This is a genomic window from Enterococcus sp. 9E7_DIV0242 (assembly GCF_002140975.2).
In the GTDB taxonomy this organism is placed as follows: domain Bacteria; phylum Bacillota; class Bacilli; order Lactobacillales; family Enterococcaceae; genus Enterococcus_L; species Enterococcus_L clewellii.
The window spans coordinates 3,181,715-3,239,385 of the sequence record NZ_CP147247.1; the positions used below are offsets into that span (position 1 = coordinate 3,181,715).

Here is a 57,671-nt window from a genome sequence, read left to right on the forward strand (position 1 = left end):
GACTGGGAAATCACACAGGACTTCATTCGAAACATCGAGTTGGTCTTGGACGGGCGGCCGCTGGATTATCTTATTGTGAATCATATGGAGCCGGATCATTGTGGTTCTATTGAAGAGCTGATCATTCGCTATCCAAAAATAAAAATCATCAGCTCGGAAAAGTCATTTATGCTGATGCATCAATTTAACTATCATGTAGATGGTCATGAGGATCAAGTACAAGAAGGCGACACTCGGAATTTTGGGAAACATACAGTGACGTTTGTTGCGGCGCCGATGGTTCACTGGCCAGAGGTATTGATGACTTACGATATCACAAGCGGCATTTTATTCTCCGCAGATGCCTTCGGTTCATTTGGGGCACTAGGAGGAGCGCTTTTCGCGGATGAAGTGAATTTTGATCGTGACTGGATCGATGATGCGCGTCGTTATTATACCAACATTGTTGGGAAATATGGTCCTTTCGTGCAATCAGCGTTGCAAAAAGCGGGTACTATCGATATCAAAATGATTTGTCCGTTGCATGGCCCTGTTTGGCGAAAAGATTTTGGCTACTTGCTTGATAAGTATGACAAATGGAGCCGTTATGAACCGGAAGAAAAAGGCGTGGTTATCATCTTTGGTTCTATGTATGGGAACACTCAGTTTGCGGCTCAAGCATTGGCTACTCGTTTATGTGATAGAGGGATGACGAATGTGAAAGTATATGACGTATCCAGTACGCATATTTCTTATCTTATCTCCGAAACATTCCGAGCAAGTAATATCGTCCTCGCCTGTCCAACCTTTAACTTAGGGATTTATCCACCAATGAAGAACTATCTCATTGACTTACAGGCGTTGAATGTACAGAATCGAACATTTACGCTGATCGAAAATGGGTCATGGGCACCGAAATCAGGCGCATTGATGGCTGAATTCTTAGAAGAAGAGCTGAAGCGAATGACGGTTATGGATGAAACCATGAGTATAAATTCTTCATTGAAAGAGATCGATGAGCCGGACTTAGATAGTATAGTAGAAGCTCTATTGGAAGCAGTGAAAGAATAACAACGTGTCAGCCATATTTCTATCTGTTTTGCATGACAAAATATGGCTGACCATTAAAGAAGTTTTGTGGGAAAACTTCTTACTCCATTATACAAAAAGTGATTGATTCTGTCTAAAGGAGAAGGCTTTGGATGGAGAGGGATCTGTCAGACTACCAATGTAAATATATTCAATCTTAAGGTTTTGTTTAAAGTTCTTTTCAGAGCGTTAGAAAGAATGAAGAGAGCAAAAAGACAGAACAAAGATTTCAAGTTGATCAACCCAAGAAACCTTATTTGAAGGAGGTCATATTATGAGTAGCTATGTAACAGCAGAAGAGGCTGTTCGATGTATAAAAGACGGAGATCGAGTAGTGATCGGTCTCGGTTGCGGGGAAGCGACTGCTTTAACTCGAGAATTCGGCAAAAGAATCCCTGAATTAAAAAATGTTGAGACTGCGCAGATGTTGCCGCTAGGTGAAACACTTTATTGTGCTCCGGAAGCGGCAGGCCATGTTCGTCATAATAGTTTGTTTGTAAGTGGAAGAGACCGGAAAGCAGTTTCCGAAGGTCGGGCAGATTACACGCCGCGTTTCTTTTCAAAAATGCCTTCCTTGTTTACTGATGGAAGTCTTCCGGCAGATGTTGCTTTTGTTCATGTAAGTAGAGTGGACAAGCATGGTTATGTCAGTTTAGGAATCAGTGTGGATTATATCATGACAGCAGCGAAACACGCCAAAATCAAAATTGCACAAATCAATAACAATCTGCCGCGAACACACGGTGACTGTTTTATGCATATTAGTGAATTTGATTACCTGGTGGAAGAAGATACGCCTATTCAAGAATTGCCACAGGCGACGCCTACAGAAGAAGAGCAAGCAATAGGAAAATATTGTGCAAACCTGATTCCAGATGGAGCGACGTTGCAGCTAGGGATCGGCAGCTTGCCTGATGCGGTTCTTGACTGTCTTCATGATAAAAAAGATTTGGGCATCCATAGTGAAATGTTCAGTGATGGTGTGATGAAGCTAGTAAAAGAGGGCGTGATCACGAATAGCAGAAAAACGCTGCACCCAGGTAAGATGCTGGCGACGTTCCTTATGGGAAGTCGAGAGCTATACGATTTCATTGATGATAATCCAAGTGTGCATATGGCACCGGTAGATTATACAAATGATCCTGAAGTCATCGCTCAAAACGATAATCTTATTTCAATCAACAGCTGTGTGCAGGTCGATTTCACGGGGCAGGTAGCTTCTGAAAGTATTGGAACGACTCAAATATCTGCTGTTGGCGGACAATTGGACTTTGTTAGAGGCGCTAATATGTCCAAGGGCGGCATATCTATCATTGCCATGCCTTCCACTACACGAAACCATACAGTCAGTAAGATCGTTCCTTGCTTAGATCAGGGCGCTGTTGTCACAACAGGCCGCAATGATGCAGCAGTTATCATAACAGAATATGGGATCGCAGATATGAGAGGGAAATCTATCCGAGAGCGCAGTCGTGCTTTGATTGAGATTGCACACCCGAATTTCAGAGAAGAGTTACAAAAGGAATGGGAAAATCGCTACCATATGACCTGGTGATGGCCGGGCTGAGAGGAAACAACCAATGGTTTGAGAAAGGTGGATTTATTTGGAGACAGAAATTGTATTAGCAGGTGCAGTAAGAACTGCAATTGGAAAATATGGCGGAGCTCTGGCCAATACGTCTGTGGTAGACCTTGGGGCCATTGTAATCAAAGAGGCTCTTAATAGAGCGGGCGTTGCGCCTGAACAGGTAGATGAAGTCAGCATGGGTGCAGTACTGCAGGCTGGATTGGGGCAAAATATTGCTCGACAGGCAGCAATCAAAGCCGGACTACCTGTGGAGGTTCCGGCACAAACGTTAAATATTCTATGCGGCAGCGGTTTAAAGAGTGTCAACATGGCTGCTGCGATGATTGCGGCTGGTGAAGCAGATATTATTGTTGCCGGCGGAATGGAAAATATGTCTGCGGCACCTTATGCCTTGAAACAAGCGCGATTCGGCTATCGTATGGGGAATGGTGAAATCGTTGATACGATGATCAATGATGGATTGACAGATGCCTTCAATCACTATCATATGGGGATCACTGCGGAAAATATTGCAGAAAAATACCATATTACTCGGGAAGAACAAGATGCTTTTGCCGCTTCCAGTCAACAAAAAGCAGAAAAAGCAATCGCAGCGGGTCGATTTAAAGAGGAGATTGTGCCGGTTCCAATCAAGGTGAAAAGAGAGACCGTGATGTTTGATCAGGACGAATTTCCACGCAGTGGTATAACAGCAGAAGGGCTTGCTAAAATGCGACCGGCCTTTAAACCTGATGGCGGGACTGTGACAGCAGCCAATGCTTCCGGAATCAATGACGGGGCGGCAGCGGTTGTGGTAATGAGTGCCAAAAAAGCCAAAGAGCTTGGTGTAAAACCGATGGCTCGTTGGATAGTGGGTGCCAGTGCGGGTGTCGATCCATCTATTATGGGGATGGGACCTGTTGAAAGTACTAAAAAAGCTTTTGAAAAATCAGGATTGACCATCGATCAAATGGATTTGATCGAAGCAAATGAAGCTTTTGCTGCTCAGGCGTTAGCTGTTGGACAAGAATTAAATTGGGACTCCGAACGTGTAAATGTCAATGGTGGAGCCATTGCTTTGGGACACCCAATAGGTGCTTCGGGTGCTCGAGTATTAGTAACCTTGCTTCATGAAATGGAGAAGCAACAAGGAAAATATGGACTGGCGACGCTTTGTGTCGGCGGTGGTATGGGTATCAGCACTATAGTAGAGAGGATGTAACCTATGCACTATCTAAAATTCGAAGCACAAAATGATATTGGTCTGCTGACGATCAATCGTCCGGAAGCTTTAAATGCGTTAAACAGTCAAGTGATTACTGAGCTTTCGACACAGCTTCAAGAGATTGCGGCTTCTTCCTTACGTTGCCTGATTATTACAGGTGCCGGATCAAAGGCTTTTGTAGCCGGTGCAGACATTGCTGAGATGAAGGATTTAAGCGTTCAGGAAGCACAAACATTTTCTGAAGCAGGGAATCAGGTCATGAAGCAAATCGAGAGTCTGCCGATGCCGGTCATTGCTGCAGTTAATGGGTACGCACTGGGCGGTGGTTGTGAGTTGGCTTTAAGCTGTGACTTGCGTATCTGCGGAGAGAATGCTGTTTTCGGGTTACCGGAGGTAGGACTGGGGATTCTACCTGGCTATGGCGGGGTACAGCGTTTAGTTCGAACAGTTGGCTTAGCCTCTGCGAAAGAAATGGCTTTTACAGCTCGTAATATAAAAGCAGAGGAAGCATTGACCATTGGCTTAGCGAATCAAGTGGTCCCAGCGGAAGAATTGATGGACAAGGCAATGAAAATCGCAGAACGGATTGCGGTAAATGCGCCATTTGGCGTACGAGCTGTGAAAGAAGTAGCGCAGGCCAGCGTTGGTTTGACTGTAGAAAAAACGTTCTGTCTGGAAAGCGAGCTGTTTGGCAAGTGCTTTTCAACAGAAGATCAGGCAGAGGGCATGCGTGCGTTTCTTGAAAAGCGAAATCATGCACCCTACAGCGGCCAAAGGAAAGTGCAGTAAATGCTGTAAGCACGGAGGGTGCAAAAAGAGACTTTTAAAAATCAGTTAAACATGGCAGTCGCTTGTACTCATTTTTTGACCTATAGGAATCATGTGGAAATAGATAGTCAAAGTGTAAAATGATTCGGGCGCTGCTGTTTTTAGGAAGCTTTTAAGAAGAAGGAATCTTTTAAATAAATGAGTATTCAAAGGAGGACCAGCATGAAAGTTGCCGTAATAGGTGCAGGAACGATGGGCGCAGGGATTGCGCAGGCTTTTGCCGCTAGCTCGGACTATACCGTATTATTATGTGATATAAAACCTGAGTGGGCAGAAGGTGGAAAACAAAAAATTGAGAAGAGCTTAAGCAGACTTCTGAAAAAAGAAAAAATAACACAAACTGACTTGGATGGTATCTTAAATCGTATTCAGACAGGAAGCGCGAAAGATGCCGCAGATGTCGATCTGATCGTCGAAGCGGCTGTAGAAAGAATGGATCTTAAAAAGGAAATATTCAAAGAGTTGGATGAATTATGTAAGCCTGAAACGATTTTTGCAACGAATACCTCTTCGCTATCTGTAACAGAACTATCAAATGGGTTAACACGGCCTGTGATCGGGATGCACTTTTTCAATCCGGCACCGGTAATGAAATTAATAGAAGTTGTTTGCGGCTTGACTACACCTAAAGAGTTGGTGGACAAAGTCGTTGCTATTTCAGAATCAATAGGAAAAACGCCCGTCATCGTGGAGGATTCTGCAGGGTTTGTCGTGAACCGGCTTCTTGTACCGCTGATAAATGAAGCAATTGGTATCTATGCAGAACAAGTAGCAAGTGCAGAAGATATCGATACAGCAATGAAGCTGGGAGCAAACCATCCAATGGGGCCGTTAGCTTTAGGGGATTTGATCGGATTGGATGTATGTCTGGCAATTATGGACGTACTATATAGCGAAATGGGTGATTCGAAATATCGACCGCACCCACTCTTACGTAAAATGGTTCGCGGCAATCAATTAGGTCGCAAAACAGGAAAAGGATTTTTTGATTATAACTAGAAGAAATGATTTGTGCTGCGATAGTTGCTACTCGCGCTATGGGGAATCGTCAGTGACCTCTTATTAAGAGAAGAATGTTCCACATTCATCTGAATTTCGTTGGGTATAAAGAGAAAGCTGCATTTTCCTAAGTAGAATGCTTAGATAGTGTCGTTGCCAAATGGGCACATCTAAGCAAAGGTGACAAATACATCGTGGTACAAATTGTTTTGTACGGCTTCTAGAGCTCATTTCTGAGGGTGTCTACTCTCTAGAGCTGTAACGTGTTTTAATCATTTTATCGAGGGTGTGACCAAAGCGCTTAGCTTCAAACAATAAGCCGGAAATTTCAAAAATTGTTCCATAAATTTTTGCGAGTTTTGACATATAGTCGCTAAGCTGCTTTGGGAACACCACTTATTCGATTTCAAAGGACTAGGGCATATTTATGTGATAGTCCTTTTTTGGGTTTTTGAGTTATTCTAGCATGTTCTCTATCTAGAGATGAGATGACCCATATCATAGAAGGAAGGAGGAGACTATTGAATCGTTTCGGTATTCACGAGATACCTTCTGATTACGTTCAAGCTTACGAAGCCTATTCTGATTGTAAAGTTTTGAATAAGGTCTGTTAAATCAAATGATTTTCAAGTGGAAGAAGTTTTTTGTTTAGTAGAGACAGATAGTTTTTCAGTAAGGAATAATTACACTTGATTTGACCGATATCAAAAGATAATAGTCATTTTTTTCACTTTTAGTGTTAGAATAAACAGAGTGGTCGTAACTAACAATCTTTAATGTATTTATGCGTAGTATCGAAAGTATAGTGAGGAGGAAGGAAAGGTTGAAAAAGAAAGTAAGTATTTGTGCTTTTGTTTTAATGTTGGTATTGGCAGGATGTAATAACCCATCTGATCAAAAGAAAGAAGAGACGAAGCAAACAAGCAGTACACAGGCAAGTAGCGTGATTGCATCTAGTCAAAGTAGTACAGAAGCGTTAGAGATGGAGGTCGTGGAATCATCAGAAGCGCCATCAACAATTCAGTCAGTAGAATCTGTACCACCGCAAGAGGTGAGTCAAGATTTAGATATTGCAGCAATCAATTCCGGCGATTTGAGCACCTTGATTGGTACCTGGCAAAATGGTGAAGGAGATGTCTTAGTTATCAATGCAGACGGAACGACTAATATCAATATGACCGTTCATAGCGTGATAGATTCTGATAAAACAAGTAAAGTTCCCTATGCCAACCTTGCAGCTGAGAGGACAGGAGCTGCTTTAGGGCTATATAGAATTGGCTTTGAAAATCCGGATGGTGATAACTCAGATAAAACAAGACCGAGACTGGTGATTACTCAAATGGGGGGAGACTATCCGGCAGAAAAATATTATTATCGGCAATAGAAATAAAGACCAATCACTTTAGCGGTGATTGGTCTATTTTCTGCAAAAATGAGGAACAAGATAACTTTCAGCAAGTTATTCATCTAATGCATGCTTTTTTCCGCAATTTACCCTTTAAAACGAAGAAATAGAACAGCTATATAGAAACCGATGATTATATAGTTGCGGAATTCAAATATTTTCATTAAAGAAATATAAAATTTATTTAATGAGACTAGTTTGAAGGGTGGTTGCATGATGAAAAATTTAATTCATAATCATCAAGTTGAGTGTGTAGAGATAGAACTGGAAGCAATACAGATATTTGAGAAAGAAATCGATAATATGTCAGAGACGATTGCCATTGAAAGAAGCACAGAACAACCGAATAGTATGAAGTTTCCAGGCTTAGGTGGGGAATTGATTCCTTATGTAGAAGAGTGAGCTTTTTCTGTTTAGCCAATTTTCTAGTATTGAAGGAGTAAAATCATTCCAGATTGGTCGAATGCTGTAGACTGATTTACTATGTTTTGTAAGAAATAATTTTAAAAGGTGGCTTATATAGAAATGAGAAAATATATACAGGCTGTTTGTGCAGAAGCTTCTGGTATTGGTGTAGTCTGACTTCATAGTAGGTATTCTTACTTGAGTGCTGTGGAAGATCGAAAATCTTCATTCAAAAGATTCCGATAATAAAATGGGAGCTTGTCGCTTTTGATCAGCTGTCTTCGCTCAATTGGTAAGATTCCAGAATAACTAGTTTATCTGAACATGGATCATTTTCTTTGCATAGATTCGTTTTATTTAGTGCTTATGAGAAAATGAATTATTTTATAGATACAAAAAATATGGATGACTAGTTTTATGTATTTTCCCCAATTTTTTGTAGATGAGATTGGTTAGTAAGCCAATCTCCAAAATGAAACAAGTCTGATTTTGGTTGGGTACTTCAAGACCAGACTTGTTTCTTTATGTCCACTTCTAGTTGAAAGCTCTAAAACGTAAGAAATCATAGCGATAAAGCCGTTATAGTGGCGTAAAAAGCCATTTCATTGTAGCATAAAAAATAATTTCAATTGTTAGTGAAAGTTCGTCTAATGAGGGGGAAACGACCGTGGAGATTGGAGAAACACTCAGGTATCTTAGAGAAAATAAACATTATACGAAAAAAGCAGTGGCGGATGGTATTGTGTCTATCAGCTTTTACAGTCAAGTGGAGCAAGGAAACAGCTCCATTACGATAGAATTATTTTTTAAATTATTGAAAAAATTGAATGTCACCTTTGATGAATTTTTTCTTATCGCAAATGACTTTACTCCTTCTGAAGAGGATCGTTTATGGAATAACTTTATTTCAGCTTATTATGAAGAGGATCTCGGAAAAATGATCAAGGAGAGAAACAATATCCAACAAGCAATCGATAATAGTTTTTCTGAAAATCCTGTCTTTGAGACCTATTTACTAACGGCTGACCTCGCTATAAATAGGACGAAATACGAGCAACCCCAGCAGAAGGATATCGATAAATTGTTTCATATTCTTTTTTCTGTTGATACTTGGACACTGTTTGAATTAAAGCTGTTTATCAATACGATTCATTTTTTTGATGTGGATTTGATTATGCTGTTATCTAGTAAAATGCTGGATTACTCGAATAAATACCACACAAAAACAGAGCATATATCAATGTATAATAGTGCTTTGATCAATTTGATCGGAGCGTTATTAAAGCATCGATTAATGGATGAAGCGGCTTATTTTATCACAATATTGAGGCGGCAAAGTGCCAGTCACAAGGATCTTTATGAGCGAAACATGCTGCTGTATCTTGATGGGATACGACTACTTATATTAGAAGCTACCGAAAAAGGGACTAGAAAAGTATCTAAATCGATAGAGATTTTTGATACATTAGGGATGTCAGGGCGTGCGACTAGATATAGAAACGAGATTAGGGACTTTTTTGGGATTGAAATTCCAACCTTTGACCGTGTTGATTTGTAAAAACATAAAATACTCATATAGAAAAGTTATTAATAATAGAAAGAAAGTCTGCTACTGTTTGTCTATGTACGGGCAATTGCTAGTTTGTTGGTAGAACAAATAATTCTATTGAAGAACAGGAGTGAGAGTGATGAAGTCTCTTATGGTTGCCGGAACATGTATGACTCTATTATTGTTTGTTTCCGGATGTATGAATGACAAAGAAAAAAATCAGTCGACAAAATCAGAGCAGGTATTCAGAAAGGTTGAAAGCAATGAGGTAAGTTCCATCGATCCTTCTCTTGCAATAGATTCTACCAGTCAAAGAGCGGTTTATACTGTTTATGAAGGGTTGTACCGACTAGGGGAGAAAAATGAACTCCTACCGGCTGGAGCAGTTGAAGCGCCGGAAATTAGTGCAGATGGATTGACCTATAAAATAAAATTAAATACGAAATCCATATGGTCTGATGATGTTCCGGTTAAAGCATCAGATTATGTATTTTCATGGAGAAGGACAGTCGATCCCAAAACAACTTCGGAAGGCTCATCCATGTTTCTACCTATTAAAAATGCAAAAAAAATTATTGCAGGGCAGCTGAAGCCGGATCAACTGGGGATTCGAGCTATAGGAGATGATCAGCTGGAAATAACTCTTGAAGAAGCAACACCGTATTTTGAAACATTACTGGTCAACACGTATTTTTTTCCGCAGAGAGAAGATACTGTTGAACGTTATGGCGAAAGCTATGGCACCTCAGATAAAAACACCGTATATAATGGTGCTTTTGTCATGAAAGACTATGAAGGCGGCGGAACAGCGACAAGCTGGTCTTATCAAAAGAATGAGAAGTACTGGGATGCTGAGAATGTTCATTTAGAGAAAATTGAAAATACAGTAGTAAAGGATACGGGAACAGCGGTAAATATGTATGAAGCGGATGAGGTGGATGAGGTACCTATCAATGGGGAGTCTGTTTCGTTTTACAAAGAACATTCGGATTTCTCAGCGGAACTACGGCCGAATGTCTACTATCTTGATTTAAATCAAAAAAGTGAGCGCGCTCATTTGGATAATGTCAATCTAAGAAAAGCAATCTCTTATAGTATAGACAGAAAGAGTATTGTTGAAAATATCCTTAACAATGATTCGCTTGCCACAAACTCCTTTGTACCGAGCAAACTTGCTTATAGCCCTATCGATCAGACGGATTTCACTTCCAATCAGGGAAATTCTTTGCCGTTTGACAATGAGGAAGCAAGTGACTACTGGGAAAAATTTTTGTCTGAAACGGATCTGGAATCAATTGAGGTAGAGCTATTAGTAACCGATACGGAAAGCTCGAAAAAGATGGCGGAGTATATTCAAGGACAGCTGCAGAATAATTTAAACGGGATGATCGTGACGGTAACGGCTGTTCCTTATTCAGTCATGATGGAAAAAGAACAGCAAGATACATTTGATATTGCTTTAAATGGATGGGGTGCTGACTATCTTGACCCTATGAGCTATTTAAATATTTTGCAAAGTGACAATTTTAGTAACTATAGTAATTACTCCAACAAAGAATATGACGAGCTGATCGATAAAATCAATGCATCGGGAGCGGATCCTAAAGCAAGGTGGAAATTGATGCTTGAAGCGGAAAAGAAAATTTCTGAAGAGGTGCCTGTTGTTCCCCTGTTTCAATATACAAAAGTCTATTTACGCAGAAATACTGTTCATAATGTTCATTCAATGCCGTTAGGGTTGGAATTTGACTATAAAAATATTGAGATAAATTAAATGTAAAAAATAAAAATTGAACATATCAAAATGAAAGAGCAGCTTCATCGAAGCTGATTGAGTAGTTTTGGTATGTTTTTTTATTTGTAAAACCAAATAAAAGTAAATATTAATTTTCTTTTAGAGTGAAATAAAATGATATATTGATCAATAACGAATTACTAAATTTTATATATACTATTTTTGTTTTAATAAAAAAAATTGATATATAATTTCGTTGAGGAAGGAGGGAGAAGTGAATGAACTATTATTTAGGAGTAGCAAAAGAGGTATTGGAGGAAAATATTGTTGATGTGAATGATTTCTCCAGACAGGGATTTAGTTTACATGTATTAGATGAGAATGCACGGATTGATGAGGAATTTGATGCGGTAATTTTGAATGGCAATGATCCTGCTGTAGCGATGACAAGCAATATTATCTTACGCTTAAGCAATACACCAAATGTTTATGTTTGGACAGTCATGAATTCTTCCGATCATTCTCAAAAAAATTTATACCTGAATTTGGGAGCGGCGGGTGTTTTTTGCCAAGGAGATACATCAGAGCAGATCGCGTTGACAATCAAAAATATTTTGGCACATTCAGTAACAGCAGATAGTGGAAGTTCTGAAGAACGTCCAACCGATCCAATAGGAATCAAATTGATTCCTAATAGCATCGGATTGAAATACAAAGGCAAGGATGTTTATCTGACGAAAAATGAATATCAAATTATGGAGATACTGATCAATCGGTACCCACATACAGTTTCTTATTCTGAATTGGCACAAAAAATCTGGCGGACAGATGGAGAAGACAGAAAGTTTCGTGTAGCCAACCTTGTTCACTTATTGAGAAATAAATTGAAACAAGAAACAGGAGAAGCAGATATCTTGCTGACCGTTCGATCGAAAGGCTATCGATTAAACAAAAATATAGTAGTTTAAACGATAGCGAAGCGATTGAGCCAAAAGGCTATAAATGGTCCTCCAGACGCCCCATAATACATGAAGTTCTATTTTTAAAATGGTTTCACCTTTTTATTTTAAGTAGAGTGTACGAAATGCATACCGTGACTTGATTTAGAAAGTTGAAATATAGATACATGTGTCGGCATGTACCCTATATATAAAAGAAAGGAGTTGAAAAAAATAGAATGAAAAATGGAAAAATGCGTTACCTTTTTACCACGGTCATTTTGGTCGTTAGTCTGGTTCTGATGTTTTTCCTTACGAATGGAAGCAGTATAAAAGCATCCGAAGATGGGGAAATAGGAACGGCTGAATTTGATCCAGATCTTCCGACATTGCCTGGAACAGAAGCTGACCTACATACGGAGGAAGACATTACTATTCCGCAAATGGAAAGCTATATGGCTGGAACAGCTTATCAGGCGCCTCTTGCAAGAGCCAACGGAAAAATTACCGGTGGCATGACTGCAGCTGAGTATAACAGTTTATATGCTTCACTGAATCAACAGCAAAATGATGCTTGGAATGCGACCTACAATTTCCGTCCGGAAACCAATGTCGTTCACGTGTCAGATTGGGCAACCTTTAAGGCAGCATACGAAAACAACGCAGTGTCTAAGATAATTCTTGATGCAGATATCTATTATGGTACTAGTACAAGAGTTGCCAGAACCGAATCCATTGAAATCGACGGACAAGGCCATTTGTTAGAAATGCGAAATGGTTCAGTCAATGTAGATGGGTTAAGTTCGCTGTCAAACTTCGGCAAAGCATTTTCAGATGTACCGGTCTTCCACATGCACGATATCCAGATTGCGAATAATACCGGTTATGGTGCTGTTGAAGGAAGTCTGGGAAATGCTTGGGCTTTTGTCAATGGGGACGGCGAATTTGAAGAGAACCGAGGCTTGTGGCGTTACCGAATAGGGAACGTGACTACGCCATATGATGCAAGTCAGGCAACGAATAACCAACGTGTTGGTGGTCGACTAATCAACGGGAACTATGCCGAAATCAGTGTTTGGGGCTATAACAAAGTTGTTACAGGAGCTGAAAATTTCTACACAGGTGGTATGACCTATGAACCTTACACCTATTATAAAGGGGAGATTGCTGATTATAACTATTCAGCCATCTGGTTTATCCAAAGTGTAGGGAATACTGAAGGAACCAGTAACCGGGGATTAAGTACGGGAACCAGAAAGTTTGATATTGGTGAAGGCTCATTTGTCTATTTACACAATACCAATACTGGTACCGGTTATCCAGGCGTTTATGAACATTATGATGAGCTGATTGTCGGAAAAAATGCAACATACAATGCTAATACGGCCGGATCAGCAGTTTCCTTTAATCAGGACAATGCAAAATTTACTGCAATGGAAGGTGCCACGGTCAATCTGCTTTCCAGAAACGATGCCTCAGGTTATCCGACCTTAGTCATCGGGAGCTCTAACTCTACTCATACAGGCGGTTCTTCCAGTCCGGACAACATTCGTGTTGAATTTCAGCCGAAGACCAAAGTATTTATCGTAGGGAATAATTCGACAGGAGCCGTTGGTTATCGTGGAAGTAGCGCGACCTCACAAATTATATTGGACAGTCCGGAAACGTTTGATATTCGTAACACACGTACAAACACAGGAACAAGTAGGGCCTTTCTAGGAGACAGCAGCACCAGCCGAGGAAGTCATGTTTTTACGGTGAAGAACTCAGATATTTCAATCTGGGAAAACTCAGTAGATATGGATGGTGCACCTACCTATGATTATTCAAATGTAGGAGACTTTACTGTGACTAATGGTGTTGCGAATGGGACGGTTACCAGTACGGACGGCACTCTGGCTAGTCAGTATACCAGACCTAATTTTAAGAGAATCTCAGGAATGAATAGTACGCCTGAGCTGATTTGGACACCGGTAACGGATGCTGATTATAGTCAAAGGGCGCAAATATTAATTGGGTATACAGCAGTAGGGGGAAGCGATCCATTCGATCCTAATGGAGACGCCTACACGAAACCAGTTTATGCGGACGCAACTCGTAAAGCCTATGTTGATTACATCGATACGTTAGGGAATACCTATACAGGCGTAAGTACAAGCGATAGTTTTGTCCATTGGGCAAAAGCCGACCATACAACACCGGGCTTCCAAATCGCTGATCAGGATATGAAAGGGACACCGTATCGTGCAAGTCTTGTTAACGGGACACTAACACCTTATAGGACAGGGATCGAGACACCAACAACGGTTATTGATGTCACTCCGCCTGAGCCGGCAGAATTGATTGGTAACAAGCTGACTAACGCGATAAAGCAATTGAAGGCAGAAAATCTTGAGCCAAATGCCAAGGTATTTCTATCAATCAATGGCGGTAGTCGAATAGCAGCAGGTACAGTCGGTGCTGATGGGAAATGGAGCTATGATCTATCAGCCTATATGAACACTGGAGAAACAGTATCAATTTATCTGCAGGATAGTGCAGCAGCAGCGCCAGCGGATATTGTACCAGCTCCACCAAGTACGAATAGTGCGGATGGGAACATCAACCCATCACCTAATGACCTGACTTATAGAGACGCGACATTCAAGAAAGCAGCAGTCTACACTGTTGTCGATGTTTTGCCGGATGTTCCGGCTATGAGTAAATCGGTAAAATCTTACCGCAGTGGTACTGAGGTAAGTAATACGCAAGTAGGAGACACACTTGTGTACACATTAACGGCTAAAAATAACAAAGCAGCCACCTTTGAAACGGATTGGTCAAACGTCAAGATTACCGATACCTTGCCTAACGGTTTGGAATTTGATCCAGCTACTTCAGAAGTAACGCTGAATGGGACAGTTATCACTTCTCCAAGCGGGTATACCTATGACAGTACCACACGTTTGCTGACGATTCCGGTGGGAAATCTGAATTCTCAGGAAGAAGCAGTTGTCACATTTGAAGCGAAAGTCAGTTCATCATCCGTTGGTCAAACTATTGTGAACAAAGCGAAGGCTGAAGGTGCTTCTCCAAGGGAAACACTATTTACAGCAGGGCCTGAAAATCCACAAGCTGACCATGAAACTTATTGGGCTGAATCCAGTGATGTATCCAACCCGGGAGGAAGTATTTATGGTGTTCTGGAGTTGGTTTCAGCACCTGCAAAAATCGACTTCGGTCTTCAGGAAACAGGAAATCTTGGAAGATACCGTGCAGAAAATCCGGAATATGACAAGAACAATACGCCTCTTGTTGTAGGAGATAGTCGGGCAACGCTGTCTACTTGGTATTTAACTGCTAAAGTAACAAAGGTGCTGACTTCAGAAGATGATTCAACATATACCTTGCCTAATGCGCTGAAGTATAAGAATGATACCAGCGAAGAGGTACTGGGATTGAACGAATCAAGAACGCTTGTAAGTCATACGTATTCAATGCCAAATTCTATTGAAACTAAGAGTGACAATGGCGAAAAAGCACAGAACTTAAGTGAATCGAAGGATGCGACAAGTCGAGTAGCTGGCAATAATGGGATTTTTAATGTCTCTCAAGAAGAATGGGAGAACAAGAACAATGGGTTCATCCTAGAGCTGAACAGTACAGATTACAGAAAAATGGATGACTATACTGCAACGATCTTGTTTACAGTCAGTGATACACCATAGGAGGAGGGCATAGTAGTGAAGCTGAGTAATATGAAACATCTGCTGTTATCGTCCTTCATGCTGGTATTGCTGGCGCTGATGGTCGGTGCACCAGTCTATGCACAAGAAGGGGAAGGCGGTGGAGCGGTCCAGACGAATGGAGTCATCGGCTTCTATGAAGAAGAGACATCACCTGCTCCCAGCACGACAGAACCGACAAAAGACAGCAGTGAACCAACTGTAACGAAACCAGCGGGTAAATACCCGTCAACAGGTGAGCTGGTGAAGAAAAGTCTGTCAATAAGCGGTGGCATTCTACTCTTGTGTGTTCTCGTACTTTTTCTGATCAAACGCAGAAAGAGAGGGAACGAGTCATGAAAATTCGAGTATTCGGTATAGGAACACTCTGCGCCTTGGGTCTGGCTTTTTGGACGGCAATACCAGCGCTGGCAGTGGAGTCGACAGCTACCGGAAACGGTCATGTCAGTTTTTTCGGAGACTACACGGAGGTGGGGATCATTGATCCTGAGCATCCAGAGACGGATGCAGATCCCGGAGAAAGTCCTAGTACAACAGGTGATCTTCGCATCGATTTTGTTCCTCAACTGAATTTTACAGGAGAGAATAAGATTTCTGATAAGGATAGTGTTTATCCGGCAAATGCACAGCTGTTTCATGATGAGACAGAGGCGCGTGGAAACTTTATCCAAATTTCAGATTATCGGGGAGCAGCCTTAGGTTGGGCTTTGCAGCTCAGACAGGAAACACAATTTCAAAATACCCAGACGGCCAACAGTCAGCTGGACGGAGCTGTCCTATCTTTTGACAAGTCATGGACAAGCTCAAGACAGACAGGGATGGCTGCACCAATCGTCTCAAAAGAAGTGATTCAATTGAGCAGTATTGGTGAGACCTATACACTTGCTGAAGCAAATCCGGGTGCCGGTATCGGAACTTGGGCGATCTCCTTTGGGGCCTCTTCTGACAATCCAGCTGGATTGGAAGGAACATTGAGCCCAAGGGCGAAGCGCGATGGCAGTGATTTATTGGACGAGGCTTATGGGAACAAACAGGTGCACGCCAATAGTGCGGTCACTTTATCTGTACCGGGTGGAACAAAAAAAGACTCGGTCGCTTACACAACGGTGTTAACTTGGCTTTTAGCTGAGTTGCCATAAATAAAAAACACACACATACAATTAGGAGGAAACACAAATGAAATTAGCACACAAATTATGCGGAGCAGCTTTAGTAGCAGTAGCGGGGGTTGCTTTGACAGTACCAAACACAACAAAGGCAGCAGAAGATTCAAAAACTGGAACAGGACACGTAGCATTTACATCTACAACAAACACAGACTTGATTGACCCAGGAAGCTCAAGCGGTACGATCATCACTGACTCATCTATTACAGATCCAGGCGAATTCGGTATGCGTTTCGTTACACCTTTAGAATTTGGGTCACATGATGCATTGACAAGTAGTGCAAGAGCAGACTACCCAGTAGAGTTGTATACAGCCAATGAAGGAAATGCTGATGAGTTTGACGTACAAAACTTTGTGGCATTCCAAGATTTCCGTCCGGCACAAGATCACTCGTACAAACTAAGTGCAGCGATCACACAACAATTCCAATCAACTGCCGGTACATTCCTTAAAGGGGCTGACATCACGTACAATAACTTATGGGTTTCAAACAATGGTGCAGATACTGCCTTGAATCCTGCAGGCGTAGCACCAGGTGCAGTAGCATTGGAAGGATCAGATGATGCAACACCAGGTAATTCTGTAGCATTCATCACTAACACGGCTACAGATGGAAAAGGATATGGTAAATACGAATTGAACTTTGGAACAAAAGACAACGGGACAGATTCAGTAACCTTGTCAATTCCAACAACTACAGTTAAAAATGGTGACTACAATGCTGTTGTCACTTGGACACTGTCAGATACTATCTAACAGACGTTCAGAATAACGAGAAGAAGCTCCCTGACTCTGCGGGCTGGGGAGCTCTTTTTCTGAGAAGAAAGGGACAAAGAATAGATGAGAAAACAATGGAAAATTAGTGCTGTTTTTTTATTATACATAGTAGGGCTGCTGTGCTCGACGGTACAGACATATGCGGCAGAGGATTCTTCCACTAGTGAAAATCCGATCGGCTTTAATTATAAAGTCATAAAACCTGAGAATCAGCGAGAAACAAATGTCGGCTATTTTGATTTGCGAATGACTCCCGGGCAGAAACAAACGGTGCAGGTAGAACTGGTTAACCCAGCAGCGGAAGACGTAGAGGTAGAGGTTTCGCTGAATGGCGCAAAAACGAATGGTAATGGTGTAGTTGAATTTGGACCGGTAGGAATCGATAAGGATAAATCATTAAAGTATGATTTTGTAGATGTAGTGAAGGGTCCCGAGTCTGTTGTGATACCTGCAAAAGGGACAGTCATGGTGGATCTGACTATCACAATGCCAGAAGTAGGCTATGACGGTGTGATTGCTGGCGGGATTCAGTTGAAGAAGAAGGTAGATGAAAAAGAACGTGAAAAACAAACAGGAGTCATCAATGAATATGCTTTTATGATCGGAATGCTTCTGACTGAGACTGACACAACGGTTTTACCGGAATTGGAATTAAATGATGTCTATGCAGGGTTAAGAAATTTTCGCAATAGTATTTTTATTAATTTTTCGAATGTAGAAGCGGCCTTTTTGGAATCTGCGACAACTGAAGTGCAGATTACGGAAAAAGACTCGGACGCTGTTTTATATGATACAAAAAAGGCGAATATGCGTATTGCTCCCAACAGTATGGTCGATTTTCCGGTTTCCATGAACGGAGAACAGATGACTCCGGGAGAGTATCATGCAACGATCACGGTGACAGCTGGAGATCGGAAATGGGCTTGGGACAAGGACTTCACTATTACGGATGAAGAAGCAGATAAATTCAACGATCAGGATGTAAGTATGGTGAAGCAAGAAGGCATTAACTGGATGCTGATTGGTCTGATCGGCGGCTCGGGTATTGTTGTTGGATTGATTATTTTCTTTGTCGTTCGGATGATCAATAAGAAAAAACAACAGAAAAAACGTGTGACAAAAAAGAAAAAATCAACGCGTAAATAAACGTAAAGAGAAAGAGAGGGAAAAGAAATGAGTGTATTAGACTGGTCATTTGTTTCTCTGCTGGCAGCAGCCTTTCTCTTTTTGTTTTTTGGATTATTGTTCCTGCTGCTATTCTTCTTGACTGGCAAGAACTTCCGAATGATGAAAAGAAAGCGGCCGCCGAAGAATAAGAAAAAACGGAAACGATTTATTCGTCACCGTCAATTAATAGAAAAGCAGTGGAAAAGACAAAGAACCTGGATGCTTGTTTTTCTGCTTTTAGCAGGGATCAGCAGTGGTGGTGCGTTGTACAGTCGTTATTACCAACGGAATCATTTAGCCGCAGAAGAAACAGAAGCACTGGCTAAGAGCTATTATCTGCTGGAAGAAGTGAACAATCAGCTAAACAATATCAAAGAAGGGACAAATCCACAGAAATCCATCAAAAATATTCAGGATCTGTCGAGCCGTCTGGCAAGCTATGGCGCTAGAAAGCCTATCCTTTCTCTTTCAGAAGACAATCAAAGGATGCTGAAGCGGCACTTTGTACTTTTACAGGAGTTGGGTGTGAATTTGAATGCCCAGACAGTTGAAAGTTTGCAAGCCGAAGAAACCTATACTGGCTATTTGGGTGATATTGAACGAATACAAACGAGTCAAAGTAATGTGTTCAAGCATTTTAGAGTGAATGAGAGCGCCCTGAAGCAAAAACAATAGAGGCGATAAAGCATGAAGAAACGTAAAGAGGAAATGGCATTTGAAGCTGTTTCATACAAAAGAAACAAGGCGACAGGCAAAAGACGACCTAGAAAAAAGCCGACTGGACAGGATACTGGTTCGAAAAAGTCTGTTGAAACAAAGGCTAATAAGCTGCGTATCAGAGCGGCTCAACAGCTCCCTTCAAAAAACAGGGGAAAGAAGCGGCGGCGTAAGAACAGCTTGAAAATGAAACAGCATTTGCTCAAAGAGATAGGCATCGCAGCTTCGCTGACAATGACATTGTTTCTCTTAGTATTCTTTAGTACCTGTGCGCTGCCCACCGTGAATGGCTATTCCATGACGCCAACATTCAATGATCAGGATCGTCTGATTGTTTATAAGTGGGGAGAAATCAAGCGGTTCAGTCTGATTTATCTTCGAAACCCTGAAAAAAAGGACTGGCTGATTCGTCGAGTGATTGGGCGTCCAGGTGAACTTGTTGAGTATCGCAAAGGAGTATTGTACATAAATGGCAGTGAGGTACCAGAACGTTTCTTGCCTTCGTTGGTTGAAGAAGGAACGGATACGCCAATAACTGCGGATTTTCAACAAGCAGGTGGAAAAATTCCTAATGGAAAATATTTTGTTCTGGGAGATAATCGATCTTATGCAACAGATAGTCGGTATTTTGGCTTGGTAGACGAAAGTGAAATAAAGGGAACTGTGGTCGCACGGATTTTTCCGATACATGGGCTGCGACAGTTCTGATGGATAAAGAGGCAAGTAGATGGATAGAAAAAAGAGAATCCCTAGAACACATCGTGAGCAATTAGGGAAAAGACGATCGATAAGTAAAAAAAGGGCGAAATTTACACTCAACTCATTAGTTGTACTCTTAAAAGAGTCAGTTGTTTTTCTTTTATTGATTGGTGGATGCCTAGTCTTTTCCTTGCGATTTGGTGTACATCAGGTAGATGGACGTTCGATGTTTCCTACCTTTCAAAATGGTGACCGCATCGTTGTGACAAAAAATCAACAACCTCAAAGATACGATATCATCACGTTTGAACCGGCTGGTAAAAAGAATGAATCCTACATCAAGCGAGTCATGGGCGTACCGGGAGATACGATAGTAGTGGAGGGGACGTCTATCTTCTTAGTTTCAAAGAAAACCGAACAAACAGCAATAACTAGCACGTCAGATATTCCGGACGGAGCTTTGAAAATCAATGTTACGAAAACTGTGGCGGCCGAACTAGCTGACTACTCAAAAATTCCGGAGGACTGCTACTTCGTCGAGGGAGACAACCGTGACCATTCAACAGACAGTCGGGCTTTCGGACTGGTTCATAGCGGGCAGATCGAAGGGATCGTGAACTGGCGCTATTTCCCATTTAATAAAATAGGAAGTGTCCGGTGATTAAAACAAGAAAGAGAGAAAACAATGACACATTTACAACGAAAAAAAATAATCCGAAATTGCGGATGGCCCATACTTCTAAGCTTTAGCCTGCCTGTTTTGATTATGGTCGCTGTTTATTACAGCAAAGGAATCTATCCAGGCAGCGAGCTGTCTCTGCTGGCAAGTGATGCTTTTTCCCAATATGCCAATTTTCATGCCAGTTTTAATAATGTTCTTCAAGGAAAGCAGAGTATTTTTTATACATGGTCCGGTTCCTTAGGTCTGAACTATTGGTCGCTGATGGGCTATTACCTAAATGGTCTGTTCACTCCCCTTGTTGGACTTGCGGATAACTTACATATGACAGATACCTTGTATTATTTGACCTTGCTAAAATTTGGCGCAAGCGGGATCGCCTTTTGGGTATTTTCCCACAATACATATAGAATCAATCGCTGGATGTCTGTTGGCTTAAGTGTAGCGTACGCTTTGATGGCGTATACAGTTGGCTACTCTGAAGTGATTATGTGGTTGGATACATTTGTTTACTTGCCATTAATTATTTTGGGGATTCATCGGTTGATGGATCAAAAGAAACCAGTCGTCCTGTTTATTAGCTACTTGCTTATGTTTTTATCAAATTTTTACATGGCTTTTATGGTCGGTGTGTTTAGTGCGCTCTATTTTTTGGCTCGCACTTGTACAGATTGGCCAAAGTACAAAAAAAGCATAGGGTCTTATCTTGTCACAGCATTCTTGGCTGGTGGGGCTTCAATGGTGACTATTCTTCCGACTGTCATGGATTTGAGGGCTAATGGTGAAAGCATTACAGGAATCAGTCGGCTTTTAACAAAAGATGTAGGTCCTTGGGATTTGATTGCTAAAAATCTGACTGGTGTGTATGATACATCGAAGTTTGGAAGTATGCCCTTTATTTATATCGGACTACTGCCATTGGTTTTCTGCGTTTTCTATTTTGTCAGTCGAAAAATCCCATTAAAAAACAAGCTATTGTATGCAGGTATTTTACTTTTTCTAGTAGCGAGCGTCTATTTAGAGCCGTTGAATTTGTTTTGGCATGGGCTGCATGCGCCGAATATGTTTTTATTCCGCTTTAGTTTTTTGATTTCCTTTATGGTCATCTTGCTAGCTGGCTATGGGCTGGAAGCCTTTAATATAAACGAATCGAATCGGTTTGTTAATAGTGTTTTAGGTGTCGGCGGTGTCTTCTTACTCTTTTTGTTTTTATCCAATAAAAAGAGATATGGTGTAATCACAACAGAGAGCTTGTTGTTCACCATCGGGCTATTGATTGCTTACTTGGTCATCATGCTTGGCTGGCTATATAAAGAAAAATGGCGTCGAAGCCTTGTCATTCTTCTGCTGACCGTAATGGCAGGAGAGGCGGCTTTCAATGCACAAGCGCTGATTTCCGGTATCAAACAGGAGTGGAGCTATCCGAGTAGTGAACTGTATACAGCGAATCATTCTGATATCCAGAGCTTAGTCGATGCAGCAGAAGGAAAAAATGAAACGTTCTTTCGAATGGAGAATATGGACCCAACTTCTTTGAATGAGAGCTTCCGATTTGGTTACCATGGTGTCACGATGTTTTCATCTATTCGAAATCGCCATTCCTCGCAATATGTCAATGCGCTGGGGTATCGTTCTTTGGGAACAAATTTGCAGGTCCATTATGAGAACAACACACTTTTAGGCGATTCACTGATGGGGATCAAATACAATTTGGGTAAAGAATCACCACTTAAATTCGGGTATGAAAAAGTTGCTGAATCAGGGAAGTATTGGCTGTATGAAAATAAATATGCACTACCTTTAGGTATTCTAACAGATGAAGGGATCTACGAAGAAGAGGCTGTTAGGAATCAGACCGAATTCTTCAATTACCTTTCTCAAGAAGAGGAAGAAGTCTTCTTTTTCCGAGATGCAGCGATTATTGGGTCGGAAAATGCACTGATCACGGAGCAGGAAGAAACGGTAGAAATAGGAGAAGAACAGCCGAATCAGCCGACAAAGGTCACTTGGATGGTCACTGTACCGGCTAAAACACAAGGTTACTTAAGCCTCACACCAACTGACTTTGCTAGTGTAAGTGGGATGCATGTGACCGCTGAGGTAGATGGTATCAGTCGTACGACACCATTTGAGAATGCGGGGCAATATTTTAACCTTGGCTACTATGAAGAGACGACTTCTGTAGAAGTGACAGCAGAGTTTTTGAAAGGATCGATGGAGCGACCAAACTTTGAAATCTATAAACCGGATGCAGTTTTTCTTGATACGGAGAAATTTGCGACAATGGTTGAAGCAATCCAGAAAAAAGGTGTAGATTTCAAAGAAGAAGGCAGAAAAGCAACTGCGTCTGTTTCGTTGGAAAAAGAACAAGTCGTATTGACAACCATTCCCTATGATAAAGGATGGTCTGTTCTGATCGATGGGAAGCAGGCAGAAATCACATCATTTAAAGATGCCTTTCTTTCAGTGAAAGTACCTAAAGGAACGCATGACATCGAATTTATATTTTTACCGCAAGGCTTTAAAATTGGTGCGGGGTTGTTTGTCAGCTGTATTCTTTTATTTATCGGCTATATCTGGCGGTTAAACATGAAGCAGCGTGAAGGGATAGAACGTGAGGGAGAACGAAATATATGAAAAAAGTAATAACAGGAATAATGTTTATTTTGATGTTCCTCACCTTAGCTGCATGCCAAAGCAATAAGCTGTCAGGTGAAGCATCATCCTTTGCTGCTAAAGGCGGCTCTTATGCCTTTCGCTTACCAGAGGGCTGGGAAGTAGAACAAGAGTATCAAACCATATTTAACAAGGCTGCTGTATTTGGTGCGATAGATACAAATAGCCTTTCACAAATGTTTATTCGAACAGAGCTTTATGATGAATCGATCAATGAAGAGAAGTTAAAGCAGTTGGCAAAGGATCAGCTGGAAAAGTATCATGACGAGCTGACTGCAGAGCCGGAAGAGTTTCAAGTGGATGGTTTTTCGGGTATTTATTATAAGGGTGAAGACCTGTTTAAACGCAAACCTGTTTGGATTCATCTTTATTATGTTGCAGTAGGGAAGCAAATCGTTGAATTCCAATTCCAAAGTCCGAAAGACCAGTCCGATAAAGGACGGCAGGAAGTATTTCGCAAAGCTGTACAGAGTTTGAAAGTTAAAGCGAACGATGACAAGGTAGCCGTCTCTGAGTCAGAGCAGGAACAAGAACAGACACCTAGAAAAGCAGAGAATGATCAGCTGTCGTTGCAAATCACCGGACAAAAAGTAGAAAAGCAGGATTCGGGAAAAGGGGTACTGATTCTTCGTTATATTTGTACCAATAAGGGCGAACAATCAATAGTTCCTGTTGATGAATGGGATAAAGCTGTGACAGTAGAGCAAGGAACGGCAGTGCTGGCTTCCTTAGCTGAATCTCAAGAGGAAGAAGTCAACTACTTACTACAAGCCGGAGGGCAATCTTTGGGAGCATCGAAAACAATTGAAGCAGCAGTTGTTTATACGCTTGAAGATGCAACAGACAATGTCCGGTTGATTTTTGATAATGAATTATTTCCGGAGAAAGAAGCACTTGAGTTGGAGATAACAAATTGAGGAGGATATACGAATGCAAAAATGGCTGCTGACGAGCTTGATCAGTCTTATCATGTTACTGACAGGCTGTGCCTCGTCTTCTACTGCTGAAACAAAGCTGGCAGAAAACGAACAAGCCTTTACATGGTGGCAGGACCGGGCGACGGAATTTGGAAGTTACGATTACCAGACAACAGAAGAAGATGCTTTTAAGGATTTGAAGGAGCGTTTTGAGGTATCGCTGCTTCCGTCATTTGAGCAAGCACAAATCATCATTGATGCAGCTTTTTTGACGAATAGCAGAAAGGCAGAGCCGAGAGATTATTATTTCTATGCATCGAATAAAGGGTTGATCGTGACGAATATTCTTCGATACAAAGGCGAGGATTCAGGTGCTACTTCTTATGGGAAGATCATTGAAACTTATGACTATCTTCCGGAGTTGAAAAAAGTGAAGGTTGCAAATCAGCGGATTGAGCTTCACAATGAAACCTTGAACAATCAATACAATGGCAAAGAGTTGCTGACGACATTGAATGAACTGGGTACGATGCTTGAAATTGAAGATTTGTCCGATTGTCTGGAGACATTTAAAGAGGCAATAAAAGATCCTACAGCCCTTGGAAATAAGGATATAGTTATTTATGAGGACTACCAAGAAGGGAAAAAAGAAGAAACCTTTGGTAAGCTTTTAGGCGTGAAGTACGATAAGTCGGGAATCGTATCACAGATTTACGCCGTGACCTATGATTATCGCAGATAACTGCACCGATTTAAGGGAAATAGAAACGGTTCAAGTTGGCTAAATAGAGCGAAGCTGGAAAGACCAATCACTTTAGCAGTGTCTGGTCTTTTTTGTGTTCAGAGTAGAGACAAGGAATCATTACTGAAGAAATAGATACGAATTTACAACGAAAACACCTGGCAATTATGCTAAACTATCTATAAGCAAATAGGGAACATGTAAAAGATAGGAGTGTAGAGAATGAAAAAGAAGGTTTTGGGGATTACTGTTGGTGTGGTTATCCTGATTGTCGCGGTTATCGGAATCGTGTTATTTCAGAAGCAGGCCGCTGAACAGAAAAAAATTGCAGCTGAGAAGAAAGAAATCACAGCTGTGCAAAAAAAAGTAACAGCGATCGAAAAAATGGCAAAGAGAGACGGTGAATTATACAAGGACGTTGCTTCTTTGTATGATGAAGAGCAAGATTTTTTAGCGAAAACTATCGATGTGGAAGCTATTGATCAAGTAAAAGAAGAGCTTTCAGAAAAGCAAGAAGCAATCAAAAAACTAGAAGCAGAGTATGCTTCTAAAATAAAGACGACTGCAGCAAATGACGCCTTGAAGAAATTACAGAATCAAGCGGCCATAGCTAAGGATAAATTGGTGATCCAAACAGATGTCAATGCACTTTTCGGCTCAAAGGAAGCGGCAATCAATGGGGATACAGTCAAAAAAGAGCTGCCAATCGAGACGAAGCTGACGAAAGGGAATGTTTCAAAAATCAGTGACCTCGTCGACAATGATCAGAAAATAACCGGAGAATGGCATCAGGCAATCCTAGTTGCTCTTAAAAATGCGACGACGCAACTTGAGCAAAATGAAAAAATTCAGAAATTATTGAAGGGCACATTTGAAGGCGATAGTCCAAAAGAAACGGTGAAGCAAAGCGATTACGATACATTAAATGAAGAAATTAAAAAGGTCAAAAATGAAGAGCTGAAAGCTGGTTATAAAGCGAAGCTCGTATTGATCAAAGATAAGATCGATACGAAAAAAGAATTGGCTGAATTAGAGAAGCAGCAACAAGCCGCAGAACTAGAAGCGGAACAAGCGGCAGCGAAAGCTGCTGAAGATGCAGCAGCTGCGACGAAAAAGGCCACGGAAGATGCAGCCAGTCAACAAGCCTCTGCTGAAACCGATGTATTAGCTGGTTATTCAGCTGAGCAAATCGAAATGGCTCGTGTATGGCTGACAAGATTTGACCTGCAACTAACTGGGTTATCGGTGACTAGGTATGCCGCAGGGACACCGATAAATCCATATAATACCAGTAATAGCATGACATATCCTTCAGAAACCATCATGCTTTCAGGAGAAGGAACTGCAGGTGCATACATCGTTTATGCCAGTAATCATAATGGAACAGTAACTGTTTACACAGTACCAGGACATTGGCCAGCTGCGTCTGTTTCCGATCCAAAAGTATCTATGGAGCTGACCCAAAAAGTTTTGGATAGTGCTCAAGTGATAGGGGTCCCGGAAGGAAATCCAAATGATGTAAGGGATTTGATTTTATTACAGAGGTAGTAGGGTGACCTGTTCGATAGGTGGGACTAATAAACCTTTAACAAATGGAATAAGCAGGTTATTTCTGTGCTAAAATAAGAACAGCTATGAAAATGATGGAGGAAAACAATGAACAATAATGACATACTACTACGCCTGAGATATGCGCTAGACATGAAGGATACAGATATAGTAAAAGCTTTTGAATTGGGTGGCATGACGTTTTCTAAAGAAGAGGTCAAGGATATGCTGACAAGAGAAAACAACCGAACACAAGAAGAAAAGGACAGCTTTGAAAAGAATATCTATGTAAAACCAATCAATAACCAAGTGCTGGATAAATTTTTGAATGGGTTTATTACCTTGAAGCGTGGCGAACCCAAAAATAAAACAGCTGAAGCGCCCCAAGCAAAAAGCAGTGAAGTCCACCATATCAACAATGTCTTGTTGAAAAAAGTGAAGATCGCCCTGTCTTTGACCAGTGAGGATATGTTAGATATCCTAGCTGAAGCAGGTGTTTATCCATCAAAAGGAGAATTGGGGGCTATCTTGAGAAAAGAGGGACACCGCAATTTTAAACCCTGTGGAGACAAGTATGCTCGTAATTTTTTGAAGGGCTTGGGCTTGTGTTACCGTAAGGACAATAACTAAAAATTAGAGCCACATAATAAAGAACACCATTGTGAAAGAAATGTTCGAAACGAGCGATTTAATTCGTGAAAATAAAAAGAAAGTAGTGTGTAAGAAGAGCCCTTCTTCCTCGCTACTTTCTTTTTATTTTCACGTTACATCTTATTTGGATGAATGTGTTCTTTACAGGAATACGAAGCAAGAACGACTTTAATGATTCCTGTGGCGGCAATCATTTTATCAGGTGGGAAATGATAGTTTTTATGCTTCACTTCATGATCCATTAACAACTGTAATGCTTGTTTCTTTTCTTCCAACTCCTGAATGATAAACGCATCGCCAAAACCAATCAAGCTCTGGTAAGCAAAGGAATATTTTTCTGCCACAGTTCCCGCTTCGATCAACTCATGATTGCAATCCATTTCAACTGCTACTTTGGATTTGTTTTTCAGTAATTGAATTTTCTTCCCTTGACGAGCACCATGGATGTAAAGAGTCAGGTTTTCTTCCTGCCAATGGTACCCAAAATTTACTGGGACGACATAAGGATAAGGCTCGTCAAACATCGCAAGTCGGACCACATGACAGTTTTCTACAATCTCCTTTATTTTATCCAGTTCTAAAATTTCTCGTTCTTTTCTTCTCATTGCCTATACACACCCTTCTTTTCAACTGTAACAGAGATAGGTAAATCCGGTTTTTTTGTTCGACTGACTCTTGTTATGATAAGACGGCAACGCCAGTCTGTTGTGTCATTTTATCTAATTATAAGCGCTTATTTCCAAATTACAAGAACAGATAAACAAATACATGTCTTCTTTTAAAAAGAGCGGATTTCTGCCACAATAGTAGAGAAGAGGTTGCCTAAGGGACATCGTCTATTCGATTTTTTGTAGAAAATAAAATTCTTTTGAAACGTTTTTTGATTTCCGTAGTCATATAGAGGAATAGCATAAGTTTTTGGTAACTGGAGGTGAGTGTGTGTCGGAGATTGAATTTGAAGAAGTATTTAAAATGTACTTTTCTGATGTGTACAAATATGTTTTATCCCTTTGTCACGACAAGGATATAGCAGAGGAAGTGACGCAGGAAACATTTTTCAAAGCGATGAGGACGATCGATCGGTTTAATGGAACGTGCAAGCTCTATGTTTGGTTGTGTCAAATTGCGAAAAACACGTATTTTACCCTTCAAAAAAAGCATAAAGGGACTGTGTCAGAAGTTGATATTTTTTTCAGCGATAAGCTGGATATAGAGAGTGATTACCTCAGCAAAGAAGCCGTTCAAAGACTGCATATCTTGTTGCACGATATGAAAGAACCCTATAAGGAAGTGTTTACGTTGCGATTGTTTGGCGAGTTATCTTTTGCACAAATCGGGAGTCTGTTTGATAAAAGCGATAGTTGGGCAAGAGTGATATTTTATCGAGCGAAAAAGAAATTACAGGAGGGTATGACATGAAAATATCTTGTGAAGTTATCAGAGACTTACTGCCGCTATATCATGATGGTGTGTGCAGTGAAGAGAGTAAAGAATTGGTGGAGGAACACGTGGCTTATTGCGAGGAATGTCGAGCGGAGTTAGCTTTTATGGATGAGAATTTGCAAGCAAGTCATGCGACAGAAAATTTAAAAGAGGCGGAGGCAGTGAAAAAAATGGCGAAAAAATGGAAACAGAGCAAATGGTTATCTTTGCTTAGAGGTGTGGGAATCGGGCTTGGCGTGATGGTGTTGTTACTGTTATTCCTATCTCTGTTCATGGATTTCAAATTTACCGTAACCCCCTAAGAATAACTAAGGAGTTGGACAGGATGCATACAATTTTAGCTGCTGAAACTATTAAGAAGAATTTCGGAAAAAGACCTATATTGGATGGTGTAACACTCCATGTGAAGCGAGGTGATATCTATGGCTTGATTGGAAAAAATGGGTCTGGTAAGACGACTCTATTGAGCGTGTTATCGGGGCTGATATGTGATTACGAGGGTAAGATTTCCATTCGTAAAAGCGGTACTCGGATAACTAAAATTTCAGCCGTCATCAAAGATCCGGCTCTTTTTCTGAATATGAGCGCAGTTGACAACATGAAAGAACAGGCATACTTGCTTGGTGTGAAAAACGAAGTCGAAATCCAGCGTGTGCTAACAATGGTTGGACTAGATAGCAGGAATCGAGATCCAGTTAGGACGTTTTCCTTAGGGATGACCCAACGAATGAAGCTTGCGTTAGCCCTATTGGAACAGCCGGATATCTTGATTTTGGATGAGCCAACCAATGGACTTGATCCAGATGGCATAGCAGATATGCGGGAATTGTTACTGGATTTAAATCAGTCGAAGGGCACAACGATTTTAATTTCCAGCCATATCTTGAGTGAACTGGAGCAACTGGCGACCCGATTTGGGATTTTGCACGATGGAAAAATCGTCAAGGAGATCAGTGAGCAAGAACTCTCTCAAACGGGTGATACTCTGGAAAAATTGTATCTACATTATACAAGGAGGCATGAGGATGACCCCAATTATTAAAGGCGATTTTTTTCGTTTAGGCAAGAGTAAGCAAGGGCGCTCTTTACTAATGACAGCTTTGTTTATATCTGTATTATTTACAGTGCTCATTCACCAAGAGATTCGATTTGGAATCATCATTTTTGAAAGTGAGACCAATTTCAAATCTGTATGGGACATATTTGAGCTAGGCTTGGCCCATCAAAAGATACTGGGTATCTTCGTTGCCATCATGATAGCAGGCTTCATTGGACAGGAGTATCAGTGGCACACGTGGCAGCAAAAATGGCTTGCTGGGTATAGTCGCTCACGGATTTATTTGTCAAAGGTGCTTCTTTCCATAACACTTTCTGTGGGGCTATTCTTCCTTTTTGAAATGACGACGTTTCTGTTATCCGGTGCATTAGCGATTACTTGGACAGGCAATTTTTGGTTGCTGCTTGTGGGCGGCTGCTTCATCTATGCGACATTAGGAAGTTCCCTTTGCTTGATTGCCATGCTGATCAAACAGTCATTTGCTGCGACCCTTGCTTGCCTTGGCTTTGTGATGTTTGGCGAAATGCTCTTGATGGTCGTTCATCAGCTGGCTCGCTTCTCTGAGATACTAGCACAGGTTGCAAAATGGCTGACGAAGCACAGCTTATACGGGATGGCGCAAACAATGCAAGGAAATATCTCGGTACAGGATGTTTTTTCTGTGGCGGTGACAGGGATGGGCATCATGATGCTGACGACTATCATCGGGATAGCAGTTTTTCGGCACTATGAGTTATGAGAATAGTTTGATAAGTTGATGAATAGGGAATCTCTCAAATGGTTGGTAAGACAACGGTTTGGGAGGTTTTTACATGTGTTTAAAATCAAGCCTGAACCTAAATGTTGGAAAATAAACGTCAAAAGTTTGATTAGCTAATTTTTGAAGAAAAGCGTACCAAAATATTTAAGATCAAGATACCGTTTTTCTGTAAAAAATTCTTAAAAATACAGGTATAATATCAGTGCTGTGTGGATGTAACAAAATAATAAGATGAGGATACATAAGAAAAGGATGGTAACATAAAATTCTAAATTCACTGATTAGAAATCCTTAAATGAAGATAATCCTAGAGAAGGCGGTTGTAAACCTTTTTAAATATATATGTGTAAGAAATAAAAAACGGAGGTTAATCTATGAAAAAGATGAGTTATTTTGTTGGAGTCGTTTTTTACTGCATGGTATTTTTATGTTTTAAAGTAGATGCTGAAGTTGCTACCTTGTTCAGAATGTATAATCACACATAAAAAGATGATTTATATTCTGAACTAAATGAAAAAAATCACTTGATTCGAAAAGGGGGGATGAATGGGGACAGTGGAATACTCTCAACTCAACCAAAGGAATTGTTCCAGTATATAGACTTTATCATGGAGGAATCAAGAGGCATTTGTTTACGATGAATAGAACAGAAGTAACAACTTTGCAAAATCGTGGTTGGGCTAATGAAGGTATCGTGTTTAGAGCATATACTAGTCAGTGGCTAGGATTAAGACGAGCAGTTTTTAGATTGTATCATGAAGGAGCACGAAAACACTACTTGACTGGTGGCGTAAGTGAACGAGATGCACTTATGCGATCAGGCTGGAGATATGAAGGAATTACTTTTTACGTTGATAGGATTATAAATATTTAATATCTTGACTAAATCGAACATTGTGTAATAAAAAATCTGTGGAATTCTTGATTTCACAGCTAATTTTTTAGAGACACCTTTTAAGAAGCAAGTAGAAATATTTTTTCATAATATTAAAGCTGTCAAAACTTAAAAGTAGTGGTAGTGGGAAATTAGGTAGTAAGATAAAGTTCTGCTAGTCAATCAAAACTTAACTTCATAAAACTATAAAATAGATAATAATTCATGTCAATGTGGATTAAAGAGAGGATTACAGAAATAGAATAGCTACAGTTTGTGGATTCTAAAAAATGAGGATTTTCTGTACATAACATTATTATGCATATTCGATTATTTCGGAAAGAAGTTCCCTATTCAATCATATTCTAAAAGAGAAAATATTTTTAAGGTCCTACATATAAGACCATTAAATAAGTGATCAAAATATTGTGCTACGATTTGCAAGTCAAATATTAGTAGAAAATGTTAAATTTGATTATTATTACTTCATGATAGTGTCGAATTGGAGAAAGAAGGTCTGAATATGTCTGAAATAGGGAAAAGAATTGTTGGATATAGTTCAATTATTTTAGGCTTCATATGGTTGTCTCTGGGAGGGGGTGGCGCAATTTCCAGCCTAGGATTATTCTTAGGATGTCTAATTGGGACTCCTTTCATTTTAGGGAAAGAAGGAACGCTACAATTATTTAAGAGACCTAAGCATTTGTTTCTCTGGGCTATTGGGATGTACATCGTTGACACGATTTGGGGATTAGTTATTGGAATCACATTGAAATCAGTCGGTGTTATTATGAAGGGAAACGAGGTTGGAAATAATTTAGGATGGCTGTTTTATCTTTTGATTCCCTTTATGCTAATGGCTGAAGAAATGATGTCACTAACATTATTGGAAGATTTTGCCAAAAAGGTTCCTTTATGGGCTGCAAGTGTAATTTCGGCAGTTATCTTTGGATTAATGCACTTCTGGACCTACAATAGTGGACACTTTGGATTTACGCTAATTCATATCTTAACTATTCAAGGTGTAGGTCGTATATTTTTGAATATTGCCTATCTTAAGGGAGGGCGATCAATCTGGACTTCTTGGCTAGATCACATGTTGATTGATTTAATGGCAACGATTATCCCTTTGATTTTGACAACATTAATTTAACTATTACTTTGTATGTATTGATTAATTATTGAAACTTACTTTTTTAAGGGGGAACCATCAATGATGGAATTAACAGAAAATAATCGCAAAAAAACGACAATAAAAAATGGAATAATTGCGACAGGTATTATGATTGTTGCAATAGCAGGACTTATAACTGGTTTTGGTGGACCAATTTCGGCATGTTGGTTAGCACTGGGTGGTTTTACCAGTCTGTATCTTTTAGGCGGTTTTGACCTGTATAAAGGGAAGTTTCGAATTCGTCATATATTATCAGGTTTTCTAATGCTCATCGGTGTGCTAATTGCCAGTGGCATTTTCGGATTTCTTTTAAAAGATAACGGTTCTGCAAATCCAGCGGCTAGTCTTTTTACGAAAAGCAATTTCTTTCTGATGTGGATAACAATGATTGTTCCAAGTTTAATTGGTGAAGAAGCCTTTACTGCTGCTTTTATAAAAATAGGCCAAACTTTTAGTAATAAACTATGGATTGGTGTAGTTCTTAGTACAGTATTATTTACAGCTATGCATATCCCTGAATACCATGGAAGTATAGTGTCATTATTCGGCGTATTAGGGGCTAGATTAGTTTTTACGTATATTGCATTCAAGAAGGATAGCAGCTTTAAGACGGCAACCGTGCTTCACATTCTTTACGATACTCTATTGTTCGGTACAGCCGTATTTTTCAATGGACAGTAAGGTTTTTAGATTCTAAAGCAACGATGTTTCACTACTTAAAATAGACGAAATCCATTCAATTTTTGTTGAATGGATTTTATTTTGTATGTTCAGAAAACCCCTAGCTATGCTAGGGGTTCCGGAGAGCTTCCAGCGTGGTAGTAAAAAAGCCTCCTAAACTGTTAAGATGAAGTTGGTTTCCCGACCACCACATCAAAAAGTTTAGGAGGTACCTTTATGAAAAAGGTTAACGAAAGTTTATCACACACTGTATGGAAATGTAAGTATCATTTGGTATTCGCACCAAAATACAGAAGACAAATTATTTATGGAAAATACAAGACAAGTATAGGTGAAATACTCAGAGAATTATGTGAAAGAAAAGGCGTAGAATTTATTGAAGCAAATGCCTGTAAAGATCATGTTCATATGCTAGTGAGCATACCACCAAAATTGAGTATCTCTCGATTTATGGGCTATTTAAAAGGAAAAAGTAGTTTAATGATTTTCGACAGACATGCCAATTTGAAGTATCGCTATGGCAATCGAAAGTTTTGGTGTCGAGGATACTATGTGGATACGGTAGGGAGAAATAAGAAGCAGATAGAAGAATATATTCGTAATCAACTTCAAGAGGACTTCGTAGCAGACCAGCTAACCTTATTCGAAGAGGTTGATCCGTTTACAGGAAAAGAAAATCGGAAGAAATAGAAAAGAGCTCCTTTAAGGAGCTGTGAGTAAATGTGGTGCACGTGGGAGACCTTTTCTTCAGTGAGCCTTTCAGGCTCTGGCCGGTAATAGAGGCTTACAGCCGCAGAGCAAACCTCCAGTTCACACTGGAGGTTTTGATTATTTAATATGGAACTGTTTCTGCTTAAAATGCAAATTCTGTGACTATAGAAGAATGTACATTACATGTATTAAAAATTTTGTGCCAAATATCTAAAAAAATTAATGCCATTTTAAACGAAAAGTGACAGAATGATCCTTTTACTTTATCCTTTATATGTAAAAATAGGGTATAGAAAAATTTTCATGTAACTACTTTCTATCTGAAGGCGATCCTGGGATCAATTTTAAGTGTAAAATATTGATTTTCAAAAATGAGTGTTTATGAAAAAGAAAAATCAAAAAATAGGATGCTATCAATAATTTGAAAAAAATACGCTATAGGAGCAAGCCATTTTTTAACCGATCAGCAAGAAAAAATTCTATAATATCTGGAAATAAATAGGATGTATCAGGAGAAATAATTACTGTGGCAGCAGAAAATTTATAAGTGAATTTTGAAAAGTAAAATAACAATTTTATAGCTAACGATTTTTGAAGAAAATGATGGGTAGATGATGATAGGAAAATTATCTTCTTCCATTAAGTAAAACGAAAAAAATCAATCTATCGATATAAAATGTTGATATAATAGGATTGCCAAAAAGTTTTATCATTGTTTTTTGCAGATGATAAAGTATTTTGGTAGAGTAGAGCATACTTCTCAGCTATTCTAAGGGTGTCGAAAGGAGATTTTATGAAAATCAGTGAGCAATTAAAAAAACATCGAAAGACAAAACAGATTTCTCAGGAGGGACTTGCAGAGGTCGTCCAGGTGTCGAGACAGACCGTTTCGAATTGGGAGACTGGTCGAAGCTATCCTGACTTACAGAGTCTGCTGCTGCTTAGTGATTATTTTGAAGTCTCTCTTGACGAATTAGTGAGAGGAGATGTTCCAATGATGAAAAAGACAGTAGAAATTAGAAAAATGAATATGTTAGCGTGGACCATGATCGGAGGGCTCGTTCTAATGATTGCAACCTTGCCACTCGTTCTAAGTTTTGGATGGCTAGGAGCAATCGCTCCTGTATTGAGCTCGTCTGTTGCTATGATCGCAGCTTTTGCAGTAGAAAAAATGAAGAAAAAGCACAACGTCCAAACTTATACAGAAATTCTGAACTTTATGAAGGATGAGGAAATGACTCCAGCGCAAAAAGTAGTAGAAAAGAAAAGGCTGAAGCAACAGCGAATCCTTTATCCAATGGGAACAGCCGTGTTGACAGCGATATTGGTGTACATTGTATTGTCAATACTTTAAAAAAAGGCAAGTGGGACATTAGTCAGGATCAATCTGATTATTGCCTCACTTATTTTTTTAAGTACGCAAATAGCACTCAATCAATGACAAAACCTAATCGCTGATCAATCAAAATTTAACTACATAAAGTCAAAAGATGTGATGTCGATTATTTTTTACATTAAACAACAATCATAATATGAGGATTGGATTTAGTAATTAAATGATGAAGGATCTTTCGAAACTGCAGCAATTTCTCTTGCCGGTGAAATTGATTTTCATTATCCAGATACTCCGAAAGAAATGATCGATCATCTGGAAATTTTAGCAGCTAAAATTAGTCAGTATGATCAAAAAGAATAATTGATATGGATAAGACACAATCGGATTGTGTCATATTCGGGAAAGTAGTGAAAAGATAGATGGCTCTAAGGCTCAAAGATGATTTCTATTGAGTCTTTTATTTATAAGTGATTTGAATATGACTTAATACGTTATATAATGATGTTATGTCTAATGGCGATGAATTAATTATTTTATATCCAAGTGTACCGATTCGCAGAAATAGAACTATATCTCAATCAAAAGAAGCAGCAGCTTTTGTTGTAAATAGAGTAAAAGAATTAATTAGAATTAGAAATGTTCTTAGATTTGAGGAGAAGGGCTACATTGTTAAGAGTCTTTCCGAAACACAAAGAAGTTCCTTTGATCCATACAAGGCTTTAGCAAAGCTGGCAGTAGAAGATCCTATCAGATTTTCAAAAGTTGTTGATGAACTAGAAGAGATTCTTAAAAAGGATGGATAGCTGTTAAGTATAATAAATAGAATTTGAAAGGAGAAAGAGAGATGAAATTAGAGGATATAATGAAAAGCAAAGAAACAACTTGGCCAGGAAAAATCAACAGGAAGGAAGCTGAGTTCACAGCACCTAAAAATCAAGCACCTGAACAGGAAAAAAATCATTGTTCAGATTATGTATTCGTAGCAAAGGCTTATGGAGGAAATAATGGTGACCGTGTAAAAGAAGAAATTCATACTTCACGAATCGAGACACTAGAAAAGTTTATCGATGGAAATACTGATCATATCGGTTTGACGTTTTACTCAAATGGTGATTTTGTTAAATCGCTACCATATCAAGCCGAGCTAGATAAGGAAGATATTCTACTCTTGCTAAAAAGTTGGATTTCAAGACTGGAGAATGAATCTCTCAAAAACGATCGTTTGTAAAATGGAAGAAAATTCTCCAGAAGCAGCTGTGGATCTTCCAGGATAATTTTTATAAAGACAAACGGTGAAAATTCTTGAAGCTGAAATAATCATCTATAACAAAATATGAGAGAGGAGGAAATACTTTGGAAACTAAAAGAAGTGGAGTAATTTTTATTGCAGCTATGGCGATAGGATTATTTTTCATCCTATTAGTTGTTAATCAAAGTAGAGGATCAACAGTTGAAGAGGTGAGCCCAACTGAGACAGAAGAGAAAAGTGCGAAATCTCAAGATAGTGATTCAATCAACAGAGGTGACACTATCAGTCAAAGATCATACGAAAGCATCGAGGAGAATCAATTAACAGAAACCAGTGAAAGTTCAAAAGAATCTTCTGTAAAGCCAAAGGAAAGCGAAACAGTTTTAGGGGTTGATCTTGGAAGAAAAGAAATTCTAAATCTCTCCACAAAGTTGCAAGAAACAAACTATTATTGTGTTCCTGCGACAGTTCAAATGCTTCTAGAATACTTTGATATCGATGTCCAACAAGAAATTCTTGCAGAAAAAATGAATACGGATCCAATTTCTGGAACAGAGTATATTGATTTAGTCAAAGTTGTTAACTCATATTTGTTTGATAAGCAACTACCTAACGATAATGAATCTGGGTACCATATACAAACTATTACTATCGAAAATACAAACGAAATACAAGGTTTGTTTGAAAAAAGAGTGAAAACTAATGTTGATACTGGCTATCCAACATTTGCAGCTGTTAATTTGAACAAATTATATGAATGGTTGCCAGAAGCAAATCATATGGTGCTAGTAATTGGATATGCGACATATAAAGATAGTGAAGAGATAGCGTTTTACTATATAAATGATCCATATCCTTTGGTACATGACTCTACATTTGATGGGCTAAAGGTATTCACGAAAGAAGAATTGTTAATGGCGATTACTCAAAATGAAGAACCTGCGTATATCTGGTAGCGAAGAGAAGAAATGTAGTTTTAATGTATAGGGCATTGTCGTGGTGAATTCTCGAAAAGGATGAAAATAGATGATGAATAAAATTGACCGTAAAGATATTGAAATTATAAAATTACTATCACTTGCAACAGAAGAAAATAAGGCTGAAGCTGCATTAGAAGAATATTTAAAATCTCCTAACAAAGTTTTGTATGCAAAAGTTTACAAGGACGTTATAGAAGGCTGTATAGGTATCGATATATCTAAAGGAGAATTGATTACAATTACTCACATAGCTGTCAACCAAAGTTATCAGGGAAAAGGCAATGCTAGTGAAATGGTAAATTTTGTCCAAGAAATATACCAACCAACAAAGATAATTGCAGAGACAGATAGAGAGGCAGTAGGCTTTTACGAAAAATATGGTTTTGAAATTAATAGCTTAGGTGAAAAATATCTGAATGTGGAACGTTTTAGATGCATTTTCAAAAACAATCATTTTGTAAAAAATGATTAATAATTGCATACGCTAGATAAAAATAAAGGTAAGGGAGAACAGAAAATAACAGTTGAATTTAGGAAAATTAGTGACTTTGCCCGAAGAATACTGTATCTACTACTAAAGGAGGCTTATTCTTATGATGAAAGGATTGAAAAGCATTGGGGACATGTTTGGGAAGAATTTGATAATTTCTTTTTTGATAATTTGAATATTGCTGATACTTGTGGATTTATTACTACCATAGGAAGTATGCCAATTGGCTTTGCTTCATGGGATCCAAGAAATACTCCAATTGAGGTTATTGTTGGCCATAATTGCATAGTTCAACGCTATAAAAACAAAGGATATGGAAAAATACAATTACAAGAAGCTATTCAACGAATGAAAAAAACAAATTGTGCGAAGATAATTGTAACAACTAATCAAGCACTTCTTCCAGCACAAAAAATGTATGAAAATTTGGGTTTTATAGAAAGAAATCGAAGAATGAATTCCAGTTCAGCAACATTTATGGGAGATTATATTAACTATGAAATCATTCTTTAGATTAGAATAGCACAGCTATTAGTTCTCAATGAAAATTAGTAAGTGCTATAGTAATTTGTTTTAAACAATAGTCAATAATTTGATGTACACGATACAAGAAGGTGATTCCAAGGGCTTTTCAAGCAAGTAGGACGAAGGATAGGTAAAAGTTCTTAAAAATGATCAGCAGACAGGACCAGTAGCGTGATCTTGAACCAAAAAAGTCAGAAAGAACGCGCCAGGATTAAAAATAGAGAGAAATGAATCATAGTCCATTGCTTTGGCTTTTATCATAGGTGAAGGGTATGGTGAAATGTGCAAGGAAATTAAAGTTATATGAGTGCCATTGATAATGTTCAAAAAATACACGGTTTTATCTAAAATGATGTATCTTTCAAAATATGCCTCTATTTTTGTAAAACATAGTTATTACAATATAAGCAGAAACCATTTTGAAAAAGAAGCCAAAACATAAAAATGACCACTGTAACAGGTAATGCTCCTATTTTCTGCAATCTTAATAAAAAAACTATTGTTACAAGTCTCACAATTGCTTATACTTTTTATAAAGGCAACTAAAAAATGTTAGGAAGGGTGAATGAACATGAGCAAGAAATACATGAACTATGTGGGAGAGCTTTTGACAGATGTCGAATACCATGGGTTGGGGAAGCCTAAAAATTTCATGGAAGTGCATATGGATGTGGAGCTGCCGTTCCGACTGTATTGCAGAACACATGCAGACGATTGGAAAGAAGTAACGGAAGAAGAACGAGCATCATTGGTGGAACAATTGGAGGATAAAAAGTCGAAATATTCTAAAAACGATTACCGTTATTACATGCTCGATTTTCAGTTGGCAAGTCTGGAAGCATTATAACGAAAGCTGTAAGCGCTTAATTTTGGCTAGGATTCAAAAGCAAAACCTTTAAAATAGAGCCTAAGGGTTAAACAAAGAGGTTAACCTTTAGGCTCTGGTTTTATTGATAAAATCATTTCGAATAATTGAACCTACATAAGTAACGTAGTAAAGTATTTTATATAGAGCAGAATGGCGAAATCGTTTGTTCTAGCAGAAGTAGAGGAGGAATAGCATGAAGATTACACAATTATCTATCGATACGTTGAAACGGGCACAAGAACGCTTTGAGGACACGTTGGAGCAGATGACGATGGCTGAGGCAAATACCATGCCGGAGCCCTTGATCAAATCGGTTACATGGTTGACTTGGCATACCGCACGTGAGCTTGATTATCAGATATCTGGGCTTAATAATAGCGAGCCGCTGTGGATAAGTGCGGGGTGGACAGAGAAGTTTTCGTTGGATTTACCAGATGATACAGAGGATTGGAAGCATACACCAGAGGAAGCCGAGAAAGTCAAGGTAACAGATAGACAGCTACTTTTGAATTATCTGAAGACCAGTGTGGATTTTACAGTAGACTATCTAAAGTCACTTGAAGAAGAACGTCTGGAGGATATCGTTGATACCAATTGGACACCACCTGTGACTCGTGAGGTTCGGATTGTCTCAGCAATCGATGATGCAGTTATGCATTCTGGTCAAGCTGTGTATACGAGAAGGCTGGTCATTGGAAAATAACTTAGTAATTATGAATCAGCTAGATAGAAATAGAAAAAGAAAATAAATGATCACAACAAACCTTAGAACATAGCTTAGTTCTGAAAGGGAGGTTGTGATCTCGTTTTGTTGTATCTTTAATTTTCCATTTTTAGCCATAAGGCGGGACGTACGCCGCCTCGATTGTCATTGGTTAGGCGATGCCGCGTGTTACTATTATAGTTGAACGTCCCATTTCCCTGAATACCTATATTGCCATCGCCGTGAATGTAGACGGCTCTTCTATTTGCCCGTCCGGGAGAACGAAGCCACCACCACCAACGGTAACCATCTAAATAAGCTTCTCGCTGACTGTTGTTCTCGTCTTTTCGTTGCAACCAGTACCGCTGATTTTTCCCAGGATTGTAGAGTAAGTCACTGCTATCACCAAAGTATTGGCACGCAACCTCTTCAATGGATAATAAAAAAATAGTATCCAGGGTATCTTCCCCACCAGTTGTTCCATACCATTCATTATCTAGATTTTTATTGAGCACGGGAAGAATTTGCGCTTTTTCGGACTCAGTAAATTGGTTATAAAATGTGTCATTAAGATAGCTTCTTAGTGCGCAATTTGCCCAAGTGATTTCCTCAGCAGTGTCGTGGTATTCGTGTTGAGAAATAATAGCTTCAGTTAGTATCAAGACTGCCTCTTTTTTCACAGACAGTACACGCCAACTGCGCCCACCAAATACTACTACTTCCCCAATCTTATATTTTTCCATCCTAGGACTCCTTTTAGGTTAGCTTCTCAAGCCGCGACCTTTTTGAATCAGGTACCAGCAAACAATATATAATACAGTGATAAAAAGGACAAGGATCGTCAAGGAAAAGACGATTGGGACGTCCATCGTTCCAAGGAAGCCATAACGGAAGCCGGAGATCATATAGACGATTGGATTGACTTTGGAAATAGCTTGCCAAATTGGCGGCAGCATGGAAATCGCATAGAAGACACCGCCTAGATAAGTCAGTGGCTGTAAGACAAATGTTGGTACGATCGACACATCATCAAAGGATTGGGCAAAAATCCCATTGAGTAAGCCGGCTAATGAAAAGAGAATCGCAGTCATCAGCAAGGTCACAATGACGATGAACCATGAATACACATGGAGCGGGACAAAGAATAGTGAAATCAGTGTCACAAGCGCGCCGACCAATACACTTCTGCCGAGACCGCCAATGACAAAGCCCCAGATGATGACATGGGTCGGTACTGGTGCAATCAGTAATTCCTCGATATTTTTTTGAAACTTTTGAGAGAAAAAGGAAGAAGCGACATTGGAATACGAGCTTGTAATGACGGACATCATGATAAGTCCGGGTACGATAAATTCCATATAGGAGAAGCCGCCCATTTCACCGATTCGTCCACCAATCAGGTTGCCGAAGATAACGAAATACAGTGAAGTCGTTATCACTGGCGGAACCAAGGTTTGTATCCAAATCCGCATATAACGGTTTGTTTCCTTTACTGCAAGGCTTTTTAAGGCCGTAAAATATAAATTAAACATGTTTAAACTCCTTATTTATACTAGTTAATCCTCGTTCTTTGATTAGACAGAGGTACTTTCGTGACGATTTTCTTCCGTGATTTTTAGGAACAGCTCTTCCAGTCGATTGGATTTATTCCGCATTGAAAGAACTGTTATGCCCTGTTGTGTCAACTGCTCGAACAGGTCGTTTAATCCTTGATTTCGTTCGACCTCTACAGCCAGGGTACGGTCATCCTCAAAGATACTCTTATATCCAGTGATTTCCGGCTGTTTATCGAAAGGTGCTAAATCAAAAATAAAGGTTTCAAACTGCAGCTTTCCAAGAAGTGTTTTCATACTGGTATTTTCAATCAGTTCACCGGATTGGATGATCCCAATATTACGGCAAAGCATTTCTGCTTCTTCTAAATAATGCGTAGTTAAAATGATTGTTGTGCCGTTCTCATTCAGTTCTCTTAGAAAATCCCACATCTCACGTCTTAATTCGATATCTACACCCGCTGTTGGTTCATCCAGAATCAACAAACGAGGCTCATGCATCAAGGCGCGAGCAATCATCAATCGGCGCTTCATTCCGCCAGACAACATGCGGGCACGAACATTACGTTTTTCCCATAAATCCGATTGTTTCAAGTATTTTTCACTGCGCTTCAAGGCTTCTTTTCTTGAAACGCCATAATAGCCAGCTTGGTTAACAACTATCTGTTGAACTGTCTCAAATGGATTGAAGTTAAATTCCTGAGGCACAAGTCCGATTTGTTGTTTAGCCAGTACCAAATCAGTGTCTAAATCATAGCCAAAAACCTTCACATTTCCCGAGGTCTTGTTGACAAGCGAGGTAATAATTCCGATAGTGGTTGACTTTCCGGCACCATTTGGTCCCAAAAGTGCATAGAAGTCTCCTTCTTCTACTGCTAGGTCTATGCCACGTAACGCCTCAACGCCTGTGGCATAGACTTTTTTCAAGTTAGTTATTTCTAATGCATAGGTCATGTACTAATGATCTCCTTTTCATTTCTTCCATTTAAAAGGGTGGGGAGTATGAATCCGCCAACCCTATTATTTTCTTAAACAAATCCGACTCTTTATTGTAGCATGTAACTTCTAGTTAACAAATACGAAAAAGGTACTTTTTTTCATTTATACCTATAGCCCCAACTATATACTATAGCGTGAATGACTGTTTATGCAAAGTTATTGGATTGATTGGGCGCTTGGAACGAAATCAAATAGCATGAGAAAAGCACAGTTGTGGGACATAGGATAAGCTTAAAATGATTGGCGAATAAAAAATCCTCTTAAAAATTGCCTACTGAGACAATTTTTAAGAGGTATCTAAGAAAATAGTTTATTTTAGGGGGGATTGACTATTTTATTAGCTCTAACGGAGAGTCGATTTTTTCATCTACTTTTTTTCCGGCAAAATGGTCATAGGCAGCTTGTAGTGCCAAACGTCCCATTTCTTCCGGCTGCTGCGCAATAGTTGCTGTCATACGCCCTTCTTTGATGGCTTTCAATCCATCTTCTGTTCCATCAAAGCCGACGATGATAAACTCTTTTCCTTTGCTTTGAGCAGCTTCAGCAGCGCCTAATGCCATCTCATCATTTTGAGCAAAAACACCTTGAACATCGCTATGTGCTTGCAGCATGTTTTCCATAACTGTTAGACCTTCTGCACGGTCAAAATTAGCGGATTGTTTGTCTAATACATTTAGTTTGTCTGCAGCAAAGTCATCAAAACCTTTGCCTCGTTCTCTTGTTGCGGAAGCGCCGGGAACGCCTTCAAGCTCGACAACCTTTGCTTTTTCGCCCAGTTTTTCAACGATGAATTCACCGGCCATTTTTCCGCCTTCTTCATTGTTTGATGCAACAGTTGTTAATAGTGTACCACCATCGCTGCTTCTATCGATTGCAATAACAGGAATATTCGCCGCGTTTGCTGCTTCGACCGATGGAACGATTGCTGAGGAATCTACAGGATTGATCAGAAGGACATCGACACCTTGCTGAATCAGATCATCTACATCGTTGCTTTGTTTTGCTGTGTCATCCTGTGCATCCAAAACTTTTACTGTGGAGCTGTTGTCGTCTGCGAGAGTGTTTATCCCATCAGCTAAAGAAACGAAAAACGGATTGTTTAGTGTAGAGACAGATACCCCGATAACCAGCTCGCTAGGTTTCTTTTCTGCCACCTTGTCGCTGCTGCTTGAAGAGTTTCCATCTAATGTTGCTGAGCCGCACCCACTTAAAAATAGTAACCCTGCTGCTGCCGTCAAAAGTAGTTTTTTCATTTGAATATCCTCCTAAATAAATGCTTATTTTTTATGGGATGATGACAGTTGACTGTCTCGCCCCTTAAAACTCAATTGTGTAGTGCCTCGTGTATTTTCTTCTATGTGCTAAGTATCTGGAATGAACTAAGGGACAATTAGTCAAGACACATAGGCCCATTCTGTTGTTATTTTCGTTTGCGGTCTAAAAGAACAGCGATAACAATCACGATTCCTTTAACGATTTGCTGGTAGAAACTAGAGACACCTAAAAGGTTCAGGCCATTGTTCAAGGTTCCGATAATCAACGCACCGATCAAAGTTCCGAAAATGCGTCCACGTCCACCGGAAAGACTAGTTCCTCCTAAGACGACAGAGGCAATCGCATCCATTTCATAGGATTGTCCGGCAGTAGGTTGAGCAGAATTTAAACGGGAAGTGATGATCATGCCACTGATAGAGGCCATCAATCCGGAAATCGTATAAATCAAAATCTTGATCTTATCGATTTTGACGCCGGCGATATAGGCTGCTTTTTCATTTCCGCCAATGGCATAGGTTTTACGACCAAAGGAGGTCTTGTGAAGCAATAGAAAGAGCAGGATAAAGACGAGAAACATCAAAATGACTGGGAATGGAATTCCGAAAAGATAGCCTCTACCGATGAAGCTGAAGAAAAAGCTGTCTCCGATACCGGTGATCGGGTTCCCATTTGTATAAACCAAGGTCGTTCCTCGATAGATGGTCATGGTTGCTAACGTAGCAATGAAAGGGGCCATCTTTCCTTTAGAGATCAATAGCCCATTTAATGCGCCTAGAAAACCGCCACTGACTAATCCAACCAATACAGCGAGACCAACATGCATGCCATTGCTGATCAATCCGGCGGTCAACGCACTTGATAGTGCCAATGTCGAACCGACAGACAAATCGATCCCACCAGTTAAAATGACGAATGTCATACCAAATGCGATAAAACCATTTGCTGCTACTTGTCGTAGTAAGTTCAGCAAATTGCTAGGTGAAACAAAGCTTGGGTTCATAGCAGTAACAACAATAATCAATACGATAAGAGCTAATAACGGACCTAATTTACTGATATGCTCCGTAATTTTCTTTGATGGTTGGCTATTCATTTTTTTAGTTTCCATTTACGGTTCCCCCTGTTGCGAATGTCATGATTTTTTCTTGCGTCGCTTCTGCTCTGGTCAGTTCACCGGTGATTTTTCCTTCATGAATCACGAGGATCCGGTCACTCACGCCTAAAACCTCAGGTAAGTCGCTGGAGACCATGATGATGGCTACTCCTCGATCAGCCAGCTCATTCATCAGTTGATAAATTTCTCTTTTAGCACCCACATCGACACCTCTGGTAGGCTCATCAAGAATCAATACTTTAGGACCAATTCCGATCCATTTGGCTAGAACGACTTTTTGTTGATTTCCGCCAGACAGATCGCCGACGATATCCTGTGCACTTTGAGATTTAATCAACAATCGCTTGATCAACAGCTCACTGAAGTCGTCTTCGGTTTTTTTATCGATGAATCCTCGTACCACAAATTCTTCAATGGTTGGCAAGCTGATATTATCTTCGATTGAAAAATCAAGGATCAAGCCTTCCTCTTTTCGATCCTCTGTCAAAAAGCCAATACCATTAGCGATCGAACGAGATGGCGAGACGATCGGTTTTTCCTGATCGGCAATCTTAATGATTCCGCTTACAATTGGATCAATACCAAAAATGCTGCGCATGATCTCTGTTCGTCCTGCGCCCATCAAACCGGAAAAGCCAACGATTTCTCCAGCCTTTACAGAAAAGCTGATGTTCTCAAACATACCGTTTGCAGCCGTGAGGTTTTCTACAGAAAAGATCGTTTCACCTAACAAGGCTGTTTTTTCAGGATAATAATCATTGATTTCTCGTCCCACCATTTTTCGAACAACATCATCCACATTGGTTTCATTAGTGGGGACAGTATCGATAGATAAACCATCACGCATAACAGTGATTTCATCACTTATCTGGAAGATTTCCTCCATTCGATGAGAGATGTAGACGATCCCAACACCTGCTGATTTGAGTCGTTCAATGATAGCAAATAGACTGACGATTTCTTTTTCGGATAATGCGGCTGTTGGTTCATCCATAATCAGTACTTTTGCATCGGTCATAAGCGCTTTGGTGATTTCGATCATTTGCTGCTGACCTACAGAAAGCTGAGACATATCTTTGTTCAGATCTAAATGGATGCCTAACTGTGCAAAGGCTTCTTCTGCTAAAGAAGACATTTTCTTTGTGTCGATCAGACCTAATTTTGTTGTCTGCTCTTTCCCCAGAAAAAGATTGTCTAACACACTCATTTCCGGCCACGTATTTAATTCCTGATGAATAAAGCTGATCCCGAATTCTTCTGCTTCCTTTGGGTTAGCAAAGTAATGCTCTTTCCCGTCGATCAAGATGGTCCCGCTATCTCTTTTATGAAGACCTGTCAGGATATTCATTAGAGTCGATTTTCCGGCGCCGTTTTCACCCATCAATGCATGGATTTTTCCGCCCTCAATGACAAGGTCAACACCTTTTAAGACTTCGTTGAAGCCAAAGGCCTTTGAAATATTCGTCATTTCAATATTCATTTGAGCACCTCCTGTTTAAAAAATTACCCCTGATTGTAAAATGATATTGGAAAAGGGGGTTGCCTCTCCAGTTCGGATCACTGCTTTAGCAGCTTGTGTCTGAGTCTTGAAACGCTCATGAGGAATAAATTCTATTTCAGGTTTATCCGTCAAGGCGTTCTCAATTGCTGCTAATTGCTGTGGGTTTTGTTCTTTGATTTCAGTAGCTAAAGTGACTTTCTCTACCGCCATTTCTTCGATAAGCAGCTGTAGGATGTCAATGAATGCCGGCTTGCCAATTTCCAAGGCAACATCAATTTTTTTTACATCTTTTGGAATAGGTAACCCCAGATCGCCGATAACGATGTAGTCTGTGTGACCTAGATCATCTAAAACTTTTGCAATTTCACTATTCAACATGCCACGCTTTTTCAAAAAATTCACTCGCTTTCATTTGCTCTAGTTTAGGCATACCACCTTGAGCACCCAATTTTTTTACCGACATAGAAGCGGCCAGATTTGCATAAGTGATACTAGCTTCCAGGGAAAGTCCATTGAGTATTCCGGCGGCTAAAGCACCATTGAATGTATCCCCGGCACCAGTCGTATCAACCGGTGTTGTCTTGAAGGCTGGAACTAATACCTCCTTTTGTCCGTTGTTGACTAAAGCGCCTGTTGCACCCATTGTGATAATCAGTTTATTTGGGTACTCGGCAAGTACATCAGATAGTTCCTTATCCGGAAATAGTACTTTAAATTCGTGTTCATTCGGCGTTAAGTAAGAGACCTTATCGATCACGTCTTTACTCAGTGATCGTGCCGGGGCAGGGTTTAGGATCGTTGGGATGCCATGCTCAAAACAGAAGGTAATGATTGCCTCATTTGTCTCCTGTGGAATTTCATGCTGCAGCATAACCAAATCACTCTCAAGTAGCTGGGTATAGAGAGGTGTGTTTAATTGATCCGGTGTGAAACAGTTATTCGCACTTGGCACAACAATAATGCTGTTGTCACCTTGGAAAAGTGTGATATGTGCAGAACCAGAAGCACAATGTGTAACCCGTTCCACATGCGTTACATCAATCCCTTCCTCTGCAAGATTGGCGATGATTTCTTGTCCAAATGTATCGTTGCCGACACAGCCGAACATCTGAACAGCTGCGCCTAAACGTTTTGCCGCAACTGCTTGATTGGCCCCTTTCCCCCCAAACGAGGTTTGGAAGCTATTGCCAAATACAGTTTCACCGTCTGCCGGCTTTTGATCTGTCTCTACAACAAAATCCACAGATAGACTGCCGATCACAGCAATTTTTTTCATACGTTCGCCTACTTTCTTAAGGTATCTCTTTCCTGAAGAAAAACAGGAAGCTTGATTTTATTTTTTGACACTGGTTGCTCATTCATTAGATTGAATAGGAGTTCAGCACCATCCCAGCCAATTTGATAAGCCGGTTGATGAATGGTTGATAGTCTTGGGAAAACCAGATTACTGATAGGGATATCATCGTAGCCGACGATTTGAAATTCCTCTGGTATCTTTAGCCCTCTGCGATTCGCTGCCTGTAAAATGGCGATTGCATGGGTATCGCTGGGCGCAATGACACTATCAACCTCAGGAAATTTTATAAACAATTCCTCCGCGGTTTCTTCTGCCGATTGAAATTGAAAAGAACTGGCTTGTAAAATATCATAGGTATAATTCGCTTTTTTTAAGGTGTACTCGACACTTAGTAAACGATCACGCGAACGCGTGACATTCTCTGGTCCCGCAACAACAACGATGTTTGTCGGTTTTCCTTTGATGATGGCTTCAGCTGCCAGCTCCCCACCCAATAGATCATCTGAAAAAACAGCATATTCGGCTTCGCTGTCTACTCGGTCCAATACGACAAGTGGTTTATTGAAGAGGCCTTTTGAATCACTGGCAACAGCAGATAAAACACCGGAGACATTGTTTTGACTGAACACACGCAAATAATCTGTCCCTTTTACGGCATCCTCCTGTACATTGCCCAAAATCACCTGATAGCCCTTTTGATTCATATTGTCCTCAACACCCTTTGCAATCAAAGGGAAGAAGGGGTTGGATATATCGGGTAAAAGCAATCCAACCAATTTTGATTTTTTTTGATAAAGAGAACGAGCGACTTCATTTGGTGAGAAATCCAGCTCGGCAATTGCTTGTTCAATTTTTTCTCGTGCGTCTTTACTGACATATCCACTTTCATTCATTGCTCTGGATACCGTAGCAACAGAAACACCTGCTAATTTTGCAACATCACGAATTGTAGCCATAAGAACCTCCTGTGTGTAACCGATTACACATTCATAATAACATCTTTTTTTATAATTGCAAGCGTTTTTTTCAAAAGATAATTGTCGAGCTTTGTATAAGGGGGAGAAACTTATTGAATAGTCTGCGGTTTCTATCCATTCATGATAAAATGAGTTTAGACTGAAATGAATGGTATATAGAATAGGGCTATCTTATAACGAGATATCGATAAAATGCTAGAAGCATTGTGTATCGGGAAAAGGATAGTGGGCAAACATTCGAGTTCAGAGTGAACAAGTAGAAGGAGAAAATAGACGAAGATGCGAAATATTAAATTAACAATCGAATATGATGGTGGAAGATACCTTGGATGGCAAAGGCTTGGCAACTCAGATAAGACGATTCAAGGAAAAATAGAGAACCTTCTAACACAGATGACAGGGGAAAAAATTGAGATCATCGGGTCGGGGAGAACCGACGCCGGCACACACGCACGAGGGCAGATTGCCAATTTCAAGACGAATGCGGAACTTGATATAGCAGAGATGATCAGCACACTCAATCATCAGCTGCCGCGAGATATTGTCATCAAAGATATCGAAGAGGTACCAGAACGATTCCATGCCCGATATAATGCGACTGGAAAAGCGTACAGCTATTATGTTTGGAATGATGTAATTCCATCGGCTTTTGAACGCAATTACAGCTTTCACTACCCACAAGAGCTTGATTTTGATGTGATGAATCAGGCCTGTGAGAAATTACTTGGAAAGCATGATTTTATTGGGTTTTCTGCACTGAAAAAGACAAAGAAATCAACGATTCGTACGATTGAAAAGCTTTCGATCGAAAGAGAGGGCAATCTGCTTCATTTTACATTTGTCGGCGATGGCTTTCTGCATAAGATGGTTCGAATCATCATGGGCACACTTTTGGAAATCGGGTCCGGTGCATCGAAGCTAGACGTGATCGATGAGGTACTTGAAAACAAGGTCAGACAAGAGGCGGGAGAAACAGTGCCGGCACAAGGGCTGTTTTTGGATGAAGTGTATTATCGTTGATTGTTACAATTATTGAAGAACATCATGGATAGATTCACTATCAAGTAAAGAGTCAGCCAGATGAATCGACAAGCTGCTGTGCAAAGGAGCACATGCTAGCCTGTCGGTTTATTTTGGTATGTGCCCCAATCATATTTATGGACAAGTAGCAGAATATTTACTAGATTAAGAGAAAGAAATGACGACCGATTTATTGAAAGGAGAGAGGCTAGATGAAGTCACGCAAAGGACTATTAGGACTATTCAGTATTTTTAGTGTGGGTACGATATTGTTGCTCGGTGCTTGCCAGAGTCAGAAAGTAAAGCCTGATGCTAGTCAAGTCTCTACAACAAGGACCTCTGACTCGTTCAGCACGACAACTACCACGACAGAACCAAGTTCAACCACCCAAACATCAGAGGAGAAGGAAGTGACGCAACCAGTGAAAAACTTTGAACAAGGCACACTATTGGCTGCTGCAGAGCAACGGAATACCGACCAAATCAAAGAAATTCTTCAAGATCCGGATTATGTGATTGATGAAGTGGACGGGGAAAACAATACTCCGTTGAACATCGCTGTTCATAATAACGATGTGGAGATGACAAAGGCATTGATTGATCGTGGCGCAGATATCAATAAGCAAAACAATATCAGTGACAGTCCCTATCTATATGCAGGTGCCCAAGGTCGAACAGAAATTCTGGCGTACATGTTGGCACATGCAGAACCAAATCTATCTGTTCACAATCGTTTCGGAGGAAATGCGTTAATACCAGCTGCTGAAAAAGGACATATCGAGAATGTTAAGCTATTATTGGCAGATGGTCGTGAGGATATCGATTTTCAAAATAATTATGGCTATACAGCGTTGATCGAAGCTGTTGGCTTACGTGAAGGCACGGCATTGTATCAAGAAATCGTCCGAGTGTTGATGGAGAATGGTGCTAATCAGCATATCACAGATAACTCCGGACGAACTGCGATGGATTATGCTGAACAAAATGGTTATACGGAAATCCGTACGATTTTGTCGGAGTATAACTAAAAATTGAGAATAAAGAACACCTACAACAATTAACCAGCTATGGAGTTTCCCCTCCGTAGGTGGTTGTTTTTGTTTTCTGAGAGATAAAATCAGCGGATATATGAAAAATAAAAAAATTTGTGGTACGACATATAAGACCTTTTTATTGATACTGAACATAAGCATGTAAAGTAGGCGTATCAGTACTTTAAAAAAATAAATGAAAAATTTTGTACATGTCTGAGTGTGTACAAACTAATGAGGAGCAAGGGATAAATGAAAGCGAAAAAAATCATAGGATTAGCAGGTGCCGTTTTTTTAGGTGCTTCGATGGGGATCATAACTAGCCAGTCAGCCTGGGCGGATACAGTGACTGATTTTGAGACAGTGAATGGCCAGCTGGTGGTCAGTACTTCCATAGATGGTCAGTCAAAAACAATGGCAGATGGTTCTGAGATTCGAAAGGACGGAGAGCGCTGGTACAACGATTTTGGTGAAGTCACAATTACTTATAATGAAACCGTGGAGAAGGATGTACCGGTAGGACAGTCTATTCCGACTGAAGTGTTGGAGCCATCACTGGAGCAAATAGAGTCGTTCCCACCTGTAGTCACACAGACCATTGAAATGACCGTGTCTAACTTGGAAACCACTTCTAATCTGCCACAACCAGATTTGCAGACACCGGAAGTTTTTCCTCCAACAGTGATTGAAGAGGTCCCGATAACGGAGCCGACTCAACCGCCTATTTCGACCAAAGATTTGCTTGAAACGGAGGCCACTGATTCAATGCTGAATGAGCCGCAACCAGTACCACCAATTGTAGAAACATCGAGTAAAGAGGAACGATCTGTCGTTCCGAAAGAACAAGGGATCGACTCGCAGGAGGCTGAACCATCAGCACAAATAATGGACGATCAGTTGACAAGCATTGATACAGCTACTGATACAGCGGTGGATAGTAAAGCGCCAAATACAGAAGCAATAACTCCTGCTATAGCACTAGACACTTTCCCTAAAACCAATGAACAATGTTCTGCCACCTTAGGGATTTCTGGAGTCGTGCTGTTCGTTGTTGGTATACTTGGTGTGTTTTTCAAATGGAGGGGTCCTCGCGCGGATAGTTAAATAGATAGAAAATCTGAGTTGAGATAGCAAATATAGCTTGGAAAAAAGAAAGAGGGAGCTGTTTTACATGGAAACGAAAAATCTACTGAAACAAACGGATTTACTGAAACAAGTTGTTGGTCTTGTCTTGTTGGGGATAGGCTTTTGGGCAATGGACCCTTTATCTGGATTTATTCCTAATCTGGGTTTCTTTTCGCTGGCGATTGCTGGTTCATTGGCGTTCATTATTGGGCTAGATAAGACATCTTTCGTTCGGCTGTTTCAAAAGCCGACCCATTTCTGGAAAAACTTTGGAAAGTACCTGGCTCTTGCCGTTGCTTATGGAGTTGTTGCCGGAGGTGCTGTTCAGTTGTTGATTCATGGGACAAAGGCTAACCCGCAGAGTGACAATCCGTGGATCTTTTTGATCCTGCCGATCGCATTGATTGGTGAAGAGCTGTTTTCTATTTACATCCTGGAACTTGCTGATAAATACACAAGCACAACCGTTGCAAGTCTGATTTCCTGTGTGATTTTTGGGTTGATCCATACGGCGACCTATTACCATGATTCACTGTTGATTACGGTAATACAGGTGTTGATTCTGCAAGGAGGCGCACGTTGGTTTTTCAATCAGTCGTACCTTAAATCGGAACGTTCGATCTGGACAAGCTATGCGGTCCATGTTGCGCTGGATTGTCTGATGTTTGCCATTCCGCTATTATTTCATGGATAGTCTGATTTGCAACTAGTTGAGTGCTTGTGTGGAGAAAAATGTTGTACCGATATAGAAAAAGCAGATGGGAAAAGTATGGGCTAGCTTGTTTTCGTGTCAGTCCAAAAGAACCTTCAGTTCGTTTGCTAATGCATCCTGGTTCAACTCATAAAAGAACGTGAGCAGCTCCTTTGCTTTTGCGCGACCATTTACTGCATCACCACGCTTGATTAGCAAGATATAGCTGAAATATTTGGCGATAGCATGATGAAAGAACTCTTTATAGTCGGTACTAAGCAGTTTCAATTGTTGGATCAGCACCTCTGCATAATCAAGAAATTCGTGTTTTATTGCTTGATTGATCAAATTAATCAGCATCGCACAAAAAATTTCACGGCCTTTGTCATATTCACTGTATAAACTGAACGATTTTGAGACACTTCTGAATAGTGGGAAGTGGGCATTAAAGTCTAGAAATTCGATCGTATTTCCGAACAATTGGACTTCATGAAGGGTCCAGGTTTCTACTCGTAACAAGTACTCTTGGATGCAATGTCGATCTTCTTCAAGAGTGCGGGTAGTGTCGAAATGACCAGTTTTCTTAAAGTGCTCGATGATTCGAATGCGACATCGCACCTCTGCACGATGGACGTTGTCGATCAGATTATCTTTTTCAGAGAGTTCAGCAAACAGCTTTTTCAATGAAACAAGGTCGTGTGAATTTGCGTATTTAGAGATACGATAGATATAATCAGAGTATTCATTCAGGAGATATCCTTTGTTGATAAATAAGAATTCATCCATGTCCATGGATAGTCGATCCAATACCTCAATCAGAAGCGCTGTAGAGATACTGTGTTTTCCCTTTTCAAATTCAATCGCATAGGATTTGGAGATGATACCAGTATAGATTTCTTTTTGTGAAAAGCCTTTTTTCAGCCGGATGTGCCGGACCATTGGACCGAAGTTCATAGTGCCACTCCTCCTTGGATTGAGTAAATGATGAGCAAATCAACGCAATATTTTGTGTCCGCCTTATATAATGACAGAGAAATAATCATTCTTATTTTAGTACACCTGAGTGCCACTGACAAAGATTCATACTTTAGCGAAAATAGAAATAGTTGTTTTATAGCTTAAGAAAAAATGGAGGACGCACACTTATGAAATTAACCCAATCAATGCTCTTAACAAAAGAACAAAGGCGTGGGAATGCAATTGTTGTCGTATTATTTAGCATCATCGTGATGTTTGCCGCGCAATTTCTTGTTATTTTACCTACTCAGCAAAAAGGAATCAATGTTGGCTTAGCCGAAGTAATGGTTTCTTTCCTGTCTGTTGTTGTGATCGGAGTGATCTTGCTCTATGCATTTTTGGTTGAAAAAAGAACACCGCCTTCATTTGGTTTTAAAAAGGCAGGGAGTGTAAAAAAATATTTTTTGGGGCTGGCAATCGGCAGCAGCATTATTCTATCTGTTTTTGTGATCAATGCTCTATTTAGCGCAATTGATGTTCAGAATAATTTGAGTCAGGTGAGCTGGCTGTATCTGGCAGGTTCGGTCATTGGTTATTTTTTTCAAGGGATGATGGAGGAAGTCTTGTGCCGCGGTTTAATCATGAATACTTTGTCTGCCCGCTATAATGTGTGGACGAGGATCATTGCAAATTCGGTGATTTTTTCCATCTTGCACGCCGCCGGATTTACCCTGGCAACGCTCAATCTTTTTTTGGCAGGCTTGTTATTTTCTCTGCTTTTTTACTTAACCGATAATCTATTCTTTGTTAGTGCGATCCATAGTGCATGGAATTTTATTCTGGGTCCTGTTTTAGGTGTGTCTGTCAGTGGGATGCGGAATTACTCCTCTGTATTAAAAACGAATAGCTTGCCTCAACATAGTAGTTTGAATGGTGGGATTTATGGCTTTGAAGGAGGCGCTGTGTTGACCGTAGTATTGGTCGTAATCATTGCCTATGCCCTCTACCGGATAAAGAAAAAGTTTTCCGTTGCTTAAGTAGACGTTCCGAACATAACTAGATAATAAAGTGATATGAGTCTGAAATCTGCAAAAACATTTCCTGTTGTTTTTAGCTGGTTTTGGACTTTTTTCTCATAGTCAGACGTAAGTTATTTATGATTTGACTATATCGAAAATGCTTAAAATTACTTATTTATACTTATAAACGCTTATAAGGTGTGCTATAGTATATATGAGGGAGGGAGCAACATGTATCAAGAGCAACGATTAACCAAAATTGTCGAGCTGTTAAAGGAAAAAGGCGAGCTGTCGGCAAAAGAAATGATGGCATATTTTCAAGTCTCCAGAGATACGATCCGACGCGATTCTTCGATTTTAGAGGAAAGAAAGCTGGTTACGCGTACCCACGGGGGGATCATTCCGCTTGAGAGAAATAGTGAGATTCCTTCCTTTAGTGATCGTGTCAACACCTTTACAAAAGAAAAGACAGAGATTGCTCAAAAAGCACTGGCATTTATCGAGCCAAACAGTCTGATTTTTTTTGATGTATCGACCATTATCCTTAAACTGGCGCAGCTAGTCGATGAAGAGGTAGAGGTCTATTCCCATTCGCTGGATAATGCCATCATGTTTAGCGAGCGAGATCGGGGTTCTTTTCATCTACTAGGTGGGAAATTCTATCCTCGGAACAGATTCTACTATTCTTTGAATGAAGCAGAGTTACTTATGTCGATCAATTTTGATGTGGCTTTCATTGGGGCGGTGGGGTTAAAAAATGGTCAAGTCAGTTTTGAGGATCGGGAAGATGCCTATATCAAACAGCTGGTAATGAAACAAGCGAAGAAAAAAATATTGCTGGCGGAACACACAAAAGGCACTATTGCATCCAAATATACAATAGGATCGATCAATGATTTTGACTATTGGATTACTGATGCTGAACCAGATGCACATGAAAGACAGCAGCTGTCGAGGGAGCTGAAGGTGATTTTTTGAGATGAAAAATCAACAGAGAGAAGGAAACGCTGATATGAAAAATCAGGAAATAAAACTAATAATAAGTGATATCGATGGAACGATCTTAGATGACTGCCATTCATTAGATACAGAGTTGAAAGACAATATTCAGCAGCTAAAAGCCAAAGAAATCCCTTTTATTTTGGCCTCTGCCCGTTCGCCCAAAGGGATATTCCCGATTGCAGAGAGTCTGGATTTAGCCGATAACCCCATCGCTTGTTACAATGGCGCGCTGATTGTTAAAGGAAGCAGCAGGTATCAAACCTTGATCGAGCATCAACTGGCACACGATGAAGTGAGTATGATTGTGGATATAATTGTCAATCAGTTTCCAGAAGTATCGATCAATCTATATTCCGGTGCGGATTGGTATGTAAATACATTGGATAAGTGGACAGCGATCGAAGCCGCTATCACGAAAGAGACACCGGAAGCCGCAAATTTACAGTTGTTGCTTTTGAAAAAGCATGTACCTGTGCATAAGCTTTTACTCGTTGAAGAAGCAGATGTAATCAAAAAAGTTCATGATTATATGCAAAATCTGCATTTATTCAATAGCTCCTTTTATCTTTCCAAAGACAACTATCTGGAAGTGACATCGAAGCAAGTCTCAAAAGAGAAAGCCTTGGTAGAAGTGGCGGATTATTATAATGTACCATTGGCACAAACGATGAGCATTGGAGATAACTTCAATGACATCCCAATGTTGAAGCTGGCCGGATTAGGCGTTGCGATGAGCAATGCACCTCAAGAGGTAAAATGGTGTGCGGATGTTGAAACCAAGACCAATAACGACAATGGCGTGTCTGCGGCAATCCAAAAATATGTGTTTGCCTAATTGAGAGAAGGAATACTCAGTCTGAAAAATGACTATTACGGGTTAAAAGGGAATGGCTGACAGGGAAAAAAGTCCTGATAAGCTGGTTCCCTTTTTTATGCATCATGCGGTTCTTCTTACAAGCTGTTTATTTCGGGAAAGAGCGACAAAAGATAAAGATGAATTGAATCATTTCTTTGGTGTGTTTATAATAAAAGAGCAGAAAAGAGGCGAGCGTGTGGGATTAACGATAGATGATTTTCAATTATTTGATCGAGCGTGTTATACCTTTAAACAATTGAAGGAGCAGCTGACTGAAGCAGAGATTGAAAAAATTAAAATAGAGTACAAAAAGCATTGGCAAAAGTGGAAGGCTATGCAGCGTGAAATTGCGGGCTTATTGCCGGAAGCCTATCAAATGAGTAAACCCAAGATCGAGAGCTGGACGAACGGGTGGAATCTTCGCAGTCATTTTTGGTGTGCGTACCGTAGTGTGAATCGACAAACGGAAAATGCATGTTTAGCGGTATTGCTGAATAAGAAGCAGTTTCAGGTGTATCTTATGTTCCAGCATTACAAGAGTGACGAGCGAACGGGGAGTATCGCAGACTACAATGAGCTGTTGTCTGCTTTGCAGAAATGGAGTGACACGGTAGCAATCGAGGACTATTATATCTGGCCTCAGCTGGAAGACGAGCTAGCGGATCATTTACCTTTATCCGTTTTTTTACAAAGTGAAGAGAACCAGCGAGCTTTTAGGGAAGCAATGGGGGACAGGACTTTCCAACTAGGCAAGCTGTTAGTTAAAGCAGAGCGCATCGTTGACAGTGTTCAAGTGACAGGTTGATACATTGAAAGAGCTATTTCCTTTGTATGCATCGTTAGATGAGAAATAATAAGTGTTCATTATCTTCTGATTTTAAAAGAATTCTTAAACAAAGCTGTAAGAGATGATTAAGGATGACTGAATAAGGCTGTCAGTTATTGTATGGACCAGTGATTCTTGCTATATTAGGGAAAAGTAGGAGACTAGTTGAGAGGAGAAGAGATGAAAGAAAGAGCTTTATTGATCATTCATGGTTTTGGCGGCAATGAACAGGAAATTTTCTACCTGCATGACTATTTGCAGCAGCAAAATATGGAATCCTTCTGGATACGGCTGACAGGGCATGATGGTGTAAAGAAGCATTTTGCCAAGGCAACTTATCTGGACTGGTTGAATGATGTGGAGCAGAAAATCATGGAGCTGGAACAAGAATAT

The 57,671-nt window shown here is 40.1% G+C and carries 58 protein-coding genes and 1 pseudogene (2 of these 59 running past the window's edge); 48 read left to right on the top strand and 11 right to left on the bottom strand.

Annotated features, from left to right (window positions below; translation table 11 throughout):
• The 23 genes from A5888_RS15125 to A5888_RS15235 form a co-directional block, all read left to right on the top strand.
• Positions 1 to 1,050, top strand: partial view of an FprA family A-type flavoprotein gene (locus tag A5888_RS15125; RefSeq protein WP_086348850.1) — the 3' portion only. It extends 156 nt beyond the left edge of the window; 1,050 of the gene's 1,206 nt are visible here — the last part of the coding sequence; its start codon lies off the left edge, out of view; it ends in the stop codon at positions 1,048 to 1,050.
• 292 nt (positions 1,051 to 1,342) lie between these two features.
• Complete coding sequence (locus A5888_RS15130) at positions 1,343 to 2,623, top strand: acetyl-CoA hydrolase/transferase family protein (protein WP_086348851.1); 1,281 nt, start codon at positions 1,343 to 1,345, stop codon at positions 2,621 to 2,623.
• Between the two features lie 49 nt (positions 2,624 to 2,672).
• Positions 2,673 to 3,857 (top strand): acetyl-CoA C-acetyltransferase, encoded by a 1,185-nt coding sequence (locus tag A5888_RS15135; protein ID WP_086348852.1) that lies wholly within the window; start codon positions 2,673 to 2,675, stop codon positions 3,855 to 3,857.
• A gap of 3 nt (positions 3,858 to 3,860) precedes the next feature.
• Positions 3,861 to 4,649, top strand: a complete 789-nt coding sequence (locus A5888_RS15140) for an enoyl-CoA hydratase-related protein (RefSeq protein WP_086348853.1) — start codon at positions 3,861 to 3,863, stop codon at positions 4,647 to 4,649.
• 201 nt (positions 4,650 to 4,850) lie between these two features.
• Positions 4,851 to 5,687 carry a 3-hydroxyacyl-CoA dehydrogenase NAD-binding domain-containing protein gene (locus A5888_RS15145; RefSeq protein WP_086348854.1) on the top strand — a complete coding sequence of 279 codons (837 nt, stop codon included), beginning with the start codon at positions 4,851 to 4,853 and terminating at the stop codon, positions 5,685 to 5,687.
• A gap of 823 nt (positions 5,688 to 6,510) precedes the next feature.
• The gene (locus A5888_RS15150) at positions 6,511 to 7,071 is read left to right on the top strand and encodes a DUF6287 domain-containing protein (protein WP_086348855.1); all 561 of its coding nucleotides are present in this window, start codon (positions 6,511 to 6,513) and stop codon (positions 7,069 to 7,071) included.
• Between the two features lie 237 nt (positions 7,072 to 7,308).
• Positions 7,309 to 7,494 (top strand): hypothetical protein, encoded by a 186-nt coding sequence (locus A5888_RS15155; protein WP_139843847.1) that lies wholly within the window; start codon positions 7,309 to 7,311, stop codon positions 7,492 to 7,494.
• 670 nt (positions 7,495 to 8,164) lie between these two features.
• Positions 8,165 to 9,055: a helix-turn-helix domain-containing protein gene (locus A5888_RS15160; RefSeq protein WP_086348857.1), complete on the top strand. Its 891-nt coding sequence runs from the start codon at positions 8,165 to 8,167 to the stop codon at positions 9,053 to 9,055.
• Between the two features lie 130 nt (positions 9,056 to 9,185).
• The gene (locus A5888_RS15165; protein ID WP_339101672.1) at positions 9,186 to 10,820 is read left to right on the top strand and encodes a peptide ABC transporter substrate-binding protein; all 1,635 of its coding nucleotides are present in this window, start codon (positions 9,186 to 9,188) and stop codon (positions 10,818 to 10,820) included.
• Between the two features lie 239 nt (positions 10,821 to 11,059).
• On the top strand, positions 11,060 to 11,749 hold the full coding sequence (locus A5888_RS15170) for a winged helix-turn-helix domain-containing protein (protein ID WP_086348859.1): 690 nt from the start codon (positions 11,060 to 11,062) through the stop codon (positions 11,747 to 11,749).
• Between the two features lie 209 nt (positions 11,750 to 11,958).
• A complete protein-coding gene (locus A5888_RS15175) occupies positions 11,959 to 15,426 on the top strand; it encodes an isopeptide-forming domain-containing fimbrial protein (protein WP_086348860.1) in 3,468 nt (1,155 codons plus the stop codon).
• A 15-nt stretch (positions 15,427 to 15,441) separates the two neighbouring features.
• The gene (locus A5888_RS15180) at positions 15,442 to 15,783 is read left to right on the top strand and encodes an LPXTG cell wall anchor domain-containing protein (protein WP_249274463.1); all 342 of its coding nucleotides are present in this window, start codon (positions 15,442 to 15,444) and stop codon (positions 15,781 to 15,783) included.
• Entirely contained in the window at positions 15,780 to 16,583 is an 804-nt protein-coding gene (locus tag A5888_RS15185; RefSeq protein ID WP_086348861.1) for a WxL domain-containing protein, read from the top strand. Before A5888_RS15180 ends, A5888_RS15185 begins: the two co-directional genes overlap by 4 nt.
• Positions 16,584 to 16,620: 37 nt before the next feature.
• Positions 16,621 to 17,367 carry a WxL domain-containing protein gene (locus tag A5888_RS15190; RefSeq protein WP_086348862.1) on the top strand — a complete coding sequence of 249 codons (747 nt, stop codon included), beginning with the start codon at positions 16,621 to 16,623 and terminating at the stop codon, positions 17,365 to 17,367.
• Between the two features lie 84 nt (positions 17,368 to 17,451).
• Positions 17,452 to 18,534 carry a DUF916 and DUF3324 domain-containing protein gene (locus A5888_RS15195; protein ID WP_086348863.1) on the top strand — a complete coding sequence of 361 codons (1,083 nt, stop codon included), beginning with the start codon at positions 17,452 to 17,454 and terminating at the stop codon, positions 18,532 to 18,534.
• Positions 18,535 to 18,561: 27 nt separating this feature from the next.
• The gene (locus A5888_RS15200; RefSeq protein ID WP_086348864.1) at positions 18,562 to 19,230 is read left to right on the top strand and encodes a hypothetical protein; all 669 of its coding nucleotides are present in this window, start codon (positions 18,562 to 18,564) and stop codon (positions 19,228 to 19,230) included.
• A 12-nt stretch (positions 19,231 to 19,242) separates the two neighbouring features.
• A complete protein-coding gene (gene lepB, locus A5888_RS15205; RefSeq protein WP_086348865.1) occupies positions 19,243 to 19,980 on the top strand; it encodes a signal peptidase I in 738 nt (245 codons plus the stop codon).
• Positions 19,981 to 19,999: 19 nt separating this feature from the next.
• Positions 20,000 to 20,632 (top strand): signal peptidase I, encoded by a 633-nt coding sequence (gene lepB / locus A5888_RS15210; protein WP_086348866.1) that lies wholly within the window; start codon positions 20,000 to 20,002, stop codon positions 20,630 to 20,632.
• Between the two features lie 24 nt (positions 20,633 to 20,656).
• A complete protein-coding gene (locus A5888_RS15215) occupies positions 20,657 to 23,287 on the top strand; it encodes a YfhO family protein (protein WP_086348867.1) in 2,631 nt (876 codons plus the stop codon).
• Positions 23,284 to 24,243: a DUF5067 domain-containing protein gene (locus tag A5888_RS15220; protein WP_086348868.1), complete on the top strand. Its 960-nt coding sequence runs from the start codon at positions 23,284 to 23,286 to the stop codon at positions 24,241 to 24,243. Before A5888_RS15215 ends, A5888_RS15220 begins: the two co-directional genes overlap by 4 nt.
• 13 nt (positions 24,244 to 24,256) lie before the next feature.
• Positions 24,257 to 24,985, top strand: a complete 729-nt coding sequence (locus A5888_RS15225) for a hypothetical protein (protein ID WP_086348869.1) — start codon at positions 24,257 to 24,259, stop codon at positions 24,983 to 24,985.
• 222 nt (positions 24,986 to 25,207) lie between these two features.
• Positions 25,208 to 26,533 carry a hypothetical protein gene (locus A5888_RS15230; protein WP_086348870.1) on the top strand — a complete coding sequence of 442 codons (1,326 nt, stop codon included), beginning with the start codon at positions 25,208 to 25,210 and terminating at the stop codon, positions 26,531 to 26,533.
• 108 nt (positions 26,534 to 26,641) lie between these two features.
• The gene (locus A5888_RS15235) at positions 26,642 to 27,163 is read left to right on the top strand and encodes a DUF1456 family protein (protein ID WP_086348871.1); all 522 of its coding nucleotides are present in this window, start codon (positions 26,642 to 26,644) and stop codon (positions 27,161 to 27,163) included.
• A 134-nt stretch (positions 27,164 to 27,297) separates the two neighbouring features.
• Here A5888_RS15235 and A5888_RS15240 read toward each other — a convergent pair whose 3' ends face one another.
• A complete protein-coding gene (locus A5888_RS15240; RefSeq protein ID WP_086348872.1) occupies positions 27,298 to 27,789 on the bottom strand; it encodes a pyridoxamine 5'-phosphate oxidase family protein in 492 nt (163 codons plus the stop codon).
• Positions 27,790 to 28,123: 334 nt separating this feature from the next.
• Here A5888_RS15240 and A5888_RS15245 point away from each other — a divergent pair, with 334 nt between their 5' ends.
• The 16 genes from A5888_RS15245 to A5888_RS15320 all read left to right on the top strand — a co-directional run bounded on the left by A5888_RS15245 (position 28,124) and on the right by A5888_RS15320 (position 40,035).
• The gene (locus A5888_RS15245; protein ID WP_086348873.1) at positions 28,124 to 28,603 is read left to right on the top strand and encodes an RNA polymerase sigma factor; all 480 of its coding nucleotides are present in this window, start codon (positions 28,124 to 28,126) and stop codon (positions 28,601 to 28,603) included.
• Positions 28,600 to 28,929 (top strand): zf-HC2 domain-containing protein, encoded by a 330-nt coding sequence (locus tag A5888_RS15250; protein ID WP_086348874.1) that lies wholly within the window; start codon positions 28,600 to 28,602, stop codon positions 28,927 to 28,929. The genes A5888_RS15245 and A5888_RS15250 overlap by 4 nt, the downstream gene beginning before the upstream one ends.
• A gap of 23 nt (positions 28,930 to 28,952) precedes the next feature.
• Positions 28,953 to 29,669, top strand: coding sequence for an ATP-binding cassette domain-containing protein (locus tag A5888_RS15255; protein WP_086348875.1), 717 nt, complete (start codon positions 28,953 to 28,955; stop codon positions 29,667 to 29,669).
• Positions 29,653 to 30,423: a hypothetical protein gene (locus tag A5888_RS15260; RefSeq protein ID WP_086348876.1), complete on the top strand. Its 771-nt coding sequence runs from the start codon at positions 29,653 to 29,655 to the stop codon at positions 30,421 to 30,423. The genes A5888_RS15255 and A5888_RS15260 overlap by 17 nt, the downstream gene beginning before the upstream one ends.
• A 604-nt stretch (positions 30,424 to 31,027) precedes the next feature.
• Positions 31,028 to 31,318: a hypothetical protein gene (locus tag A5888_RS15265; protein WP_339102083.1), complete on the top strand. Its 291-nt coding sequence runs from the start codon at positions 31,028 to 31,030 to the stop codon at positions 31,316 to 31,318.
• A gap of 523 nt (positions 31,319 to 31,841) precedes the next feature.
• Positions 31,842 to 32,471 (top strand): type II CAAX prenyl endopeptidase Rce1 family protein, encoded by a 630-nt coding sequence (locus A5888_RS15270; protein ID WP_086348877.1) that lies wholly within the window; start codon positions 31,842 to 31,844, stop codon positions 32,469 to 32,471.
• 60 nt (positions 32,472 to 32,531) lie between these two features.
• Positions 32,532 to 33,173 carry a type II CAAX prenyl endopeptidase Rce1 family protein gene (locus A5888_RS15275; protein ID WP_086348878.1) on the top strand — a complete coding sequence of 214 codons (642 nt, stop codon included), beginning with the start codon at positions 32,532 to 32,534 and terminating at the stop codon, positions 33,171 to 33,173.
• Between the two features lie 216 nt (positions 33,174 to 33,389).
• Complete coding sequence (gene tnpA, locus A5888_RS15280) at positions 33,390 to 33,863, top strand: IS200/IS605 family transposase (RefSeq protein ID WP_339101673.1); 474 nt, start codon at positions 33,390 to 33,392, stop codon at positions 33,861 to 33,863.
• Between the two features lie 814 nt (positions 33,864 to 34,677).
• The gene (locus A5888_RS15285; protein ID WP_086348880.1) at positions 34,678 to 35,238 is read left to right on the top strand and encodes a helix-turn-helix transcriptional regulator; all 561 of its coding nucleotides are present in this window, start codon (positions 34,678 to 34,680) and stop codon (positions 35,236 to 35,238) included.
• A gap of 488 nt (positions 35,239 to 35,726) precedes the next feature.
• Positions 35,727 to 36,023 (top strand): hypothetical protein, encoded by a 297-nt coding sequence (locus A5888_RS15290; protein WP_086348881.1) that lies wholly within the window; start codon positions 35,727 to 35,729, stop codon positions 36,021 to 36,023.
• 41 nt (positions 36,024 to 36,064) lie between these two features.
• A complete protein-coding gene (locus tag A5888_RS15295; RefSeq protein WP_086348882.1) occupies positions 36,065 to 36,448 on the top strand; it encodes a hypothetical protein in 384 nt (127 codons plus the stop codon).
• Positions 36,449 to 36,573: 125 nt separating this feature from the next.
• Positions 36,574 to 37,425: a C39 family peptidase gene (locus A5888_RS15300; protein ID WP_086348883.1), complete on the top strand. Its 852-nt coding sequence runs from the start codon at positions 36,574 to 36,576 to the stop codon at positions 37,423 to 37,425.
• Positions 37,426 to 37,495: 70 nt separating this feature from the next.
• On the top strand, positions 37,496 to 37,921 hold the full coding sequence (locus A5888_RS15305) for a GNAT family N-acetyltransferase (RefSeq protein ID WP_086348884.1): 426 nt from the start codon (positions 37,496 to 37,498) through the stop codon (positions 37,919 to 37,921).
• 3 nt (positions 37,922 to 37,924) lie between these two features.
• Complete coding sequence (locus tag A5888_RS15310; protein ID WP_212647196.1) at positions 37,925 to 38,452, top strand: GNAT family N-acetyltransferase; 528 nt, start codon at positions 37,925 to 37,927, stop codon at positions 38,450 to 38,452.
• A gap of 583 nt (positions 38,453 to 39,035) precedes the next feature.
• The gene (locus A5888_RS15315; protein WP_086348929.1) at positions 39,036 to 39,311 is read left to right on the top strand and encodes a hypothetical protein; all 276 of its coding nucleotides are present in this window, start codon (positions 39,036 to 39,038) and stop codon (positions 39,309 to 39,311) included.
• 214 nt (positions 39,312 to 39,525) lie between these two features.
• Positions 39,526 to 40,035 carry a DinB family protein gene (locus A5888_RS15320; RefSeq protein ID WP_086348885.1) on the top strand — a complete coding sequence of 170 codons (510 nt, stop codon included), beginning with the start codon at positions 39,526 to 39,528 and terminating at the stop codon, positions 40,033 to 40,035.
• A 116-nt stretch (positions 40,036 to 40,151) separates the two neighbouring features.
• Here the strand turns inward: A5888_RS15320 and A5888_RS15325 are convergent, their stop codons facing one another.
• The 9 genes from A5888_RS15325 to A5888_RS15365 form a co-directional block, all read right to left on the bottom strand.
• On the bottom strand, positions 40,152 to 40,778 hold the full coding sequence (locus A5888_RS15325) for a DUF6273 domain-containing protein (RefSeq protein WP_086348886.1): 627 nt from the start codon (positions 40,776 to 40,778) through the stop codon (positions 40,152 to 40,154).
• 18 nt (positions 40,779 to 40,796) lie between these two features.
• On the bottom strand, positions 40,797 to 41,567 hold the full coding sequence (locus A5888_RS15330) for an ABC transporter permease (protein ID WP_086348887.1): 771 nt from the start codon (positions 41,565 to 41,567) through the stop codon (positions 40,797 to 40,799).
• A gap of 42 nt (positions 41,568 to 41,609) precedes the next feature.
• Positions 41,610 to 42,542 carry an ABC transporter ATP-binding protein gene (locus tag A5888_RS15335; RefSeq protein WP_086348888.1) on the bottom strand — a complete coding sequence of 311 codons (933 nt, stop codon included), beginning with the start codon at positions 42,540 to 42,542 and terminating at the stop codon, positions 41,610 to 41,612.
• Between the two features lie 374 nt (positions 42,543 to 42,916).
• Positions 42,917 to 43,840: a D-ribose ABC transporter substrate-binding protein gene (locus A5888_RS15340; protein WP_086348889.1), complete on the bottom strand. Its 924-nt coding sequence runs from the start codon at positions 43,838 to 43,840 to the stop codon at positions 42,917 to 42,919.
• 167 nt (positions 43,841 to 44,007) lie between these two features.
• Entirely contained in the window at positions 44,008 to 44,955 is a 948-nt protein-coding gene (locus A5888_RS15345) for an ABC transporter permease subunit (protein ID WP_170924758.1), read from the bottom strand.
• Positions 44,956 to 44,959: 4 nt separating this feature from the next.
• Positions 44,960 to 46,456 (bottom strand): sugar ABC transporter ATP-binding protein, encoded by a 1,497-nt coding sequence (locus A5888_RS15350; protein ID WP_086348891.1) that lies wholly within the window; start codon positions 46,454 to 46,456, stop codon positions 44,960 to 44,962.
• Positions 46,457 to 46,471: 15 nt separating this feature from the next.
• A complete protein-coding gene (gene rbsD, locus A5888_RS15355; protein WP_086348930.1) occupies positions 46,472 to 46,870 on the bottom strand; it encodes a D-ribose pyranase in 399 nt (132 codons plus the stop codon).
• Complete coding sequence (gene rbsK, locus A5888_RS15360) at positions 46,845 to 47,753, bottom strand: ribokinase (protein WP_086348892.1); 909 nt, start codon at positions 47,751 to 47,753, stop codon at positions 46,845 to 46,847. Before rbsK ends, rbsD begins: the two co-directional genes overlap by 26 nt.
• A gap of 8 nt (positions 47,754 to 47,761) precedes the next feature.
• Entirely contained in the window at positions 47,762 to 48,730 is a 969-nt protein-coding gene (locus A5888_RS15365) for a LacI family DNA-binding transcriptional regulator (RefSeq protein ID WP_086348893.1), read from the bottom strand.
• Between the two features lie 300 nt (positions 48,731 to 49,030).
• On the opposite strand from A5888_RS15365, the gene truA reads away from it, so the two are divergent.
• The 4 genes from truA to A5888_RS15385 all read left to right on the top strand — a co-directional run bounded on the left by truA (position 49,031) and on the right by A5888_RS15385 (position 52,621).
• Positions 49,031 to 49,771, top strand: a complete 741-nt coding sequence (truA, locus tag A5888_RS15370) for a tRNA pseudouridine(38-40) synthase TruA (protein ID WP_086348894.1) — start codon at positions 49,031 to 49,033, stop codon at positions 49,769 to 49,771.
• A 212-nt stretch (positions 49,772 to 49,983) separates the two neighbouring features.
• The gene (locus A5888_RS15375) at positions 49,984 to 50,799 is read left to right on the top strand and encodes an ankyrin repeat domain-containing protein (RefSeq protein WP_170924753.1); all 816 of its coding nucleotides are present in this window, start codon (positions 49,984 to 49,986) and stop codon (positions 50,797 to 50,799) included.
• Between the two features lie 255 nt (positions 50,800 to 51,054).
• Positions 51,055 to 51,906, top strand: coding sequence for a hypothetical protein (locus A5888_RS15380; protein ID WP_086348895.1), 852 nt, complete (start codon positions 51,055 to 51,057; stop codon positions 51,904 to 51,906).
• A gap of 67 nt (positions 51,907 to 51,973) precedes the next feature.
• The gene (locus A5888_RS15385; protein ID WP_086348896.1) at positions 51,974 to 52,621 is read left to right on the top strand and encodes a CPBP family intramembrane glutamic endopeptidase; all 648 of its coding nucleotides are present in this window, start codon (positions 51,974 to 51,976) and stop codon (positions 52,619 to 52,621) included.
• Between the two features lie 96 nt (positions 52,622 to 52,717).
• Here A5888_RS15385 and A5888_RS15390 read toward each other — a convergent pair whose 3' ends face one another.
• Positions 52,718 to 53,572 carry a helix-turn-helix domain-containing protein gene (locus tag A5888_RS15390; protein WP_086348897.1) on the bottom strand — a complete coding sequence of 285 codons (855 nt, stop codon included), beginning with the start codon at positions 53,570 to 53,572 and terminating at the stop codon, positions 52,718 to 52,720.
• 191 nt (positions 53,573 to 53,763) lie between these two features.
• On the opposite strand from A5888_RS15390, the gene A5888_RS15395 reads away from it, so the two are divergent.
• From A5888_RS15395 to A5888_RS15415, 5 genes and pseudogenes are all read left to right on the top strand, one after another.
• A complete protein-coding gene (locus A5888_RS15395) occupies positions 53,764 to 54,612 on the top strand; it encodes a CPBP family intramembrane glutamic endopeptidase (RefSeq protein ID WP_086348898.1) in 849 nt (282 codons plus the stop codon).
• A gap of 213 nt (positions 54,613 to 54,825) precedes the next feature.
• Positions 54,826 to 55,572, top strand: coding sequence for a DeoR/GlpR family DNA-binding transcription regulator (locus tag A5888_RS15400; protein ID WP_086348899.1), 747 nt, complete (start codon positions 54,826 to 54,828; stop codon positions 55,570 to 55,572).
• A gap of 34 nt (positions 55,573 to 55,606) precedes the next feature.
• Positions 55,607 to 56,431, top strand: a complete 825-nt coding sequence (locus A5888_RS15405; protein WP_086348932.1) for a Cof-type HAD-IIB family hydrolase — start codon at positions 55,607 to 55,609, stop codon at positions 56,429 to 56,431.
• 217 nt (positions 56,432 to 56,648) lie between these two features.
• Positions 56,649 to 57,306 (top strand): annotated as a pseudogene (locus A5888_RS15410) (HI_0552 family protein).
• Between the two features lie 152 nt (positions 57,307 to 57,458).
• On the top strand, positions 57,459 to 57,671 hold the beginning of the coding sequence (locus A5888_RS15415; protein ID WP_339101674.1) for an alpha/beta hydrolase. The gene runs 495 nt beyond the window's last position; the window shows 213 of its 708 coding nt (coding positions 1-213); its start codon is at positions 57,459 to 57,461; its stop codon lies beyond the right edge, outside the window.

Coding starts and splice junctions, on each gene's coding strand:
- A5888_RS15130 (WP_086348851.1), top strand. CDS start 1,343: ATGAGTAGCTATGTAACAGCAGAAGAGGCTGTTCGATGTATAAAAGAC.
- A5888_RS15140 (WP_086348853.1), top strand. CDS start 3,861: ATGCACTATCTAAAATTCGAAGCACAAAATGATATTGGTCTGCTGACG.
- A5888_RS15145 (WP_086348854.1), top strand. CDS start 4,851: ATGAAAGTTGCCGTAATAGGTGCAGGAACGATGGGCGCAGGGATTGCG.
- A5888_RS15155 (WP_139843847.1), top strand. CDS start 7,309: ATGAAAAATTTAATTCATAATCATCAAGTTGAGTGTGTAGAGATAGAA.
- A5888_RS15165 (WP_339101672.1), top strand. CDS start 9,186: ATGAAGTCTCTTATGGTTGCCGGAACATGTATGACTCTATTATTGTTT.
- A5888_RS15170 (WP_086348859.1), top strand. CDS start 11,060: ATGAACTATTATTTAGGAGTAGCAAAAGAGGTATTGGAGGAAAATATT.
- A5888_RS15175 (WP_086348860.1), top strand. CDS start 11,959: ATGAAAAATGGAAAAATGCGTTACCTTTTTACCACGGTCATTTTGGTC.
- A5888_RS15185 (WP_086348861.1), top strand. CDS start 15,780: ATGAAAATTCGAGTATTCGGTATAGGAACACTCTGCGCCTTGGGTCTG.
- A5888_RS15190 (WP_086348862.1), top strand. CDS start 16,621: ATGAAATTAGCACACAAATTATGCGGAGCAGCTTTAGTAGCAGTAGCG.
- A5888_RS15195 (WP_086348863.1), top strand. CDS start 17,452: ATGAGAAAACAATGGAAAATTAGTGCTGTTTTTTTATTATACATAGTA.
- A5888_RS15200 (WP_086348864.1), top strand. CDS start 18,562: ATGAGTGTATTAGACTGGTCATTTGTTTCTCTGCTGGCAGCAGCCTTT.
- lepB (WP_086348865.1), top strand. CDS start 19,243: ATGAAGAAACGTAAAGAGGAAATGGCATTTGAAGCTGTTTCATACAAA.
- lepB (WP_086348866.1), top strand. CDS start 20,000: ATGGATAGAAAAAAGAGAATCCCTAGAACACATCGTGAGCAATTAGGG.
- A5888_RS15215 (WP_086348867.1), top strand. CDS start 20,657: ATGACACATTTACAACGAAAAAAAATAATCCGAAATTGCGGATGGCCC.
- A5888_RS15220 (WP_086348868.1), top strand. CDS start 23,284: ATGAAAAAAGTAATAACAGGAATAATGTTTATTTTGATGTTCCTCACC.
- A5888_RS15225 (WP_086348869.1), top strand. CDS start 24,257: ATGCAAAAATGGCTGCTGACGAGCTTGATCAGTCTTATCATGTTACTG.
- A5888_RS15230 (WP_086348870.1), top strand. CDS start 25,208: ATGAAAAAGAAGGTTTTGGGGATTACTGTTGGTGTGGTTATCCTGATT.
- A5888_RS15235 (WP_086348871.1), top strand. CDS start 26,642: ATGAACAATAATGACATACTACTACGCCTGAGATATGCGCTAGACATG.
- A5888_RS15240 (WP_086348872.1), bottom strand. CDS start 27,789: ATGAGAAGAAAAGAACGAGAAATTTTAGAACTGGATAAAATAAAGGAG.
- A5888_RS15250 (WP_086348874.1), top strand. CDS start 28,600: ATGAAAATATCTTGTGAAGTTATCAGAGACTTACTGCCGCTATATCAT.
- A5888_RS15255 (WP_086348875.1), top strand. CDS start 28,953: ATGCATACAATTTTAGCTGCTGAAACTATTAAGAAGAATTTCGGAAAA.
- A5888_RS15260 (WP_086348876.1), top strand. CDS start 29,653: ATGACCCCAATTATTAAAGGCGATTTTTTTCGTTTAGGCAAGAGTAAG.
- A5888_RS15270 (WP_086348877.1), top strand. CDS start 31,842: ATGTCTGAAATAGGGAAAAGAATTGTTGGATATAGTTCAATTATTTTA.
- A5888_RS15275 (WP_086348878.1), top strand. CDS start 32,532: ATGATGGAATTAACAGAAAATAATCGCAAAAAAACGACAATAAAAAAT.
- tnpA (WP_339101673.1), top strand. CDS start 33,390: ATGAAAAAGGTTAACGAAAGTTTATCACACACTGTATGGAAATGTAAG.
- A5888_RS15285 (WP_086348880.1), top strand. CDS start 34,678: ATGAAAATCAGTGAGCAATTAAAAAAACATCGAAAGACAAAACAGATT.
- A5888_RS15290 (WP_086348881.1), top strand. CDS start 35,727: ATGTCTAATGGCGATGAATTAATTATTTTATATCCAAGTGTACCGATT.
- A5888_RS15295 (WP_086348882.1), top strand. CDS start 36,065: ATGAAATTAGAGGATATAATGAAAAGCAAAGAAACAACTTGGCCAGGA.
- A5888_RS15305 (WP_086348884.1), top strand. CDS start 37,496: ATGATGAATAAAATTGACCGTAAAGATATTGAAATTATAAAATTACTA.
- A5888_RS15315 (WP_086348929.1), top strand. CDS start 39,036: ATGAGCAAGAAATACATGAACTATGTGGGAGAGCTTTTGACAGATGTC.
- A5888_RS15320 (WP_086348885.1), top strand. CDS start 39,526: ATGAAGATTACACAATTATCTATCGATACGTTGAAACGGGCACAAGAA.
- A5888_RS15325 (WP_086348886.1), bottom strand. CDS start 40,778: ATGGAAAAATATAAGATTGGGGAAGTAGTAGTATTTGGTGGGCGCAGT.
- A5888_RS15330 (WP_086348887.1), bottom strand. CDS start 41,567: ATGTTTAATTTATATTTTACGGCCTTAAAAAGCCTTGCAGTAAAGGAA.
- A5888_RS15335 (WP_086348888.1), bottom strand. CDS start 42,542: ATGACCTATGCATTAGAAATAACTAACTTGAAAAAAGTCTATGCCACA.
- A5888_RS15340 (WP_086348889.1), bottom strand. CDS start 43,840: ATGAAAAAACTACTTTTGACGGCAGCAGCAGGGTTACTATTTTTAAGT.
- A5888_RS15345 (WP_170924758.1), bottom strand. CDS start 44,955: ATGAATAGCCAACCATCAAAGAAAATTACGGAGCATATCAGTAAATTA.
- A5888_RS15350 (WP_086348891.1), bottom strand. CDS start 46,456: ATGAATATTGAAATGACGAATATTTCAAAGGCCTTTGGCTTCAACGAA.
- rbsK (WP_086348892.1), bottom strand. CDS start 47,753: ATGAAAAAAATTGCTGTGATCGGCAGTCTATCTGTGGATTTTGTTGTA.
- A5888_RS15365 (WP_086348893.1), bottom strand. CDS start 48,730: ATGGCTACAATTCGTGATGTTGCAAAATTAGCAGGTGTTTCTGTTGCT.
- truA (WP_086348894.1), top strand. CDS start 49,031: ATGCGAAATATTAAATTAACAATCGAATATGATGGTGGAAGATACCTT.
- A5888_RS15375 (WP_170924753.1), top strand. CDS start 49,984: ATGAAGTCACGCAAAGGACTATTAGGACTATTCAGTATTTTTAGTGTG.
- A5888_RS15380 (WP_086348895.1), top strand. CDS start 51,055: ATGAAAGCGAAAAAAATCATAGGATTAGCAGGTGCCGTTTTTTTAGGT.
- A5888_RS15385 (WP_086348896.1), top strand. CDS start 51,974: ATGGAAACGAAAAATCTACTGAAACAAACGGATTTACTGAAACAAGTT.
- A5888_RS15390 (WP_086348897.1), bottom strand. CDS start 53,572: ATGAACTTCGGTCCAATGGTCCGGCACATCCGGCTGAAAAAAGGCTTT.
- A5888_RS15395 (WP_086348898.1), top strand. CDS start 53,764: ATGAAATTAACCCAATCAATGCTCTTAACAAAAGAACAAAGGCGTGGG.
- A5888_RS15400 (WP_086348899.1), top strand. CDS start 54,826: ATGTATCAAGAGCAACGATTAACCAAAATTGTCGAGCTGTTAAAGGAA.
- A5888_RS15405 (WP_086348932.1), top strand. CDS start 55,607: ATGAAAAATCAGGAAATAAAACTAATAATAAGTGATATCGATGGAACG.